Origin of the sequence: Heliophilum fasciatum (genome assembly GCF_004341395.1) — a bacterium.
Classification (GTDB): domain Bacteria; phylum Bacillota; class Desulfitobacteriia; order Heliobacteriales; family Heliobacteriaceae; genus Heliophilum; species Heliophilum fasciatum.
Genome location: NZ_SLXT01000002.1, coordinates 115,344 through 173,014 on the forward strand (window position 1 = coordinate 115,344; position 57,671 = coordinate 173,014).

Annotated in this window: 43 protein-coding genes and 1 pseudogene (1 of these 44 only partly in view); 9 read left to right on the top strand and 35 right to left on the bottom strand. The window is 51.2% G+C overall.

Translation table 11 applies throughout. The features are described from left to right. Positions 1 to 103: 103 nt before the first annotated feature. From EDD73_RS01430 to EDD73_RS01440, 3 genes are all read right to left on the bottom strand, one after another. Positions 104 to 322, bottom strand: coding sequence for a hypothetical protein (locus tag EDD73_RS01430; RefSeq protein ID WP_131917902.1), 219 nt, complete (start codon positions 320 to 322; stop codon positions 104 to 106). Positions 323 to 365: 43 nt separating this feature from the next. Further along, entirely contained in the window at positions 366 to 974 is a 609-nt protein-coding gene (locus EDD73_RS01435) for an exopolysaccharide biosynthesis protein (RefSeq protein ID WP_131917903.1), read from the bottom strand. A 66-nt stretch (positions 975 to 1,040) separates the two neighbouring features. Continuing rightward, a complete protein-coding gene (locus EDD73_RS01440; RefSeq protein ID WP_131917904.1) occupies positions 1,041 to 2,048 on the bottom strand; it encodes a sporulation protein in 1,008 nt (335 codons plus the stop codon). 179 nt (positions 2,049 to 2,227) lie between these two features. Here EDD73_RS01440 and EDD73_RS01445 point away from each other — a divergent pair, with 179 nt between their 5' ends. Continuing rightward, a complete protein-coding gene (locus EDD73_RS01445) occupies positions 2,228 to 2,749 on the top strand; it encodes a MerR family transcriptional regulator (protein WP_131917905.1) in 522 nt (173 codons plus the stop codon). Between the two features lie 289 nt (positions 2,750 to 3,038). Next, positions 3,039 to 4,649 (top strand): AMP-binding protein, encoded by a 1,611-nt coding sequence (locus EDD73_RS01450; RefSeq protein ID WP_165876253.1) that lies wholly within the window; start codon positions 3,039 to 3,041, stop codon positions 4,647 to 4,649. A 126-nt stretch (positions 4,650 to 4,775) separates the two neighbouring features. Here the strand turns inward: EDD73_RS01450 and EDD73_RS01455 are convergent, their stop codons facing one another. The 15 genes from EDD73_RS01455 to EDD73_RS01525 all read right to left on the bottom strand — a co-directional run bounded on the left by EDD73_RS01455 (position 4,776) and on the right by EDD73_RS01525 (position 23,994). Next, positions 4,776 to 5,960 carry an HD domain-containing phosphohydrolase gene (locus tag EDD73_RS01455; RefSeq protein WP_131917907.1) on the bottom strand — a complete coding sequence of 395 codons (1,185 nt, stop codon included), beginning with the start codon at positions 5,958 to 5,960 and terminating at the stop codon, positions 4,776 to 4,778. Between the two features lie 716 nt (positions 5,961 to 6,676). Then, positions 6,677 to 9,955 carry a fused isobutyryl-CoA mutase/GTPase IcmF gene (gene icmF, locus EDD73_RS01460; RefSeq protein ID WP_131917908.1) on the bottom strand — a complete coding sequence of 1,093 codons (3,279 nt, stop codon included), beginning with the start codon at positions 9,953 to 9,955 and terminating at the stop codon, positions 6,677 to 6,679. Between the two features lie 24 nt (positions 9,956 to 9,979). Continuing rightward, positions 9,980 to 11,116, bottom strand: coding sequence for an acyl-CoA dehydrogenase (locus EDD73_RS01465; protein ID WP_131917909.1), 1,137 nt, complete (start codon positions 11,114 to 11,116; stop codon positions 9,980 to 9,982). 157 nt (positions 11,117 to 11,273) lie between these two features. Next, positions 11,274 to 11,927 carry a methionine ABC transporter permease gene (locus tag EDD73_RS01470; protein ID WP_131917910.1) on the bottom strand — a complete coding sequence of 218 codons (654 nt, stop codon included), beginning with the start codon at positions 11,925 to 11,927 and terminating at the stop codon, positions 11,274 to 11,276. Then, positions 11,920 to 12,927 carry a methionine ABC transporter ATP-binding protein gene (locus EDD73_RS01475; RefSeq protein WP_131917911.1) on the bottom strand — a complete coding sequence of 336 codons (1,008 nt, stop codon included), beginning with the start codon at positions 12,925 to 12,927 and terminating at the stop codon, positions 11,920 to 11,922. Before EDD73_RS01475 ends, EDD73_RS01470 begins: the two co-directional genes overlap by 8 nt. A 52-nt stretch (positions 12,928 to 12,979) precedes the next feature. After that, positions 12,980 to 13,867, bottom strand: a complete 888-nt coding sequence (locus EDD73_RS01480; RefSeq protein ID WP_131917912.1) for a MetQ/NlpA family ABC transporter substrate-binding protein — start codon at positions 13,865 to 13,867, stop codon at positions 12,980 to 12,982. A gap of 79 nt (positions 13,868 to 13,946) precedes the next feature. Further along, a complete protein-coding gene (locus tag EDD73_RS01485; RefSeq protein WP_131917913.1) occupies positions 13,947 to 14,849 on the bottom strand; it encodes a thiamine pyrophosphate-dependent enzyme in 903 nt (300 codons plus the stop codon). Continuing rightward, on the bottom strand, positions 14,842 to 16,035 hold the full coding sequence (locus EDD73_RS01490; protein WP_243116754.1) for a transketolase C-terminal domain-containing protein: 1,194 nt from the start codon (positions 16,033 to 16,035) through the stop codon (positions 14,842 to 14,844). Before EDD73_RS01490 ends, EDD73_RS01485 begins: the two co-directional genes overlap by 8 nt. Further along, positions 16,035 to 16,334 (bottom strand): 4Fe-4S binding protein, encoded by a 300-nt coding sequence (locus EDD73_RS01495; protein ID WP_131917914.1) that lies wholly within the window; start codon positions 16,332 to 16,334, stop codon positions 16,035 to 16,037. The genes EDD73_RS01490 and EDD73_RS01495 overlap by 1 nt, the downstream gene beginning before the upstream one ends. A gap of 4 nt (positions 16,335 to 16,338) precedes the next feature. Beyond that, positions 16,339 to 16,878 carry a 2-oxoacid:acceptor oxidoreductase family protein gene (locus EDD73_RS01500; RefSeq protein WP_131917915.1) on the bottom strand — a complete coding sequence of 180 codons (540 nt, stop codon included), beginning with the start codon at positions 16,876 to 16,878 and terminating at the stop codon, positions 16,339 to 16,341. Continuing rightward, positions 16,878 to 18,035, bottom strand: a complete 1,158-nt coding sequence (locus tag EDD73_RS01505) for a pyridoxal phosphate-dependent aminotransferase (RefSeq protein ID WP_131917916.1) — start codon at positions 18,033 to 18,035, stop codon at positions 16,878 to 16,880. The genes EDD73_RS01500 and EDD73_RS01505 overlap by 1 nt, the downstream gene beginning before the upstream one ends. 38 nt (positions 18,036 to 18,073) lie before the next feature. Next, positions 18,074 to 19,399, bottom strand: coding sequence for a phenylacetate--CoA ligase family protein (locus EDD73_RS01510; RefSeq protein WP_131917917.1), 1,326 nt, complete (start codon positions 19,397 to 19,399; stop codon positions 18,074 to 18,076). 231 nt (positions 19,400 to 19,630) lie between these two features. Then, the gene (locus tag EDD73_RS01515) at positions 19,631 to 20,212 is read right to left on the bottom strand and encodes a GDSL-type esterase/lipase family protein (protein WP_131917918.1); all 582 of its coding nucleotides are present in this window, start codon (positions 20,210 to 20,212) and stop codon (positions 19,631 to 19,633) included. Positions 20,213 to 20,294: 82 nt separating this feature from the next. After that, on the bottom strand, positions 20,295 to 22,181 hold the full coding sequence (locus EDD73_RS01520) for an ABC transporter ATP-binding protein (RefSeq protein ID WP_131917919.1): 1,887 nt from the start codon (positions 22,179 to 22,181) through the stop codon (positions 20,295 to 20,297). Beyond that, positions 22,174 to 23,994 (bottom strand): ABC transporter ATP-binding protein, encoded by a 1,821-nt coding sequence (locus EDD73_RS01525; protein ID WP_131917920.1) that lies wholly within the window; start codon positions 23,992 to 23,994, stop codon positions 22,174 to 22,176. The genes EDD73_RS01520 and EDD73_RS01525 overlap by 8 nt, the downstream gene beginning before the upstream one ends. 212 nt (positions 23,995 to 24,206) lie before the next feature. On the opposite strand from EDD73_RS01525, the gene EDD73_RS01530 reads away from it, so the two are divergent. After that, positions 24,207 to 26,102 (top strand): ATP-binding protein, encoded by a 1,896-nt coding sequence (locus EDD73_RS01530; protein WP_131917921.1) that lies wholly within the window; start codon positions 24,207 to 24,209, stop codon positions 26,100 to 26,102. Between the two features lie 156 nt (positions 26,103 to 26,258). On the opposite strand, the gene EDD73_RS01535 is transcribed toward EDD73_RS01530, so the two are convergent. From EDD73_RS01535 to EDD73_RS01545, 3 genes are all read right to left on the bottom strand, one after another. Further along, complete coding sequence (locus EDD73_RS01535) at positions 26,259 to 30,545, bottom strand: S-layer homology domain-containing protein (protein ID WP_131917922.1); 4,287 nt, start codon at positions 30,543 to 30,545, stop codon at positions 26,259 to 26,261. A gap of 275 nt (positions 30,546 to 30,820) precedes the next feature. Further along, entirely contained in the window at positions 30,821 to 31,930 is a 1,110-nt protein-coding gene (locus tag EDD73_RS01540; protein WP_165876247.1) for a response regulator, read from the bottom strand. A 35-nt stretch (positions 31,931 to 31,965) separates the two neighbouring features. Next, positions 31,966 to 34,932 (bottom strand): ABC transporter substrate binding protein, encoded by a 2,967-nt coding sequence (locus tag EDD73_RS01545; RefSeq protein ID WP_165876248.1) that lies wholly within the window; start codon positions 34,930 to 34,932, stop codon positions 31,966 to 31,968. A 189-nt stretch (positions 34,933 to 35,121) separates the two neighbouring features. Here EDD73_RS01545 and EDD73_RS01550 point away from each other — a divergent pair, with 189 nt between their 5' ends. Beyond that, positions 35,122 to 36,330, top strand: coding sequence for an MFS transporter (locus EDD73_RS01550; RefSeq protein ID WP_131917925.1), 1,209 nt, complete (start codon positions 35,122 to 35,124; stop codon positions 36,328 to 36,330). 128 nt (positions 36,331 to 36,458) lie between these two features. Here EDD73_RS01550 and lplT read toward each other — a convergent pair whose 3' ends face one another. The 3 genes from lplT to EDD73_RS15560 all read right to left on the bottom strand — a co-directional run bounded on the left by lplT (position 36,459) and on the right by EDD73_RS15560 (position 40,243). Continuing rightward, positions 36,459 to 37,622: a lysophospholipid transporter LplT gene (lplT, locus tag EDD73_RS01555; RefSeq protein WP_131917926.1), complete on the bottom strand. Its 1,164-nt coding sequence runs from the start codon at positions 37,620 to 37,622 to the stop codon at positions 36,459 to 36,461. After that, positions 37,619 to 39,751, bottom strand: a complete 2,133-nt coding sequence (locus EDD73_RS01560; protein ID WP_131917927.1) for an AMP-binding protein — start codon at positions 39,749 to 39,751, stop codon at positions 37,619 to 37,621. The genes lplT and EDD73_RS01560 overlap by 4 nt, the downstream gene beginning before the upstream one ends. Before the next feature lie 348 nt (positions 39,752 to 40,099). Further along, positions 40,100 to 40,243, bottom strand: a complete 144-nt coding sequence (locus EDD73_RS15560; RefSeq protein ID WP_165876249.1) for a cache domain-containing protein — start codon at positions 40,241 to 40,243, stop codon at positions 40,100 to 40,102. A gap of 148 nt (positions 40,244 to 40,391) precedes the next feature. Between EDD73_RS15560 and EDD73_RS01575 the strand changes: the two genes are divergently transcribed. After that, the gene (locus EDD73_RS01575) at positions 40,392 to 41,090 is read left to right on the top strand and encodes a hypothetical protein (RefSeq protein ID WP_131917929.1); all 699 of its coding nucleotides are present in this window, start codon (positions 40,392 to 40,394) and stop codon (positions 41,088 to 41,090) included. A gap of 197 nt (positions 41,091 to 41,287) precedes the next feature. Beyond that, a complete protein-coding gene (locus tag EDD73_RS01580; RefSeq protein ID WP_131917930.1) occupies positions 41,288 to 41,854 on the top strand; it encodes a hypothetical protein in 567 nt (188 codons plus the stop codon). A gap of 678 nt (positions 41,855 to 42,532) precedes the next feature. On the opposite strand, the gene EDD73_RS01585 is transcribed toward EDD73_RS01580, so the two are convergent. From EDD73_RS01585 to cysQ, 10 genes and pseudogenes are all read right to left on the bottom strand, one after another. Further along, complete coding sequence (locus tag EDD73_RS01585; protein ID WP_131917931.1) at positions 42,533 to 43,567, bottom strand: ABC transporter ATP-binding protein; 1,035 nt, start codon at positions 43,565 to 43,567, stop codon at positions 42,533 to 42,535. Further along, positions 43,564 to 44,364 (bottom strand): sulfate ABC transporter permease subunit, encoded by an 801-nt coding sequence (locus EDD73_RS01590; protein ID WP_243116755.1) that lies wholly within the window; start codon positions 44,362 to 44,364, stop codon positions 43,564 to 43,566. The genes EDD73_RS01585 and EDD73_RS01590 overlap by 4 nt, the downstream gene beginning before the upstream one ends. After that, positions 44,339 to 45,277, bottom strand: a complete 939-nt coding sequence (gene cysT / locus EDD73_RS01595; protein WP_207668777.1) for a sulfate ABC transporter permease subunit CysT — start codon at positions 45,275 to 45,277, stop codon at positions 44,339 to 44,341. Before cysT ends, EDD73_RS01590 begins: the two co-directional genes overlap by 26 nt. After that, entirely contained in the window at positions 45,274 to 46,383 is a 1,110-nt protein-coding gene (locus EDD73_RS01600; RefSeq protein ID WP_243116756.1) for a sulfate ABC transporter substrate-binding protein, read from the bottom strand. The genes cysT and EDD73_RS01600 overlap by 4 nt, the downstream gene beginning before the upstream one ends. 6 nt (positions 46,384 to 46,389) lie before the next feature. Beyond that, positions 46,390 to 47,721: a sulfate adenylyltransferase subunit 1 gene (locus tag EDD73_RS01605; RefSeq protein ID WP_165876250.1), complete on the bottom strand. Its 1,332-nt coding sequence runs from the start codon at positions 47,719 to 47,721 to the stop codon at positions 46,390 to 46,392. Between the two features lies 1 nt (position 47,722). Continuing rightward, positions 47,723 to 48,523, bottom strand: a complete 801-nt coding sequence (gene cysD / locus EDD73_RS01610) for a sulfate adenylyltransferase subunit CysD (protein WP_131917933.1) — start codon at positions 48,521 to 48,523, stop codon at positions 47,723 to 47,725. Positions 48,524 to 48,550: 27 nt separating this feature from the next. After that, positions 48,551 to 48,850 carry a 4Fe-4S dicluster domain-containing protein gene (locus EDD73_RS01615; protein WP_131917934.1) on the bottom strand — a complete coding sequence of 100 codons (300 nt, stop codon included), beginning with the start codon at positions 48,848 to 48,850 and terminating at the stop codon, positions 48,551 to 48,553. Further along, positions 48,847 to 50,652 (bottom strand): adenylyl-sulfate reductase subunit alpha, encoded by a 1,806-nt coding sequence (locus EDD73_RS01620; RefSeq protein ID WP_131917935.1) that lies wholly within the window; start codon positions 50,650 to 50,652, stop codon positions 48,847 to 48,849. The genes EDD73_RS01615 and EDD73_RS01620 overlap by 4 nt, the downstream gene beginning before the upstream one ends. Positions 50,653 to 50,711: 59 nt before the next feature. Further along, a pseudogene (gene cysC / locus EDD73_RS01625) lies at positions 50,712 to 51,296 on the bottom strand (adenylyl-sulfate kinase); the annotation flags it as partial. 214 nt (positions 51,297 to 51,510) lie between these two features. Further along, on the bottom strand, positions 51,511 to 52,356 hold the full coding sequence (gene cysQ / locus EDD73_RS01630; RefSeq protein WP_131917937.1) for a 3'(2'),5'-bisphosphate nucleotidase CysQ: 846 nt from the start codon (positions 52,354 to 52,356) through the stop codon (positions 51,511 to 51,513). Positions 52,357 to 52,612: 256 nt separating this feature from the next. Between cysQ and EDD73_RS01635 the strand changes: the two genes are divergently transcribed. Next, a complete protein-coding gene (locus EDD73_RS01635) occupies positions 52,613 to 54,907 on the top strand; it encodes an ATP-binding protein (RefSeq protein WP_131917938.1) in 2,295 nt (764 codons plus the stop codon). Between the two features lie 37 nt (positions 54,908 to 54,944). On the opposite strand, the gene EDD73_RS01640 is transcribed toward EDD73_RS01635, so the two are convergent. Further along, entirely contained in the window at positions 54,945 to 56,306 is a 1,362-nt protein-coding gene (locus EDD73_RS01640) for a nitrite/sulfite reductase (protein WP_131917939.1), read from the bottom strand. Between the two features lie 127 nt (positions 56,307 to 56,433). Here EDD73_RS01640 and EDD73_RS01645 point away from each other — a divergent pair, with 127 nt between their 5' ends. Both EDD73_RS01645 and EDD73_RS01650 read left to right on the top strand, forming a co-directional pair. After that, positions 56,434 to 57,318, top strand: coding sequence for a DUF2935 domain-containing protein (locus EDD73_RS01645; RefSeq protein ID WP_207668778.1), 885 nt, complete (start codon positions 56,434 to 56,436; stop codon positions 57,316 to 57,318). A gap of 84 nt (positions 57,319 to 57,402) precedes the next feature. Beyond that, positions 57,403 to 57,671, top strand: partial view of an acetylglutamate kinase gene (locus EDD73_RS01650; RefSeq protein WP_243116757.1) — the 5' end (the start) only. 328 nt of this gene lie beyond the right edge of the window; the window shows 269 of its 597 coding nt (coding positions 1-269); the start codon lies at positions 57,403 to 57,405; its stop codon lies beyond the right edge, outside the window.

Consider the following 57,671-nt stretch of genomic DNA (forward strand, 5'->3'; position numbering starts at 1 on the left):
GTTGGCATCGGGTCGCTTCTTTTTTCCATAAGAAAAAAAAAGCCTCACGTTACGCTTAGGTCCGCTGTGAAGCGGCACCGGGCAATCACGTGAGGCTTTTTGGTTATAGCGGCACCCCAAGGCGCCGTAATTCCTGAATCACTCGCTCGGGAAAAAACCGATGTTGCACCACGAATTCCCGCCACTGGGGGAATTCCTTTTCCAAGATGGCAAATTTCTCAGGGTCCTGACAATAGTATGTATACAACGCTTGGGCATCCTCGCGATGGGCGCTGAGGAACCGAAGCGTTGCCATTTTTTCCACGAGACTAATCGCCCGCATGGCGCCGGTTCCCCCTTCGCAATCAGCCGCAATCAGCAATTTATTAGCCCAGCAACGCCGAGACGCCGTTAACGCCAAGGATCGCCACAAGGGCAAAGTAAATCACCGATAACACCGCCATCACGTAGCCGCCGGCCACAAAGAGCCCATCACGCATCAGTGCACCGCAAGCTAAAAACAACACGCCATAGGCCGGAATCGTATTGGACATAGGTAACGGCAAGGGCAAGGTCAGCAAAAGGGCGTTGCAAACGAGGCAGATGGCATTTAAGCGTCGCACTAACCGTTGTTCCGTCATCCAACTCCAGCGGGGACGGGCAAGGGCCTCCAGCTTATGAGCCAGATGAGATGCTTTTTCCAGGACATTGCGCATGGCATGGGAAGGAATCGGATGCCGGGCCACCCGTCGCGGCAGCGCCGGCGGGCGATCCCATAAACAAGCCACCCCAAGTAAGGCAATCATGACACCGATCGGCGTCGACGAGCCCGGAATGGATACAGGCAGCAAAAAGGGTACCGTCATGACGGCACAAAGGGTCCAAATACTTTGTTGCCCCATCAAATCGACGACGCCACCTAAGGTTAAACCATCGTGAGGCAGTACCTTCGATAAGCGATGCAACGATTGGGAAAAGCGTTCCTGATGATTCATGTTCCCACCACCTGCATTCCAACTAGTCTGGGATTTCTCTCTATAACATATGTCGCGACGGAGGTTTTAAAACCAATCGCCACCGTCACCGCCGTCATCAAAACCACCGTCATCACCGCTGTCAAAGCCGCCATCATCGGCACCGTCGTCAGACATCATATCGTCAATCACACTGCCGGCGACCATGCCGCCTAAGAAGCCCGTCATGGCACCGCCCATGCCGCCATGATGATGTTTCTTGTGACTATGATGCCCCATTCCCTGCGGATAGCCCATCGGTGCTTGCCCATAAGGGATCACCTGGGTCACTGCCCCTACCGGCAATTGCCCGTTAAAGCGGCGCAAATGATCATAGATAGCCTGCGCCACCGCTTGAATTTCTTCGTCCGTTCCTGCCGATAGCTGAGCATAAGGGAACCACAACTGCGACCGCTGCTCATTAAGATCAAGCGACTCCATCAGCAGACCGCCAAGCCCGCCTACGCGACGCTCCACTTCAATATATAAACGCAATCCTTCCGGCTCATGCATAAAGACGACGTCCAATTCTTTCACGTAACTGCTGAGCGGACCTTGTGCATAGAACTCCAACTCTTGGCCCTTCCGCTCCAGTTCCGCAGAAAAGCGTTTTTCCACAAAGCCCAAGCTGCCCAGCGCGCGCAGTACCGTTTCCATCGGTACACTGGGATAGACCGTAATCGCATCGCGATCGGACGGGTCAATGGCCTGGTCAATATCTAACCCACTGGAGAAATAAAAGCTGACACCGGGCCGGGTAATCGGCAAATGAGCGGGAATCATCATCGAAAAGGGCAGACGCATGGCTTCACCGCCCGCACGCAACAGCATTCCCGGGTAGTTGACGGACTGAACTCGCACATCATGACGGTGATCACCGTCAACATAAATGACATTCAAGTACACATAGATCTGATCGACTTGTTGATCGACTTTGCCCGGTACAACCTGCAGGTATCCTGTGGCCATTTCACCTAAACGCCATTCCCGTCGATCCAAAACCAGATCCACTTTCGCCGAACCAACACCGATTTTCGCCATCAGTCGTTCAAACAACGAATTCAAACCCCTTTCACTTTGTATCAGCGGTACCTCTTCCCGAGCATCATCGGCCCGTTAAGGCTCACTTGAAAAAGCGTACAGCTATACTGTATACTTATTATTACCCAAATGCAAGCCCTTCCATGCTTTTTCAACAATAGGCACAGGGTGTAATGACGAGGTAGGTGATCAATATGGCAAAATCAACAACATACCGCATCAGTGAATTGGCTACCCGTTGTGGCGTCAATCGCCGGACCATCGATTACTATACAACGCTGGGCTTGATCACTCCGCTTCAGCGCACCGGAAGCAACTACCGGCTTTTTGATGAGTCGGCCGTCTCCATCGTGCAGCAAATCAAGCAAATGCAGCAAGCGCGCTTGACACTGGAAGAAATTCGCCAACAACTGCAGCGTCACCCCGTTGCGGCTACAGCCCCTGCCTCGGCCCACGCATTGCCTGATCTTGCGCCGGTTCCATCCTTACCGTTTCGTGAATCCATCGATCCCTCGGTAACCGTAAGCTCCCACATTGACAGCCTCATTACTGAACTTGAACAATTGCAAGTAAACTTGTTGCCGTTGATCCGACGGCCGGAACTATTGGAACAATTCGCAATGGAATCATCATTGCGGCAAAAACTTGAAGCACTGCTTCAGACCGATCAAGCCACCCACCAGTTAATCACTGCGTTATTGCGATTGATCCATTAACATTGAAATTGTATCCCGATAGCAAAATGTTTCGCCATCACTGGCTTTTCTTCCTGCCCCTGCCGGAGCAGGATTTTTTATGCACAGCGTAGCGCAAAGGAAATCTTAATTGCTGGATTCTTATAATATTTCAGTTAATTGAGCAGGAACCCCCTCGCCTTTGCCGAATATTTCTTATGTTCTATAACTCCACTATCAACCTTACTTTATTTCATCCTCTCCTTGTATAGCTATCCCATACCCATCACACTATTTTAAGGAGGAATTCCCCTTGTCTCAACCGCGCAATATGCAAGATTACGACAAAACCTACGCTGAATTCCAATGGCCCCACTATGAAACGTACAACTTCTCCCGCGATGTGATTGATCGTTGGGCCGAAGATCCGAACAAACTGGCCCTCTGGTGGGTTGATGACCATCAAAACGAAGTAAAAATGACCTTCCGTGAAGTCAGCGAAGCTGCCCAAAAGTTTTGCAATGTACTGCAAAGCCAAGGTATCGGCAAAGGCGACGTAGTGATCTTGATCCTGCCTCGTCTGGTCGAATGGTGGGTAATCAATATTGCTTGCTTGCGCATCGGCGCCGTCGTCAGTCCCGGCACCACCCAGCTAACGGCCAAAGACCTCCGTTTCCGCCTGCAAACAGCAGAAGCTAAATGTGTAATCACCAATGAAACCCTCGCCGGCCGCATTGACGAAGTGATCGGTGAATGCCCAACGGTGCAAAGCCGCATTATTCTAAACAGCCACCGCGAAGGCTGGCTCAACTACCATGAGGCTATGGTCGATGCTTCCCCGGAATTCCCGGCTGTCGATTTGGGCGCCAACGACAACGCGATCCTCTACTTCACCTCCGGAACGACGGGCAATCCCAAAATGACTGTACATACGCATACCAGCTATCCCGTGGGCCACATGGTCACCGGCAAATACTGGCTTGATTTGACGCCCGATGATCTGCACTGGAACCTTAGTGACACCGGTTGGGCCAAAGCCGCTTGGAGCAGCCTCTTTGGCCCCTGGATCTGCGGCGCCGCCCTCTTCATTCATCACAACGACCGCTTTGACCCCAAACAAACACTGGAGTTCATGGGCAAGTACCCCATCACCACCTTCTGCGGCGCGCCGACCATTTACCGCATGCTGGTGCTGGAAGATCTCAAGGCCTATACGTTCCCCACCCTCCGCCATTGCGTCGGTGCCGGTGAACCGTTGAATCCGGAAGTCATCTCGGTTTGGCAAGAAGCGACAGGCTTGACCATTCGTGACGGTTACGGTCAGACCGAATCGGTATTGCTCGTCTGTAGCTTCCCCGCTTTTGAGCCGCGCTTTGGTTCCATGGGCAAGCCAACCCCCGGCTTTGATGTGCAAGTTATCGATGAAGACGGCAACATCCTGCCAACCAACCGGGAAGGTGATATCGCCGTACGGGTAAAACCTAACCGTCCGGTCGGTCTCTTCAAAGAATACTGGAAGGATCCTGCCAAAACGGCTGCCGTGTACCGCGGCGACTGGTACCTGACCGGTGACCGTGCCTACCGTGATGAAGACGGGTACTTCTGGTTCGTCGGTCGCGCTGACGATGTGATCCTTTCGGCCGGCTACCGTATTGGGCCTTTCGAAGTGGAAAGCGCCTTGCTGGAACATGACGCTGTCGCTGAATCGGCCGTTGTGGCCAGCCCCGACGAACTGCGCGGCGAAATCGTCAAAGCCTTCGTTGTATTGGCCCCCGGCTACAGTCCGTCGGAAGCCTTAGTGAAAGAACTGCAAGACTACGTCAAAAAAGTCACGGCACCGTACAAATACCCTCGGGCTATCGAGTTTGTCACTTCGTTGCCGAAGACGATTTCCGGTAAAATCCGCCGTGTGGAACTGCGGAATATGGAGTGGAAACGGTAATCTGCGGAAATACAGATAAGCTCGAAAATTTACTACCAATCACAAAAACCCTGCTTTCAAAATTTGAAAGCAGGGTTTTTACTATATTGGCTATGCCGTATCATAGACATGGAGCACTCCAAAAGATTAACTTTCATAATTACTAAGTACTTCAGTAAATTCTTTGACATATTCAAATAAATCATAGTTTTCGAATAGCAAATGTACAATTTCCGCATCCACGGCATTGTCCTTAACAATTTTTATGAAAGTTGCTTCAATCTGCCCTCTGTCTAAGCCTGATCGATAAGGTCGATCCTCGATAAGAGCGGAGAATATATCGGCAACAGCTACAATTCTACAGCCTATATCCAAGTCTGCTCGACCTACACGAAACGGATATCCTTTTCCGTCTAAACGCTCATGGTGAAACGCTGCCCAACGGGCAATATCACTGAATTCAGGAATATTTTTTATTATATGATATGTATGATATGCATGTTGCTGTATTATTTTGAATTCATCGCTTGTCAAAGGACCAGATTTTCGAAGAATCGATTCAGGTATGGAGATTTTCCCCAAATCATGCATTAATCCGGATAACTCCAACCGCCTGACTTTATCCGAAGAAAGCCCTGCAAGCATTCCTAGCTGTACCACTGAATTTGTTACTAAATGAGAATGACGATAGGTAAAATTACATTTCATATCAATGATTTTAGAATAAACTTGGATTAAGCTTCGCAATGCCTCAAAAGTAAAATTTACTTCAAAACTATCTTTGTCAAGTTTTTCAAGCGTCAACTTGTCAATATAGGGTGACATTAAATCTAACCAAAAGCTCTGCCGAGTTCCAATCTCATTAATAACATCTTTTAAATCTGGGCGAAGAACAGTACCAAATGCATCGTTTAATTTATCCATTATCTCAGAATGCTGATGAAGAATGTGGGTATTTGTTAGTGTAGAAACCATGAGATCTGCAACATGGATCAGATCACTCAATAAATCGAAAGAATATGTTTCTTTCCTTTCACTCCAACAGTCTTGATGATGCAAGATAATTTTTGAAATGTTTTCGAAGTGAGGAACGTTTTTAAGAAGATGATATCCTTTGTAGCAACTATGATTATTTTGTAAACGCACATTAACATTTAATAGACATTTCTTTTCAACGGTTTTAACGGCTCCAATATCGTGAACGCTTGCTGCACAATATAACTCGAGAAGTTCCTGGGACTGAAGCTCTAATGCTTCGCCTATACTAACAGCGATATAGGCCACCCTTTTATGATGATTTTTTATCTCACTAGCCTCTAGTTCAAGGGCCATTGAGAATGTAGTTAACAAATTCGGAAGGTTAATTTTTGTATAGATGACAATAACCCCCTTTATCTATTTCCTCCTCTGTGATGACAGTTATCGTAAGTTTTAATCACAAAAACCCCGCCTTATCAAAGCTGATAAAAACGGGGTTGCTGTATCTTATGTCGTAGCCATAATTTTTCTGGTCTCAGCATAACAATCTCGATATATCTTGTCAATTATCAACCCAAGATTAATCAACATTTATCGACACACCACCGTACGTACCGTTCGGTATACTGCGTTTGGCTAACATTAAAGAGAAATATTAAGGAGTGAATAGTTTGTCAGTAGGCTCTCTTGGGGCATCTTTAATTAGTTCACTATTTCTAATGATATTCGGACTATTTTCAATTTATAAGCCACACATCATTGGAAAAGAGTGTTATTGGGTAAGATACAAAAGTATATACATACCCAAATATAGGAATCCAACTAATCCATATTATCTTCATCAAATTAAAGTTGTCGGGATTGGATTAACGCTTTCATCCGCATTAATATTAATTTCAATATTTTTTGCGATATATCAACTGAGCTAGACAATATCCCAAAATGGCAATAGCGTCAACACCGAAAAAACGGACCAGTAGTGATTCTCGCCAACACCACAAAGACGCTGCCATTGCACTGGCAGCGTCTTTGCTTTACTTGCCCAACGACAAGCATGATGTGCTATTCCATTACATATTCCGGCGGTATTTCCCGCCCACTTCATAAAGGGCGCTGTTGATCTGCCCCAGGCTGGCCACTTTGACCGTTTCCATCATCTCTTCAAAGATGTTGCCGCCGCTGCGCACCACTTCTTTCAGGCGCTCTAAGGCCTGCGACGCTTGGTCACTGTGTTTAGCATGAAAGGCCCGCAGTTCGCGGATCTGCTGTTGTTTTTCCTCTTCCGTCGCCCGGCTCAGTTCGATATCATCACCGACCACAGCGCCGCGCGGGTTAAGGAAGGTGTTGACGCCGATGATCGGCAGTTCACCGGTATGCTTGCGCGTTTCATAGAGCAGCGACTCTTCTTGAATCTTGTTGCGCTGGTACTGAGTTTCCATAGCACCAAGCACACCGCCACGCTCGCTGATGCGCAAGAATTCGGCGAGCACCGCTTCTTCCACCAGTTCCGTCAACTCCTCGATGATGAAGGAACCTTGCAGCATGTTTTCATTCTTGGCCAACCCAAATTCCTTGCCGATGATCAACTGAATCGCCATGGCCCGGCGCACGGAGCTTTCTGTCGGCGTCGTGATCGCTTCATCATAAGCGTTGGTATGGAGCGAGTTACAGTTGTCCAAGATCGCCATCAACGCTTGCAGCGTCGTCCGGATATCGTTGAAATCCATCTCCTGCGCATGGAGCGAACGGCCGGAGGTCTGAATGTGATACTTCAGCTTTTGGCTGCGCTCATTGGCATGGTATTTGTGCTTCATGACGATGGCCCAGATGCGCCGCGCCACTCGGCCCATGACTGTATATTCCGGATCCAGGCCATTGCTGAAGAAGAAAGACAAGTTCGGCGCAAAGTCATCAATTTTCATGCCCCGGCTCAGATAGTACTCCACATAGGTGAAGCCGTTGGCCAAGGTAAAGGCCAATTGGGTGATCGGGTTAGCCCCGGCTTCGGCAATGTGATAGCCCGAGATGCTGACCGAATAGTAGTTGCGTACTTTGTTTTGGATGAAGTACGACTGGATGTCGCCCATCATCGTCAAGGCAAACTCGGTAGAGAAGATACAAGTGTTTTGCCCTTGATCCTCTTTCAAGATATCGGCCTGCACCGTTCCCCGTACAGTTTGCAGCGTCTTGGCGCGAATCGTCGCGGCTTCTTCCGGCGTCGCGGACCGTCCCGCTTCTTTTTCAAACTTTTCGATCTGCTGATCGATGGCCGTGTTCAGGAACATGGCCAAGAGCACCGGCGCCGGTCCATTGATCGTCATCGACACGGACGTACTCGGCGCGCAAAGGTCAAAGCCGGCATAGAGCTTTTTCATATCTTCAATGGTGCAGATGTTGACACCGCTGTTGCCGATTTTGCCGTAGATGTCGAGGCGCTCATCGGGATCTTCGCCGTACAAGGTCACGCTGTCAAAGGCGGTGCTTAAGCGAATCGCCGAATCTTCCCGGCAGAGGTAGTGGAAACGGCGGTTCGTCCGCTCCGGTGAGCCTTCGCCGGCAAACTGCCGTTTGGGATCTTCACCTTCCCGCTTCAAGGGAAACACACCGGCTGTAAAGGGGAACAATCCCGGGAGGTTTTCGAGCATGGTCCAGCGCAGAACTGTGGCACGATCGTCATACTTCGGCAAGGCCACCTTGGGCACACGAGTCCCGGCCAGGCTGGTCGTGATCAGCGGCGTGATGATTTCCTTGTCACGGCTCTTCGACACCAGTTGATCCTTACGATAGGTTTCTACCACACAGGGCCAGTCTTCCAGCGTTTTACGGCAATAGGGATCGAGCTTTTGCCCCACCCGCTCCATCTGTTGATCGATGACCGCCAGGGCCGTTGCAGCCTGGACAGCCTTTTCACCGTCACATTCCACGTTCTCAGCCAGCAGTTTGCGCGTGCCTTCCAGGTGTTCCAGTTGGCGCGCCACTTCGACTTGCTGATCGACAAAGCTGCGATAGTCGTGGACGGTATGGACAATCTCGGCGAGATAGTTGGCCCGCTCCGGCGGGATGATCCCGCTCCGCGACAAGGGGCGTCCTTCCGGCAATGCCATAGGCGCTTCCGACCAATCGGCCTTTTCAGCGACCAAGTTCATCACGTATGCAAAAAAGCGATCAAGGCCGGGATCTTTGAACTGGCTGGCGACGGTGCCGAAAACGGGGAGCGCTTCATCGGCCAGGTCAAAGCGATTATGGCTGCGCCGCCACTGCTTGCGCACGGCCATAAAGGCATCTTGGGCACCGCGGCGATCGAATTTATTGATGACAATCGCATCAGCATAATCGATCATATCGATCTTTTCCAATTGCGTAGCTGCGCCGAATTCGCTGGTCATCACGTACACCGACAGATCGCTGACCTCAATGATCTGATGGTTGCCTTGACCGATCCCCGATGTTTCCACGATGATCAGATCAAAACCGGCTGCTTTAACGACGGTAATCGCATCATCGATGGCTTGACTCAATTCACTGTGCGAATCCCGCGTAGCCAAGGAGCGCATAAACACGCGCGGATGATGGATCGCGTTCATGCGAATGCGATCACCGAGCAGTGCGCCGCCGGTTTTCCATTTTGTCGGATCGACCGAAAGAATGGCCAGCGTTTTGTCGGGATGGTGGGCCAAAAAGCGCCGGACAAATTCATCGGTTAAGGAACTCTTGCCGGCGCCGCCCGTACCGGTGATGCCGATGACCGGGGCGTTGCTCTTGGTATTGCGCAGTTCTTCCCACAGGGCCAGTTGCACCACACCAGGCTGTTTAACCTGCTGCTCGGCCCAGGTGATGTAGCGAGCGATCCGCGGCCAGTTTTCCTGGGCCGTACCGAGAGGCGCCGCTGCTTCCAGGTTGGATTCATCTAAAGCGCTACTGGCTTTGGCTACGAGATAGTCGATCATCCCCTGAAGGCCCATGGAACGGCCATCTTCGGTGGAGAAGATCTTCGTTACACCGTACGATTCCAGTTCGCGGATCTCCTGCGGCACAATGACGCCGCCACCACCGCCGTACACTTGGATATGGCTCATGCCGCGCTCGCGCAGCATATCAACGGTGTATTTGAAAAACTCCGTATGCCCGCCCTGGTAGGACGTGATCGCGATCGCATGGGCATCTTCTTGAATGGCCGCGTCGACAATTTCCTTCACTGAACGGTTGTGACCTAAGTGAATCACTTCTACACCAGCCGTTTGCATCAAACGGCGCATGATGTTAATCGTAGCATCGTGTCCGTCAAAAAGGCTGGTCGCTGTAACGATACGAACGGTGCGTTGCCCGGGGCAGCGCGCTTGTTTTTGCATGGCAGGACGCTCCTTGAAACCAGATTACTTCAACAATTGACCGGCGATCACGATACGCTGGACCTCACTGGTGCCCTCGTAGATCTCCGTGATTTTGGCATCGCGCATCATCCGCTCTACCGGGTACTCCCGTGTATAACCGTAGCCGCCGTGGATCTGAACCGCCTTGGTCGTCACCCACATGGCCGTTTCCGCCGCATAGAGCTTGGCCATGGCCGACTGCTTGCTGAAGGGCAGGTGTTGATCTTTCAGCGATGCTGCTTGATAGACAAGAAGCCGCGAAGCTTCAATGCGCGTCGCCATATCGGCCAGCATCCACTGAATCCCCTGATTGGCGCTGATCGGCTTGCCAAACTGCTCCCGCGTTTTGCTGTAGGCCAGCGCTTGATCAAAAGCACCTTGCGCGATCCCCAGCGCTTGCGCAGCAATGCCAATGCGGCCACCGTCAATGGTCATCATGGCGATCTTAAAGCCCATGCCTTCGTCACCGAGGCGATTTTCCGCCGGAATTCGGCAATTATCAAAGACTAACTCGTATGTGTAGGAAGCGCGGATGCCCAGCTTGTGCTCTTTTTTACCAAAGGTAAATCCGGGGGTTCCCTTTTTCACGATAAAGGCCGTCGTACCTTTGCTCTTTTTCGATGGATCGGTGCTGGCGATGACCACATAGGTGTCAGCGCGCCCAGCATTGGTGATGAAGATTTTCGAGCCGTTTAAGATGTAGCTGTCGCCGTCACGCTGGGCCGTCGTTTTGATCGAACCGGCATCGGAACCGGCACCGGGCTCAGTCAGGCCCAACGCGCCTAAGGCTTTGCCTTCCGCTAAGGGACGCAGATATTTCGCTTTTTGTGCTTCTGTGCCGAATTCAGCAATCGGCCAGGCGCAAAGTGAGGTGTGGGCGGAAATCAAAACACCGGAAGACGCACAAACGCGGCTCAGTTCTTCCACAGCGATCACATAACTGACGCTGTCCATCCCTGCGCCGCCATCTTTTTCATCGAAGGGGATCCCTGCCAGGCCCATCTCGGCCATCTCATCCCAGAGTTCCCAATCATAATCTTCTTTTTCATCCATTTCGGCTGCTTTGGGGGCAATTCTTGACTCAGCATAATCACGAACGGTCTGACGCAACATTTCTTGCTCTTCGGAAAGTACAAACATGAAAATAGTCTCCTCCTCAGTTGATTGCAGTTTGGAAAGTCGTGTATTTTTTCGTCCTAGGCAAGCAAAAATCCTGCACTCAGCGGGCAGGATTCAGAATATTTTATCTCTTAAATTTTCTTATGTACGGGAGGATGCCTTTCAGGAAGCACCGGAACTATCGTTGGCCCCGTTTGGCCAGATAATCACCGAAACTCTGCACGCACTGTACGAGGATGATCAACACAACAACGGTAACGAGCATAACATCGGTTTCGTAACGATAGTAACCGAACCGGATGGCCAAGTCACCGACACCACCGCCACCGACAATGCCGGCCATCGCCGAAAAGCCAATGAGGCTGACGGCGGTCACCGTCATTCCCCGCATTAATCCGGGAAAGCTCTCTGGCAGCAACACATCGGTGATGATCATCCGGGGCGTTGCCCCCATCGCATGGGCCGCTTCGATCACGCCGCGATCGACTTCCCAGATCGCCGATTGCACAAGCCGTGCATAAAAAGCAATCGCCGCGACCGACAGCGATACGGATGCCGCGAAGGGACCGACGGTTGTACCGATAACGCGCTGTGTCACCGGTAAAAGCAAAACCAGTAGAATCACATAGGGTGTAGAGCGGATCACATTGATCACGAATCCACCCACAAGATTGACCAGCTTGTTTTCTGCGAAAAGCCCCTTTTCGGTGATATACAAAAGCAATCCCAAAGGAATCCCCAGCACAATGGCCAAGGTCAGCGATATGCCCACCATATAGAATGTTTCCAAGAGTGCTTTCAGCAGGTCGTTGAGCAGTTCTGGGTTATTCATGAGCTACCTCCATGTGGTACACCCGCGAACGAATATAGTCCACCGCCAGCGAGACATCAGCGGGAATCCCCTTGATCGTCACAAGCATCACACCCAGTGGCTGATCGCCGATGTACTCGATTTTGCCATGCAAAATATTGAGCTTAACCTGAAACTTGTGTGCCGTATCGGTGAGCACCGATTCTTCCGCGGCCGGACCGCGATAGACGATCTTCCAAACCGGCGTCGATTGTTCCTGCAACAGCCGTTGCGGTAAATCCAAATCATAAGAGTGATTGACCAGTTGACGGGTGAACTCATGTTTCGGTTCGGCAAAGACGTTAAGAACCGTATCGTTTTCCACCACTACACCGTTGCTCATGACGGCTACGCGATCGCAGATCTTTTTGACCACATCCATCTCGTGGGTGATCAGCACGATCGTGATCCCCATCTGGCGATTGATTGCTTTGAGCAGTTCCAAAATCGAATTGGTCGTTTCTAAGTCCAGCGCCGATGTGGGCTCATCGCAAAGCAAGACGCGCGGGTGGTTGGCCAGCGCCCGGGCAATGCCGACACGCTGTTTTTGACCGCCGCTCAATTGTCCCGGGTAGGCATCGGCTTTTCCCTGTAGTCCAACGATATCCAGCAGTTCACGAACCCGCTTGGTGATCTCATCGTTGGATGCCCCGGCCACTTTCATGGCAAAGGCAATATTATCAAAGACGGTTTTGCTGCGGATCAAGTTAAATTGCTGAAAAATCATGCCCATATGCATGCGCAGTTCACGCAATTGCTGTCCTTCAAAAAACGTGACGTCCACGCCATCGATCACAATGCGCCCGGCGGTGGGCCGTTGCAACAGGTTGATGGCGCGAAGCAGGGTGCTTTTCCCTGCTCCGCTGCTGCCAACGATCCCAAATATCTCTCCTTGATTCACATGGATGGAGGCATTCTTGACGGCCTCAATAGGCTTGTCGCCTACGGTAAACGTTATGCTTACGTCTTGAATATCAATCATCGGTTTCTCCTCAAAGTCGTTGGGCTCGCCGGTTGCGACCAATCATGATTTTCTACTTAACATTCCATTTGTCTTTGTACCATTGCGGTTTTTGGAAGTCTTTGAACACATTCTTGGGATCTTCGATGGCATTCTTGAAGGCTTCTGATTCAACCACTTCTTTGAGATCCTTCACGAAAGGTTTGTCCAGATCTTCCGTACGCACGGCCACCAGGTTTTTATGATCTTCGATCAACTCTTCTTTAATGATCGCCGAAGAAAGCGGGATTCCAGCAGAAATGGCGTAGTTGCCATTGATGACGGAAAGAGTCACACTGTCCAGGGTACGGGGAAGTTGGGCTGCTTCCATGGGTACGACTTTCAAGCTGTAGGGGTTCTTATCGATATCTTTTTCCGATGCTTTGGTGGCATCGATGCCTTCTTTGATCGTGATCAAACCGTTTTTATCCAACAGACGCAGCGCCCGGGCCAAGTTGGTCGGATCGTTGGCCAAGGTGATTTCATCACCGGGCTTGATGGCTGCTTTTAATTCATCCCCATTGGTGGCTTGGAGCTTATGGGAATAGATACCCAGACCGGCGGTAGGCACGTTAATCACCGGCGAAAGCTTCAGCCCTTTGTCCGCTGAGAATTTTTCCAGATACGCCTTATGTTGAAACAGATTCGCGTCGAGCTCTTTGTTGTTCAGCGCCAGGTTCGGCTGGACATAATCGCTGAACTCCTTGTATTCGAAGGTATAGCCCTTTTGCTCTAGGGCCGGTTGGATTGCTTTTTTGAACATATCACTGTAGGGTCCGGGGGCAAAGCCGACGACCAATTTTTTATTTTGCCCAGTTGTTCCCCCTTGTGAACTTGACGGCGTGGATGAGCATCCGGCCAAGGTAGCCCCCATCACCGATACGGCCAGAAAAAGTGCTGCCGCTTTGAGTACTTTTTTCATTCTTTTGTTCTCCTCCGTTTTTTGTTTTGTTCTGCTTCATCGTTGTTTGCTTGCCAGCAGTTTATGGACAACGCCCTTTTTACGCGTCGGACCATTGGGTCAGCATATACTGCCAGCGCGCATCGCGATCACGTACCGCTTGGGCAATATCGTCGCTTTGCAGATGTTTGAATCGCCCTTGTTTTCTTAGGTAGTCCTCGACAGGCGTAAACGTTTCCGGACGCTGGTTGAGCCTGTACTTACCTTGGCTGTACTCGGCCAGGTACCACAAGCCGCAATCGACGGACTCCCGGGCAATCGTCAAGGCGTGCTCCGTTGGGATTCCCCACCCTGTCGGGCAAGGCGCCATCACATGGATATAAGCGGTGCCACCGCATTGGGAAGCGCGCAGCACTTTGTTCATGTAGTCCTGGTAGTACCCAATGCTGGCCGTCGCTGCATAGTCGATGCCATGGGCGGCGACGATGTCGAACATGTTTTTCTTTTTGGTCGTCGATCCGCCAACGACGGACCCGTCGGGTGTTGTCGTGGTGCGCGCCCCCAAGGGCGTGAGGCCGCTTTTTTGTGTTCCCGTATTCATGTACGCTTCGTTGTCGTAGCAGATATAGATGATCCGCTCACCGCGATCGATAGCACCGGATAAGGCCTGGATACCGATATCGGCCGTTCCGCCGTCGCCGGCAAAACCGACGATATGAACATCTTCCAAACCCTGCGCCCGGGCGGCGGCGGCCATCCCGGCCAGCATCGATGCCGTACCGGCAAAGGTGGAGATAATGGCGTTGATGCCAAATGCCATTTGCGGATAAATAAAACCGACGGCCGACATGCATCCTGCCGGCAAGGCGGCAAAGGTTCGCTCGCCGAGCACTTTCAAGGCCAGGCGCACGGCCAGTGCACCGCCGCAGCCGGCGCACGCTTTGTGACCGAAGAAGAATTCCTGCTCCGTCATATTCCGAGAAGAAAACACGGCGTTATTCATCCGTTGCCACCCCCAGGTGAATGAATTCGACGCGCTTGGCGGCCTTGCCGTCCATGGCTGCCGCCAAGCGTTCGAACATCTTTTCGATGTCTTCCACGCCGATATCCCGTCCGCCCAGCCCGGCGATAAAGTTCAGCGCCGGTGGTACGACCTTGTTGCCGATGAGCGCCGAATTGACGTTGGTAAAGACGGTACCTTCATAACCAAAGGAGATGTCCCGATCCAGCACGCCGACGGCGCGGGCATGGCGCAGCGCCCGGGCTACTTCCTCATGGGGGAAGGGGCGCATAAAGCGAATTTTCAGCAGGCCCACTTTTTGGCCTTGTTCCCGCAGTTGATCGACGGCCTGCCGCGCCGTGCCCGTCACCGTTCCCACCGTAACCAAAATGCGCTCGGCATCGTCGCAGCGGTAGGCATCGATCAAGCCGCCGTACGCACGGCCAAAGTGGGCATGAAAGGCCTGTTCCACCTGGGCGATCACCGGTCGTGCCGCTTCCATCGCCTGGTGTTGCTGGTATTTAAACTCCATGTTGTTGGGTGGTGTCGAACTGAAGGCCATATTCAAGGGCCGGTCTAGGTCCATTTTGACCGGTGCCTGGTAGGGCGGTAAAAAAGCATCGACCGCTTCTTGCGTAGGAACAAAGACGGGCTCATAGGTATGGGTCAGCGTAAAGCCATCTAAGTTGACCATCACCGGTGTCAGCACTTGTTCATCTTCGGCAATCGCAAAAGCCTGGATGATCATGTCAAAGGCTTCCTGAGCATCTTCCACATAGACCTGGATCCATCCTGAATCGAGGAGTGACAAGGAATCACGCTGGTCGCCGAAGATACTCCAGGGCAGCGCAACGGAACGGTTGGCGTTCATCATCACGATCGGCCAGCGACCGCCGCTGGCATAATGAAGACATTCGGCCATATACAACAATCCTTGCGAGGAAGTGGCCGTAAACGTCCGCGTGCCCATGGCACTGGCGCCCATGGCTGCCGATAAAGCCGAATGCTCCGATTCGACCAACATAAACTCCGTTCGCAGTTCGCCGTCAGCGACCATCTCCGACAGTCGTTCCATCGCCACCGTCTGCGGCGTAATCGGATAGGCCGTCACCACTTGCGTACGAGAACGCTGCACGCCCAGTGCGACCGCTTCATTGCCGGAAACAAAATACTTTTGTTGCTTCATCATCATGTGCCCTCCGCGGTCATGTGAATCAAGTCCTTGGGACACTCATGCACACAAATTCCGCAGCCTTTACAAAACTCCAGATCAACTTCCACTTTGTTAGCTTGGCGCGCAATGGCCCCTTCGGGACAAGCCAAGTAACAGCGCAAACAGTTGATGCATTGCCTTACATCGATCACCGGCCGCTCCAATCGCCACCCTGCCGCTTTATCGACGATGTAACCGGCCTGAAAATGAGGCCCACAGGGATAGTCACGAATATGGTTGGGCCGGGGATACTCTCGCACAGGTGGTCGCCGCATGTTTTCACCTACTCAACCTTTCATAGGCCCGCGTAACGGCCGCCACATTACCCTTGGCCAGCGCAGGCTTCATCTCTTTTTGTACGCCTTGAACGGCGGCTTCCAGCGAAATGATCCCGGAGACAGCCACCAATGCGCCAAGCATGGCGGTGTTGACAATGGGCTTGCCGATCGTTTCCCGGGCGATCTGCAAGGCATCAATCGTCACCAGCCGGCGGTCTCCTGCCGCATCGGGAAACCGTTCCGGCCGGCTTGTATTGAGCAGCATCAGACCGTTCGGTTTTAGATCATCCCAAAGACGAGGTGACCATAAATTTTCATCCATCACGACGAGATAATCGCCCTGTTTGATTTCACTGCGCAGGGTGATCTTTTGATCGTCGATGCGCGTAAAGCCGAGCACCGGTGCCCCGCGCCGCTCCGGTCCAAAGGAGGGAAAAGCCTGGGCGTATTTGTTTTCAAAAAGCACAGCCGCCACACCAAGCAATCGAGAAGCCGTAAAGCCTCCTTGCCCACCGCGGCCGAGCCAGCGTACTTCGATCATCAGCGATACTCCTTCAGCCGCAGCAACCGTTGCCCTGCCGCTTCCAATGTCTCCTTGCGCTTCGCAAAGTGAAAACGGATCCACTGCTTCACAGGCTCCCGAAAAAAACTGGAGCCAGGCACCGCGGCCACACCGATTTCCCGGGCCAGCCAATGGCAAAAGTCTTCATCATCGTCGTAACCGAAGGGCTCAATGTTGACCATCACATAGTAGGCCCCTTGCGGCACTGTGTACTCCAATTCTGCTTCCTGCAAGTAGCGCAAGAAAACGTCGCGTTTTTCGGCATATTCCGCCGTTAAACCATGGTAATAGGAATCGGGCAGTTGCAGCGCCGTCACTGTCGCTTCCTGCAGGGGCGCTGCGGCTCCGACCGTCAGGAAATCATGAATCTTGCGGCACCCGTCAATCAAATGAGGAGGCGCAATCACATAGCCCAGACGCCAGCCGGTAATAGCATAGGTTTTGGATAAAGAACTGCACGAAAGGGTCCGTTCAAACATCCCCGGCAAGGAAGCAAAGTAGGTGTGCTCATAGGGCGCGTACACAATGTGTTCGTAGACTTCATCGGTGATCACAAAGGTATCAAAATCTTCGGCCAGCCGGGCGATCACTTCCAGTTCATCACGGCGAAAGACTTTACCGCTCGGGTTCGACGGGTTGCACAGGATCAGCGCTTTTGGCTTTTGCGCAAAAGCGCGGCGCAGTTCCGCTTCATCAAACTCATAGGCCGGCGGGCGCAGCGGCACATAGATCGGCTCAGCCCCGGTCAAAATCGTGTCGGCCACGTAGTTTTCATAAAAGGGCGAAAAGACGATCACTTTGTCACCGGGATCACAGACCGTCATCATAGCCACCATCATGGCTTCCGTACTGCCGCAGGTCACCACAATATGCTTGTCCGGATCGAGGGGAAGCTTCATCCACCGCGATTGTTTTTGGGCCAGCGCTTCACGAAAGTTCGGTGCGCCCCAGGTCACCGCATACTGGTGTGGTCCTTCATAGGTGACGCGCTCCAGCGCTTGCAACAATACATCGGGCGGGTTAAAGTCGGGAAATCCTTGCGAAAGGTTGATGGCGTCATAGGTTTGCGCCACTCGTGTCATCCGCCGAATGACGGACTCGCCGAAAAATTGCAGTCGTTTACTTACCTGTGGCATTGCCAGGCCTCACTTTCTTCATTTAATTAACGATATTTTCAGCCTGTTGCCTGCTCTTCGCGCTGATCGACGACGCGCTTCGCTTTATGGGTCGCCCGCGGCAACGTGTTTTCCGGGAGTACCTTCACGTGAGCCGGACGTACGCCAAGGCGGCTTTTAATCCGGTGACTTAATTGGTCGGCCAATTCGGTTTCCGAAGCAGACAGATCATCTTTTTCCACTTCGATTTCAAACTTGGTCAAGTGATTTTCCCGGTATAAGGTGATCCGATATTCACCGTTCAAACCCGGCAGATTGCGCACCACATACTCAATATCGCTGGGGAAAATATTGACGCCGGAAACGATAAACATATCGTCAACACGGCCGAGTACTTCAAACCGTTTATGAGTACGGCCGCAAGGGCATAGCTCCGGGAACTCCTTGACGATGTCACCGGTGCGGAAACGAATCATGGGCCGTGCTTTTTTGCGCAAGGTCGTCAGCACCAGTTCACCGGCCTCTCCTGGCTTCACCGGTTGCTGCGTGTTCAGGTCAAGCACTTCCATCAGGATCTGGTCCTCCACAATGTGCAAGCCTTCACGGACTGCACACATCCCGGCGCAAGCGCCGAAGATATCCGATATGCCATAGAAATCATAAAGTTCCGCATTCCAAAGCTTTTCGATCGCTTGCCGTGTCGCCGGGATCGATCCTCCGGGCTCACCGGCCACGATGATCTTGCGGATCGCTAAGTCCGTCGCCGGATCGATGCCATGTTTTTTAGCCGTCTCCCCGAGAAACCACGCATAGGATGGTGTTGTCCATGTCACGGTAGGCTGCATTTCCTTGAGAATATGTAACAATCGTTCCGAAGGGATGGCCCCTGCCCAAATGCAAAGTGCCCCGAGGCGCTGGGCACCGATGACGTCGGGGCCACCGACAAACAAGGTAAAATTAAGAGCATGAACATAGCGATCACGCGGGCGCATGCCGGCGGCCCAGAAAAGCCGGGCTTCGGCATCCTGAAAGTCATCAAAGTCTCCGGCCGTAAAGGGACTTAGCGTAGCCATCCCGGTCGAACCGCTTGACGCCGAAACAAAGACTACATCTTCTTCCGGCACCGCCACCATATCACCTAAAAGCGGAACTGCCGCTTGTCGTTCGCGCTCCGTTTGTTTATTGACGAAGGGGAATTTTCGCAGATCGTCCAGGCTTTCCAGCGTGTCCGGTCCCACACCGGCGGCATCAAAAGACTGGCGATAATAGGGGGAGTGCTCATAGGCCCAGGCTACATGCTCCCGCAATTGTTGCAGTTGATAGGCTTCCAACTCATGGCGCGGCAGGGTTTCCACTTTTTCATTCCAGTAACGTTTTTCCGTCATCACGACACCTCTTACCTTTTTTGCCGAACAAAAAAAGGCATAGCTAAACCAGCCCCCCATGCGCGGAGAGTCAGTTACGCTAAGCCTTCAGTCTTTCTGATCAGCTTACTCTTTTTTTGTAGTGAACCTTGAATGATTACCGGGAAATCGCTGCGAAGATCATCGCCGTATATTCCAACTATCCCGATAAGATTATATACATTTTATGAGCCAGCGCGCATCCTGTCAACCCTATTGCTCATCTTTTTTGGTTTCCTGTCGAAAAAAAGCGACCGCCGCTTCCCCCATCTTACGATACCCCTCCCGACTGGGATGGCAAGAATCCACCGCATACTCCGGCTTCATCGTCCATCCATCATCCACGGCCAGGGCCGCAAAGAAATCGATCACCGGGATGCCGATAAATTCCGGATCTTCCCGCAGCGCCGTCAACATCGCCTGACGATACCCCAGCAACCGCGCGCCAAAAGGCTCTTCATTGATCGGGATCGTTAAGCCAATCACGGCCTGGCAGCGGGCAATGCGCACACGCTCCAGCATATCGCGGTAATTGCGGATAACCTTTTCAGCAGGTACTAATTGAAAAGCATCGTTGGCCCCGCCGGTGATCACGACGATCGACCGCGGCTCCACATCCGGCAAGATATGAATCATTTCCCGGCGCATATCTTCTGTTGTGGCACCATTCGTACCCAGATTGATCACCGGGCACTGCAGCGCTTCTTCCAGGATTGTCGTCCATGAATAATCAGGCCCCTCCGGATAGCCCCAGGTCAGCGAATCACCAAGGGCAAAAATCATAGGTTGCTCCATGAAAACACTCCACCTCTTAAATGCATCAAGTTACAGAACACATCAAAGTTACTGATCGGGCTAACCGGAAACCAATCATCCCTTATCCCGTAGACTCCTTGCTGCCGTTGCTGCCAAACTGGCTGTGATACAGTTCGGCATAGAACTCCTGCTTGGCCAGCAACATGTCATGGGTACCTTGCTCGATGACCTTTCCCTGATTCATGACCAAAATCAAGTCGGCATCCCGAATCGTCGAAAGCCGGTGCGCAATGACAAAACTGGTCCGCCCTTTCATCAAGCGACGCATCGCCTGCTGAATAAACACTTCCGTCCGGGTGTCGACGCTGCTCGTCGCTTCATCGAGAATGAGAATCGCCGGATCAGCCAAAATCGCCCGGGCAATCGTCAAGAGTTGCTTTTGTCCCTGCGAAATATTCGATGCTTCTTCGTTCAAAATTGTATCATATCCCTCGGGCAACGTTCGGATAAAATGATCGGCATGGGCCGCTTTGGCCGCCTGCACCACCGCTTCCTCCGACGCCACATCACAAGCATAAGCGATATTATCGCGAATCGTCCCATGAAAAAGCCACGTATCCTGCAAGACCATCCCAAAGAGACTGTGCAGTTCGCCGCGCTTCACCTGACGAATGTCCACACCGTCAATGGTGATCGCTCCGCCATCGATTTCATAAAAACGCATGAGCAAATTGATCAGCGTCGTTTTGCCGGCCCCCGTCGGCCCGACAATGGCAATCGTCGCGCCAGGCTCGGCGGTAATGTTCAAATCGTCGATCAACCGTTCCTCCGGGGAGTAGCCAAAGCGAACATGATCAAAGCAAACACGGCCTCGCGGCGCCGTAAGCTTGACCACCTTGGCCGGTTCCGGTAGGTCCTCCGGTTCATCGAGTAATTCAAAAACCCGCTCCGCCGCCGCCACCGTGGACTGCATAACATTGACGATCGACGCCACTTGACCGATGGGATGGGCAAATTGCCGGGCATACTGGATAAAAGCCTGCACATCGCCGATGGTGATCGTTCGTTGGGTGACCATCACCCCGCCGGCCACAGCCACCAGTACATAACCAAGGTTATTGACCAGCATCATCAAGGGCATGATCATCCCGGAAATAAACTGCGCCCGCCATCCCGCATCATACAGATGATCGTTGATCCGGTGAAAGGCGGCAATCGACTTTGCTTCATGACCAAAGGCCTTGACGATCGCATGGCCCGTAAACATTTCCTCGACGTGACTGTTCAGATTGCCCAGCGTCCGCTGCTGGTTGACAAAATAGGGCTGCGCTTTGGCCGCGACCACTTTGGCCACCACAGCGCTCAGCGGCAAGGTAATCAGGATCATCAGCGTTAAAAATGGGCTGATCGTCAGCATCATCACAATAATGCCCAACAGCGTAATGACGGACGTCAGCAGTTGCGTCAAGCTTTGCTGCAACGTACTGTTGATTGTATCAACGTCATTGACAGCCCGGCTGAGAGTCTCGCCATGGCTATGGCTGTCATAATACTTAAGGGGCAGACGAGCCAGTTTCGCACTTACGTCCCGGCGCAGATCATAGACGATCTTCTGCGCCACACCGGCCATCAAATATTGCTGCAAATAACCAAAAATTGCGCTCAAGCCGTACAAGCCCACCAAGATCCACAGAATCCGGTGAATATAGGGAAAATCAACGGCCGCTCCCGGCAAGCCCTCCATCTTGGCGAGCATGCCTTCAAACAGTTTGGTCGTAGCATCACCCATGATTTTCGGACTGACAATATTGAAAACCGTGCTGAGCAAGGCTGTGAGCAACACCGCCGCCAATGTCCACCGATGAGGGCGCAAATAATGAAGCAACCGGCGCAGGGTCCCCCGAAAATCGCGGGCTTTTTGCACAGGCATCCCGGCCGCTCCGGGACGAGGCCCGCCGAAGCTGAAGCCGCTTCGCTCCGTATTCTGTTTTCGCTGTTGTTCACTCATGGGCGTCCTCCTCGGCCCCTTGGGAAGCCACAATCTCCCGATACACTGCACAGGTGGCCATCAACTCACGATGGGAACCGTTCCCGGCAACGCGCCCCTGATCGAGCACGATAATGCGTTCGGCTTCCATGACCGTGCTGACGCGCTGCGCCACGATCAGCACCGCCGCTTCGTTGGTGATTTCCTTGAGCGCCGCCCGCAGCTTAGCATCGGTCTTGTAATCAAGCGCTGAAAAGCTGTCATCAAACAAGTAGATCGGCGGCCGGCGCACAATCGCCCGGGCCATGGCCAAGCGTTGTTTTTGTCCGCCCGACAAATTCGCGCCCCCCTGGGCAATCAAGGCGTCATAGCCTTCGGGCATCGTTTCGATAAAATCAGCCGCCTGGGCAATGCGGGCCGCTTGCCGGACTTCTTCATCGGTCGCTTTTTCATTGCCATAGCGAATGTTCTCGGCCACCGTTCCCGTAAATAGTACCGCCTTTTGGGCGACCACACCTAACTGCCCCCGCAGTTCGGCCTGGGTCATCGCCCGGACATCGGTGCCACCCACACGGATGCTGCCGCTGTCCACATCATAAAAACGCGGGATCAACGCCAGCAGCGTCGACTTGCCCGCCCCGGTCCCGCCGATAATCGCCGTTGTCTCCCCAGGCCAGGCGGTAAAAGACACATCCTCCAGCACCGGTTCTTCCGCACCGGGATAGCGAAAGGTCACATGGTCAAATTCGATGGCCGGCCCTTTCAGTTGTGATGGCGCCATCGGTGTAGCTGTCGTGGCCGCCGTGGCCCCCGTGGCCGCCGTAGCCGGCAGTGGCTGCGTGGTCACCATCGCGCGTTGCTCCGTCCGTGCCGTCGCCGACTCCTTAATCTGCGGTTCCATCTCCAGCACTTCATTGACGCGCCCCGCCGACACGGCCGCCCGCGGGAGCATCACAAACATAAAAGAAAGCATCATCAAGGCAAATAAAATCTGCATGGCATACTGGATAAAAGCCATCAGATCGCCGATCTGCATTTTTCCCAGGTCAATGCGATTGGCACCAAACCAAAGAATCGCCACCGTCGACAGATTCATGATCAACAGCATCAAGGGCATCAAGGAGCCCATGATCCGGTTCACCTGCACCGATGTAGCTGTGAAATCCCGGTTGACCTGATCAAACCGTTCCTTTTCATAATCCGTACGATTAAAAGCGCGCACCACACGAACACCGGTCAAGTTTTCACGTAGCACCCGGTTGATCCCATCCAGCTTAACCTGCACCTGCCTAAAGAGCGGTATCCCCCGACTGGCCACCAAGTAGATCACCAGCGCCAGCACCGGAATCACCACCGCCAGCACCAACGACAACTCAGCATCGCGCGAAACAGCCATGATGATACCACCAATACACATGAGCGGCGCACTGACCATCAACCGGAGCATTACCGTTAGTGCCTGCTGCAACTGGGCGATATCATTGGTCGTCCGCGTGATCAAAGACGCCGTGCCGATCTGATCAAACTCTTGCAGCGAAAAGTTCTCCACATGGGTAAACAAAAGGGCTCGTACCTGTTTACTGAACCCCACCGCCACACGGGATGACAAATAGTTGGCCCCGATGGCACAAAGGGCGCCTGCGGCAGCGACGGTCACCATCACCGCGCCAATTTTCAAGATATAGGCCGTATCACCGCGGACAATACCGAGATTAACAATATCGGCCAACAACGTCGGCAAGTACAATTCCGAAAGGGACTGCAAAAAAATCAACAGCAACACCATGGCGATAGCCATGCGGTAGGGCTGTAAAAAACGGGCTAATTTGATCATGACGTTTGTTATCCTCTCTACTTCCATTGAACCTGTTCTGAATATCCCTATTATAGACGATTGCCGAAGCAGTCGCGACTCCGTTTGCCCTGCCTGAAATAAGACTTTACTCCCGTGTAATTCTACAATGCTTGCATTTGTGTAATTAACCAATTACAGTGAATGTATAAGTGATTATTTGTATTATCGTTCGGTGGAAATGGGGTGTTTTCATGGAAAAAGGCCGCCATACCGTTATTATGAACCGTTGGCTCCACTTTTTTCTCGACGGTTATATCCATGCACCACTGGAAATCCGCCAAAAAATGAAGTATTGCCTTTATCAAACGCTGATCTGCAGCGCAGTGGTACCGATCATGCTGTTGACCCATACGTTTGAGGAGTCCAGCGTATTGTTACTCACCGGCGACCTGCTCATGCTCCTTCAAGTTATGGCTACATTCTTTTTTATCCGTAAGCAAAAACCGATCGCTGCCACTACGGTAACCCTTTCGCTGCTGCTGATCATTTTTCTTCATAATGTCGTTGGCGATTTTTTCGCTGCTGAACCTCGTCCCATCGAACGACTGACACAAACCTATACGACCATCCTCATCGGCTTCTTTTGTGTTGGCTTGGTGTGCTTACGGCGCTGGCAATTGATTCTTTATACCTTCCTGGCATTATTCGTCCTCTTGGCTCATTACGAGGTGATCATTCATCGCTTTTATAGCGGCCTTCACAACGAGCTTACCGTCAGTTACTTGATTGCCGGTGTTTGCATTATCATTTGCGCAGGCTTTATCAGCAATCTGATGCTGGCACTGTCCCATGAACTGATCCGGATTGCCGAAAGGAATGCCACGGAGCTTGAAGAAAAGGTGCAGCAGCGGACACAAGAACTGGCACAGGCCAATCAAGAATTAGCGCGAGCTAACCAAGTGAAAAACGACTTTCTGGCGATTATGAGCCACGAGATTCGCACCCCCCTCAACGGCATCATTGGCATGACCGATTTATTACAGAGCACACCGCTCGATGAAGAACAAAAGGAATACGCTTCGACAGTGCGAGAATCTTCGGAATTATTACTCACCGTCATTAATGACATTCTTGATTTTTCCAAGATCGAAAGCGGCACTCTTGTTCTTGAAGAAATGGATTATGAGCTTCCCGTGCTCATCCACAGCGTTCGCTCCTTAATCAAACCGAACGCCGAAAAAAAAGCGCTTACCTTTGAAGTATGGGTCGATCCGCTGCTCCCGCAAATCGTCCACGGGGACCCCACGCGCCTACGCCAAGTCTTGCTGAACCTGCTCAGCAATGCCGTCAAATTCACCATGACCGGATTCGTGCGCTTGCAAGTGCGGTTCGCCGGCCCCGCGGACCCACCGGAAGCATTGCTTTTTGAAGTAAGCGACAGCGGCATTGGGATTCCTATCGAACATCAGCAATTGATCTTTTTGCCCTTTGCCCAAGCGGAGCACTCGACAACCCGCCGCTTTGGCGGTACCGGTCTTGGCTTATCGATCTGCAAACAACTGGTAACCCGTATGGGTGGGCAGATTGGCTTTCAAAGCCAACCGAACCAGGGATCAACCTTTTGGTTCACCTTGCCGATCACCAATCTCAAGAGCCAAGCGATGCAAGCGGCGGCGGAAAACCGATGCCATAGTCAACGTAAACTTACGATCAGTCATCCTCCGCGCCACCCCGTGCTAATCGTCGATGATTCGCTGATCAATGAACGGTTGTTTCGTGCCCAGATGAAACAACTTGGCGTCCCCATCCAAATCGCTCATCATGGTCAGGAAGCACTTTATGCAGTTGCACAGAATCAATATAGCTTGGTTCTGATGGATTGCCAGATGCCGGTTATGGATGGCTGGGAAGCAACCCGCCGGATCCGCCAAGTCGAAACCGAAGCCAAATCCGAAACCGGTACTGGCCGGCGATTATGCATTATCGCCGTCACGGCCGATGCTTCCCAATACGCTCAAGAGCAATGCCTGCAAGCCGGCATGGATGATATCCTGCACAAGCCACTTCGTTTACATGAACTGCATGCCATGTTGGAAAAATGGTTGCCTTTTGCCGAATCGCCAGATCATCAAAAACAGTGTTCTTAATCCAAAAAGCCCAGGAAAGTTCTCCTCCCGGTAATTGCGGATCACCGCCGGGATCGATCGTTCCCGGCAGTGGAGAGACGCTCGGTTAAAATTCAGGAAGTCCCGCACGAATTGCTTTCATGCGGGACTTCCTGTTTGTCGTTCCATTTTGTATTATTACTTATTAATCAGTTTCGATTCAACCAAAAGATTCTTCATTGCTTGTACTGCTTCTGCATAGGTTAAGTTCGCTTTTGGTGAAATAGTCGTTGCTGTATTGCCATTGAACACATGAGCCGATAATACTTCTTTTACGGATATTGTCGCCCAGCTTTCGACCTGCTTGTAGTCCGTGTAACTTTCATATCGGTTTAAATCTGTCCCTACAAGTTTTGTGACCTTCATAGCTCGCTGATACATTGCCATGGCTTCTTCTCTTGTAATCAGAGCATCCGGTCTGAAAGTGCCATCAGGATATCCTGTCACGATGCCAGATTCGCTGGCAATGAGGATCGCTAGGGTTCTGTCTCCGTTCGCACTGACATCCTTAAATTTGTTTTCATGCTTTGAACCTTCTCTGTAAAGACCCAGGGCTCTGATAATGTATTCAGCGAAATCTGCTCTTGTGATGACTTTGTCCGGTGCAAAGATTTCTGCATTGAATACTACAAGTCTAGATGCCATGTCGTTGACTGCATCTTTAGACCAGTGGTTCTCAACAGATTTCACTGTAACCGGATTCCAGATCACTGAGTACGTAGAGTTAGTCAGTGAGTGGAGCTTCGCATACCACTTACCATTCTTCTGGAATACTTCCGTTGGTACATGGCTGTAGGTTCCGTCCGGATTAAAGACAATACCTGTCGTGATCTTGCTTGGATCTACTCCTGCCGGAATTTCCATTATTCTTTCTACATAGTTACTGAACTTATTGATTTCCACATCTGCTTTGGTTCCGTCTGATTTTGTTGTCTTTGCAACAATTTCAAAGGTTATCGGCGGGAATACCAGCTCTGCTCCATTGGCTTTAGCCACTTCGTTGTACTTAGCCGTAACCGATGCATCCAGCGTATTGATTTGCACTTCTATCCTGATGTCTTTAAGTGCTTGTTCAGATACACCCAATTCTTTGGCAACGCTAGAAATCGTAAGTTCTTTTGCAGGAATAACGTATTCCACAGTATCACGTTTAATGGAAACATCGAAGGTGTTCTCTTCGAGTTTTTTTACAATATCTCCAGTCAATTCAACCTTAACAACTTCTGAGGTCTGATCTGCTACTCGGATTTGAACAAAATTTCCATTACCTGTTGGATTATTCTTGATCGCTTCTTCGATTTTCCCATCGATGACTGTGTTATTTACAGCGATGGTTACCGTTGCCTTACCGCGTTCATTTGTCTTGGTTTCTGTCCCAACATTCTCTGATTTGCCATTGACGATGACAACTACAGGTTCTTGATGGGTAGGTGTACTCAATGTTGAGCTTCTACCGCCAGAACTGCCACCACGAATCTCACTGCTTGGTACAGTATAAGCTGCAATATCTATCTTCAAAACACTACTTACATTTCCTGTAGCATCCTTTACAACAATATATATGTCCTTTGCTCCAGCTGTGAGTCCTGTCGGGTCGGTGATGGTTGTCTCACTCGTAGTGCAAGCTGTTCCTACTCCGGATATGTCAATCGTTGGTGCCGCTGCTCCGTCTGCCACTACTGCATAGTAATATTGGCCTGCTTCATCTGATGTGAACTTCACCGTACCTGTCGTATCGGAGCTACGATTCACAGCGCCTGCTGTTAGCGTTGGCAGAGTGACCGTGTGGACCGTTATCTTCGCTACACAAATATCTGGTTGCAGATTACCGGCTAGATCTTCGCTGACCACATAAATGTCATAATCCGTATTTGAGGTTAAGCCTGCAACATGGGCAGTTGCAACCGTTTGGGGCGATAGCAGCCAGGAACCATTGGCGGCAGGAGCGTTCCCCCTCGCATCAGTCCCTGCCTTGATCTGTTTGGCTGTTGGTTTGTCCGCATTCTTGGGTAAAACTACATACCAAGCAGTAGCGGCTTCGTCCGTTTCTGTCTTCAAATCCAACTCACTGGAACCGATGTTCACTACATCCGGATAATTATTAATGAAAACTGGAGGCGCATAGTCAATGTGACTGGTCTGCCACGGAAAATACGGGTAAGAAATTCGCTCGGAGATGCTCCCTTGGTCATTTGGATTGATTGTCCAAATAGGTGTAGTGCTGAAAATCCAATTGGCATCGGTGAAGGTGGCTTTGTCCTTCATCTGAGCGGTGGTTTTGGGTTCTCCCTTCCCGGTGTCAGACTGGCCAGTTGTGTATTGGTCATAGAAGCTCTCCGTAACTGTCCCACTGTTTTGTCCCACTAATCCACCAACATTTGTTTGCCCCTGTACAATTCCGATGGCAAAGGAACGAGCGACATTTCCACTTCCTTCATTACTTCCCGTCAGACCACCGACACTATCAATACCACTCACACTACCGGTGGAGTAGGAATCATAAACATCCTTGTCCTTGAGTTGACCTACTAAGCCGCCGACATAACTAGAACCTTCCACCTCTGCCGTAGAATAAGAGGCTCTGATGGTATTGCCTGATCCGCCTCGACGGGTGTAATTGCGGGTGTTCCATTCTTGGGCGTAATCTTTTTCCGGAAACGTGCCTAGATCATTGTACGGATAGCTATCCATCCCCACGAATGGTAACGGGTCAACGGTTCGCCCTGTTTCCTCCTTGGCAGACTTGTACCAGACCGCCCCATAGAGTACAAAGCTACGCTCCATTCCCGATTCAGGTTCCGTATAATCGAATTTAAGCGATAACTCATCGCCATAACGCATGATGACAAATTGATTATCTTGGCTCTGCATCAAAGGGGTTACATCCCCATACCGTGTAAAACTGCCGAATTGATAGGCGTACAGTTCTTCGGGTATGGGAGAAACATTATCGTAGTTAAAAGTCCAATACGGATACGTTGTTTTATCGGTTGAAGAGAATCCGCGAAAGTGAAGATCGGCCATCTCCGGAGACTGGACTGTCTTAACAGCGTTAGGTGGTGTCGATGTATCAACAGCGATATAATCCCATTTCACAAAGTTGAAGCCGATTCTCACCCTGTAATCATGGGATACAAACTTGTTGGTCAAATCAATGAATTTGAGCGAGGGTGTGCTTAAAGGCTGACGGAGCTCCTCTTGAGAATAGGCATCAACCCAATCGCCATTCTCGTCAGGAACCTGCACCATGCGTTTTATTGTGTTTATATCAAGCTTTCCTTCCTCCAAGCCACTTTCCTTCACCAGGTTGTTATCGGTTGTGCCAACAAGTAGCAAGTTGATATGATCTGCATCAGACAAATCACCTAAGTTAATTTCCACAGGATTGATAAAATTTGTCTCCTTACTTCCGCCTGAAGTCCATTCATTATCCCCGCGAGACGATATTGCATCAGTACAATCGAATCCTGACAGTTCCTTAACGGAAACAACTGGCTTCGGATTCGTACTAACTAGCTTAATGAAAGCATCTTCATTATTCTCTTGATCTCGCTGAATAAACGAAAGTGCCGGTGTATATCCGGGTTGATGGTCAAATGCCAGCAATGAGACCTGGTCCAGATAGGAGATTTCATTAAATTCATTAGTGATATTGAGATAATATGCGCCATCTCGAGGTTGGAGAAGCCCTGGTTCCAATTCTGCATAATCCTTTGGCATCGAGTAATAGCGCTTGTAGTGTGGAAGCCTCATTCCCAGCTTATTTACAAAACGAAACGTTCCCATGCTATCTGAAGCAAAAACAAATGGAGTCGAAGACCCGGAACCAATTGCGTCTAGATGCGTGCCCAACAAACCACCGGTATAATTATTTCCCTTAACTTTGCCAGTGGTGTAGGAATTATTGATCGATCCGATCGCTGTACCGGCTAGACCGCCTACATAGTTATTGCCAATAATATCGACTGTCTCCAAACCGACATTGGATACGACTCCCCCTTCACCGATGACAGCAAAGAGGCCAACATAATCAGTATTCGGTCGATTACTGGAAAGACCGGTAATCATGTACCCCTGTCCATCAAAGATTCCTGTAAACTGTTCTGTATCATTGCTACCACCAATAGGCAGCCAACCCTCAGTAGCCCACTTGGCATACCCGCCTCCACCGGGTGACAAATAGCCAGATAAATCGATATCATTCTCCAGTTTGAAGTATTTACCTGTTGACTCACTGCCCAAGAAATTGCGAACATTGTCAAGATCCTCTGGAGTTGTAATCATCCAAGGATCTTCCTGTGTCCCGCTTCCACTCGCCTCTGCTTGCACATGAGGAGTAGCTGCGATTACAATCATAAATACCGTTAGCAAAGAAATGATTCTTCGAAAATTTAATATTTCCCACCATCTTTTAAGTCTATTCATTCTAAAACCCCCTCTTATATTTATTTTTATACTTCTTAGAGTCTGTCTAAAAACCCCCGCATTGCAAGGGTACCATGCTTGTTTTCATTAGGTTCCTCGACGGACTCTATTAAGCAAATTATACAGGGGGCTTCTTACAAACCTCTAACATAATCGCACAATTCTGCATATAAGGCGCTAATTGCATTGCGAAATTAATTCATAAAGAAAAAAAGTTCCCTATCGCCGTTATTTCAGACGATAGGGAACTTACGTTATTTTTATTCCATCATACGTTATCCTATTCCCATGAGCCTTCGATACAAGTCGGTTGTTTCCAACTGCGGTGTAATGCTCATTTCCCTGGCTAATCGTTGGATGAATTCCTGATGAAGTTTCGTCATCAGTGCGGCATTTTTTTGATGGTGGCACGCATATAGCAAGCTGCGATGAATTTCCTCGTCAAAGGGTTCTTTCTCAGCTGCTTTAAGCAAGGTTTGAACTGCTTTCTGGTAATGGCCATTTTCCTCGTAAAAGCCGGCCATATGCAAGAGCATATTCAGATACCGCTGTCTGAGCCACGCCCTTTTGGCTTCACACCAGCGGTAGTCTTTTTTTAAAAACAGGTCCTCCTTGTACAGGCTGCTGATTCGTTCCCACTTCTCGATATTGCTGTTACTGATGATATCGCTGCCTACGACTGCCTCTTCAAATTCCAGTAAGTCACAGGAGAGATGGTTCAAGGTGCAATGGTACGTACCATTTCTGCCTTTTGCCGATAAGATTTCGATCGGTAAGCCTTCCTCTTTGATGGTTTTTCGCAGCCGGAAAAGGGTGGTATGTAGGTTGGCCTTTACTCGATCTGGCTCCGCCTCAGGCCATAAGGCCCCACCCAATTCCCAACCGTCCAGATTGGTATTGCGGTTGACGATCAAATAGGCGAGTAGTTCCTCCACCTTCCTTGTGACCCAAGTAACCGGCCCATTTTCACCAATGACTTGAAAGTCACCGAAGCAATAAATTCTTTTTTTAGATTCCTCCGGTCTTGCCGCATCGTTTATACCCTTTAGCTTATTCAGCCTGGCAATGCATTTTTGTATGGCCTGGGGCGTGACAGGTTTTAATAGATAATCTAACGCATTGACGTTAAAAGCCTCCAGGGCGTATTGATTGTACCCCGTTACAAAAACGACCATCAAATCCGGATCATGCTCGACGAGACGCTCGGCCAACTCTAAGCCGTTCATTTCCGGCATTTCAATGTCCAGAAATAGCGCTTCCGGCTTGATGATTTTGATGTTTTCCAATGCTTCTTGGGGATCCGTATAAGCTCCCTCCACCGTAACCATGTTTGTTTTTTCCAGAACCATTCTCAGGAGGTTGAGAACCGGTACTTCATCGTCCACAATCACCGTACGCAGCATTAAGCACCCCTCGCTTTTTATTCCATTTGCTCAGGGATGGTCAAGGAAACCCTTGTTCCTTGATTTTTTTCTGATTGTAGGCAAAGCTCCACGCCATAGTAATTCATGAGGCGGCGGCGGATATTAGCCAGGCCCACTCCTCCCGAGCGCTTTTTGGCTACCTCATTGGCCTGTACGATCTTCTCCGGCGTTTCCATACCGATACCGTCGTCCTCGATGCTGATCTGAATCCGGTCCAGAACTTTGACGACTTCGATAGTTACGGTACCGCCATTTTTCCTTGTCATTAATCCGTGACGCACGGCATTTTCCACCAACGGCTGGATGGTCAGCGGCAAAATTCTCTGCTCCAGCAACTGCTCGTCCACGCGGAACACCACGGCCAGCCGCTCGCCAAATCTCGCCTTTTCGATCTCGACATAGGCTCTGGTCAGTTCCAGCTCATTTTCGATAGTGACCGTGGAAACGGTATCGTCGATGGCAAAGCTTTTTTGCAAATATGCGCTCAAATGGGCCAGCAGTTCTCCGGCCTTTTCTCCGTCAGTATAGCAAAAGGACATGATGGTGCTTAAGGCATTGAAAAGAAAATGCGGCTTAATCTGGGCCTGCAAAAAAGCCATTTCATTTTTGAGGGCCTGTTGGACTGATTTTTTGATCATTAACAGGGTCGCTACCCTGGCCCTTAGCTCCTTGGCGACGAAGGGTTTGGATACAAAATCATTTGCTCCTGCTTCAAAACCGGCGGCGATATCCTCTGGTGTATTGCGGACGGTAAGCATCAGGATGGGAAGATCATAAAGGGAATAGGATTCCCTGATGGTCTTGCAGGCTTCGTAGCCCGACATGCCAGGCATCATCACATCCATCAGCACCAAGTCAATATCCCGCCGCTCACGAAGTAGCCCTATCGCTTCTTGCCCGTTAGATGCTGTCAGCACGGTATAGGCTTGTCGCCCAAAGATGGATTTCAATACGCGCAGGTTCGTATGTTCGTCATCAACGGCCAGAATGACAAAATCCTGCCCGATGGTATCATGGCTGATTTCCATCGGCTCTGCCGTTGCGTTGCCGTAGTCCTCTTGCCCCTTCCCATCGGCCGGCTTGCCTGCGGCTTTGGGAAGCAAGATAGCAAAACGCGTTCCCTTTCCCACCTCCGACCATTCCAGAAGAATTTTACCGGCCATGCGTTCGATCAGGTTGCGTGTTATATAAAGACCAAGGCCGCTACCTCCATACTGTCGTTGGATTGACTCCCCGCCTTGTTCAAAAGCTTGAAACAACTGTTCCTGTACTTCTTTGGCGATACCGACTCCGGTATCTTCTACGGTAAGCCTGATATAATGGCCTTCTTCTCTTACCGCAAGCGTAATCATTCCTTTGAGAGTGAACTTTACCGCATTGCCAAGAATATTATATAGTATTTGAATAAGCCTGGTTCTGTCGGCGAGCACTGGGGGAAGCTTCGGAGGAATATCCAGCACGATCTCTGTATGCGCATCATCGATCAAATGGCGGAAGACATCGACCGCCATGGGTAATGCGGCTTTAAGGTCAATCACTTCCGGATGGATCTCGAGTTCATTTCTCTTGATTCTTTCGAGATCAATAATATCCTTGATCAGGGAAGACATCTTTTTGGCTACCGCCAAGATCACTTGAAGTTCATCGTTCTGACGTTGGCTCAGCCTGCCGTGATTCTCTTCGGCAAGTCCTTCGGCAATATTGATGATGCCGTTTAAAGGTGTTTGGAGCTCATGGGATGTGTTGATCAGAAATTCGTCCTTCATTTTATCTTGTTCCATCAGCTTTTCCGTCAGTCGCTGCAACGCGTCGTTGGTTTGCAGCAATTGCTGCTCTGCTTTTCTTTTCTGCTGCCGATTGATCAGCAACCCGAAGATCAGCAGGGTCTCCACAAGAATTAATGCGATTCCTCCCATGATATATACCTTATACCGCTCCCAGAAGCTGATTTCACGGTATTCGATTCTACTGTTTTCCGGAAGACTCCTCTCAGCGATAGCCCATTTCCGCAACTGCCGCCAATCAAAGACGCAAGGATTCTTGATTTGCCGACTCCTTGCGACATCGTTGATGCTTTTGCTGTTCAATATATCCAGTATGGTGTCAGCGCTCGCTTCTCCTAAAAGCGTTGGCTCCCGCACATAGCCGCCGACCATTCCGCTGCCAAGGAAATTGATATCCACACCATAGACCGGTACTTTGGCTGCGTTGCAGATGTCGGCAATCACCTGCTCGGGAATATAACTTTCCCCATGGGCATCGGCAAGCCAGCGAAAATACAGGATCGCCGCATCGGCTTCCACATCCTTCACGGTTTCCAGCATTCGCTTGTAGGACATACGGCTGGTAATCGCGGTTTCTACCTTGCCTTTATATTTTTCTCCTGCTTCCTTCAATCGTTCGGTGAAAATACGTTCATCGTTAGAATCACCGATAATCATATAAATCTTTTTCGTCTTGGGCCTTGTATGTAAAATCAACTCGATATTGTTTTCGATATCGTTCGCTTGCTGAACAAAAAAATGATTACCATAGTTGTCTTCCGGCAGAGCATCCATCCTATCCTGCGCAATAATCACGGGGACATCGGGGAAAATTTTCTGATCATTGGAGCCCAGCAGTTGCATCACATTTTCCTCGGTGACGATAAAATCGGGCCGATGATTTTTATATTTTACTTCAAGGTATTGGGCTATATTTTGAAAATATCCCCGGTCATGAGAAAAGCGCGAATAATCAAGGTATTCATAGGAATAGTCAAACTTATACGCGGTGCTCTGATCCAATTTGGCGATTATTCCTTGGTTATAATGCTCGTGGACAGGGTAAACGGGCGTGAAGGCATGCAAAATCAGCACGTGTTTCGTTGGAAGGCTTTGGGCCTGTACAGGTGTGCTTGGCAAGACAAATAGGGCAATCAGGATGATGGTGATATTTAAACAACTTTTTGCGAATCTGTTCAAAAAAATCCCCCTATTGGTTTGATAGTCAAATTCGACGAACTTCTTCCTTACATCATATTTTATCTTCTCTTGCATGCCAACCAGAACCGGGTTTATTGTTATAGCATCTGTAGAAAAACCCGGAATCGTTGCAAGAATATCCTCATTTTGTTGCCTACACAACATAACGCAAGAAACGAGGTGCTCCCCATGATCACCACATTTTTACGCCGCATTGACCGCAACTACTTTTTCTTTCTTCTTTCGACGGCACTGATCGGCATTGGCCAGAGCGTCGATGGGGCTACCCTCTCTAATTACCTAAAAGAAAACCTGGGCATGATGATCTTGGAGCGTTCTGCCCTGGAATTCCCGCGAGAACTGCCCGGTCTGCTTGTGGTGTTCGTCATGGGCCTCCTCGCTTTTCTCGGCGATGTGCGCATCGCTGTTGTGGCTAACCTACTGGCGGCCGGCGGCATGCTGGCTTTTGGCTTTATTCCACCGGAGTACAGCCTGGTGATACTGACCATGTTTGTCTACAGCACCGGTGCCCACCTCTATATGCCCCTGTCCAACAGCATCGGCATGAATTTTGCCACTGCCGGCGATCTTGGCAAAAAATTAGGCCGCATGAACGCCGTCAATACACTGGCCCTCGTCATCAGCAGCGCCGGCTTGTGGGCACTCTTTCAATTCGCCCACATCAGCTATACCACATCATTCACCATCGGCGCCGTTGCTTTTTTGCTGGCCGCCCTTTGTTTGCTCATGATTAAGCCCATAGCTGGAACGCAGAAAAACAGCCGTTTTATTTTCAAAAAAGAATACAGCCTCTACTACTGGCTTTGTGTTCTCTTTGGTGCCCGCAAGCAGATCTTCATCACTTTCGGCCCCTGGGTGCTGGTGGAAGTGTTTCAGCAAAACGTTACCACCATGACCGTGCTTTTTTTTATCGTCTCCGTCACGGGCATCTTCGTCAAACCCTGGATCGGCCACATGATCGACCTTCGCGGCGAGCGCTTTGTCCTTTGCGCCGAAGCCGTTGGCTTTTTCTTTGTCTGCCTGGGCTACGCCTTTGCCACGGACCTCTTGCGTCCTGAGTGGGCGCTGTACTTGATCTTCGTCTGTTACGTGCTTGACTTAAGCATGACTTCTGTCAGCATGGCTCGGGCTACCTATATGCGTAAGCTGGCGCTGGTACCGGAAGACATTTCTCCAAGCCTTTCCCTGGGCACCAGCATTGATCATATCGTCACCATGTTTCTGCCCATGCTCGGCGGGCTCGTCTGGTACAACGGCGGAGCCAACGGCTACAAGTATGTGTTTATCGGCGGGGCTGTGGTGGCGCTGATGAACTTGGCCTCGGCGTGGTTTATCCGGATTCCCGCCCGTTCTTCCCCAGCGAAGGCTTCATCGTAATGGAACGGCGGGAAATTCAAAAGATACAATAGCAAAATATCGCCAGCAGTGGTAGGATGAAGCTAGACGAATTGAAAAAAGAAGGTGGATTGCGCCATGCAATCCACCTTCTTTTTTGTTCACTTGATTTACAGAGATTGTTCACTTTGTTTGCGGGGAAACTGCCGGATCGTCCACACTACGTACCCTAAAGGAAACAACCCCGCCATCGCAATCGATACTCCCGGCGCAACGCCCAGCGCCGAAGCACCAGTATAAAGCGCCGCCCCCATCAGCATCGCCACATTATCAATCAGGTTCAGAATCGCAATCGTTTGCCCTACGCCTACTGACTCCACGCCGATTTCCTGAATTGCTGCATTCATGGGCACCAGAAAAATACCGCCGGCCGCACCAAAAGCGATGAGGATGAGCAACGCCATCGGAATGGAAGCGCTTAACGGCAACACCATCGCCACCAAGCCCAGCGGAATGGCCGCCCACCGCGCACGGCTCGGCAGAGGAGCTAGGCGCGGTGCCAGTGCCGCCCCGATGGCCACACCGATCCCGGCGCAAGCAACGATGGCCGAGATTTTATCCACCTCAGTAATGCCAAAGACAAGCGGTATCCAAGCAATGACCGCCAGCCGCAGCGCCGCTGATGTCCCCCAAAAAACACCGGCCCCCATTAAGGGCACCTTGGCTTCACTGCGAACGACCGTCCACCCATCGTGGAGAAATTTTTTCGCCGAAGCCAGCGTCATGCCATCAGCAATGACCAGACCCTTGGGCAACAAAAAGGCCAAAATCGCCGAAACAAGATAAGCCCCCATGCAGATACCCAAGGCCAGAGGAATCGATTGCGCCGCCAAGATCCCCCCGCCCACGGCACCGGCTAAAATCGCCAGAATCGTCGTACCTTCCATCCACCCATTGGCCCGGACAAGCGCCTGTCCTTTGCCGGCCAGTTCCGGTAACAACCCATACTTGGCCGGCGAATAGATCACCGCGCCAACACCAACAATGGCATAGGCAATCACCGGATCGACACTCAGGAACATCGCCGCTGTCCCCAAGGCTTTGACCGCATTCCCCACAATCAAGACACGGGATTTGGGCCAGGAATCGGCGAAGGTACCGACAAAAGGGGCCAGCAGAATGTAGGCCACAAAAAATGCACCTTGCACCACCCCCAGATACCAAGCCGGATGGTTCCCGGCGTTAACAATGGCCAGTGTGGCAAACAAAATGGCATTGTCCGCAAAGGCCGATAAAAATTGCGCGATCAGCAGATTGATGATCACCATACTCATGTTGAGGCTCCTCCCGCATCCAGCACCCGTTGCAACGCGCCATAATCGACCTTGCCACTGCCCAAAAGCGGAATTTTTTCAATGCGAATCACTTTCGAAGGGATAAATACCGGCGGAAGCCCGGCAGCGGCCAGGGCCGATCGCAATTCATCCCTGCCGATCAAAGCCGTCGTAACCAGCACAATACTTTCACCTTTGCGCGGATCGCTACGGGCAATGGCGGCCACGGCGGTAGAAGCAACACCAAAGGCCGTCACCACCGCTTCTTCGATGGTGCCCAGCGGCACCATTTCGCCGCCAATCTTGGCAAACCGTTTTAACCGGGAAAGAATCCGGATAAAGCCGTCTTCATCGATGTCGGCAATATCGCCCGTATCATACCAGTCATGTTTAGGCAAGGGAACAAAACCTTGACCTTCGATAAGATAGCCCCGCATCAGATTCGGCCCGCGCACGAGCAGCCGGCCGCCCTGGTGAATACCCTCCACCGGTTCGATCCGCCCTTCCATCCCCGGCAGAATCGGCCCTACCGTGCCCGGCCGATGGGCCAGTGGCGTGTTCACAGCGATCACCGGTGCCGTTTCCGTACAGCCGTAGCCCTCCAAAAGTCGGATCCCAAACCGTTCTTGCCAAAGATGCCGCACATCATCACGCAGCTTTTCAGCACCAACGATGGCCAGCCGCACCGAACGAAAATCATAAGTTCCCGCATTTTTGCCATAACCTGCCATAAAAGTACTCGTGCCAAAAAGAACGGTACAGTTTTTATCGTACACCAGTTCCGGGATCAGCGTGTAGTGTAGCGGCGTTGGATATTGATAGGCATAGGATCCCGCAAGCAAGGGCAGCAAGATACCTGCCGTCAGTCCAAAAGAATGAAAAACCGGCAAGGCGTTGAAAAAACGATCTTTGGGCGTCACATCGACAATGCTTTGAATTTGCCGCACATTGGCAATCAAGGCATCATGGGCAAGAACCACACCTTTGGGTTTCCCTTCACTGCCGGACGTAAACAAAATCACGTCACCGGGCTGCCCGACCCTTTGGTTCATCATCACCGCGGTAGCTGCTTTCATCTTGTCTGCCTTCGTTACTGCTTGCCGGAGATCTTCCAAAAATACCAGCGTCGCTCCTGATTTGCGGCACAGATCAGCCGCCACCTCTTCCAGATTAGCTTTTTGCAAAAATGCTTTGGAAGTCAGAATGTACCGAAGCCCGGCCACTTGAGCACAATGGGCCATGCCTTGACTGCCCAGCGAAAAGTTCAAAAAGGCCGGCGTCACTTGCACCCGGCACAGGGCCAGCAGGGCGATCACCGCCACCACCGATGTGGGTAGCAAGATGCCCACCCGCGCTTCCTCGCCAATGGCCCGTTTCAGTGGATGGGCCAACCCATTGGCCGTGAGCAGCAATTTTTGATAAGTCCACGTCTTGGTTAAGGGATCTTCAAGAATCTGGGCTTGGGCACCATAGATCTTGGCCGCTTGCAACACTTCGTCGTACAAATTCGCATCAACGGGACGATTTGCCTCAAAGGTGATCTGTTGGAGCGCCCGTAAGATCTGCGTCGATGCCGCTTGTTTGGCTTGTCGCACCGAGTGGCGTGGCCCTGGTTCAATATAAAAGGGCTGCCCGAAGGTTAACGTCACTTGGGGAAACCATTGCGTCGGGAAAATATGCCCTACATAGGATAGTTTTGAATGCAAAAGCCCGCCCACATGGACGGGAATCACAGGAACACCGGTTTTGAGCGCAATAAAACTGATGCCATCATAAATTTTCATCAACCCGCCGGTTACGGTGATGCGTCCCTCCGGAAACAGTACGAGGGGCCTGCCAGCGGCAACGGCGTGAACGGCTTTACGCAGGGAATAAGGATTGGTGGGATCGACCGTAATACAATCGCGCATCTTGATGATCGCTTCATACTTTTGAGCAATCGTTGTATCGACAACAAACAAACATTCTGCCGGCAGATTGGCTGCCAATACAACAGCATCCAACAGCGACACGTGGTTGGGCATAATGATCGGCGCTTGTTGGCATGCTTTGATTTTATCCAAACCGATGATCTCCACGCGAAAAAGCGAATTGATGAGCCATTGAAGTAGGGACGTTTTTGTTTTCACGAAAACCCCGCCTTTAACTTCTTTTTTTCATAGAATTTTCCCATGAACTCTTTGCCATGGGATACCCCGTTCTGCACGAAGCCGAAGGATTCCTTCTTAGCGTTTTGTTTTATCGCTGGTCATAACAACGACACCGGCCACCGGTACCTGTTGATGAACCAAACCGATGTTCACCGTAAATTCACCGTTTCACTTGATAAATTCTTTGGTTCCATCCAGGGGATCGACGATCCACAGCATCGCCCAGTCCTTGCGCTCTCGATAATCTCGGCCTTCTCCTTCTTCACAATTCATATCTTTGCTGACACTAAACACGCCGATCGCTTTGCCGTCCAGCGAAGTAATCAGTCAATACGCTACCAGGTACTGGTTTCCTTCAATGTCCGCTTCATCGATGTATTCTTTCCCTTGGCTCAGAACGATATTGGCAATCTTTCTGTTTAATACTGTATCAACAATTCGCTGGCCCTCTTTGATAATCGTAGTGGCCACCCGTTTATCCCCCAGAAATAGAAAACAAAGAGTAATACAACCTTGTTTTTAATTGAATCTTTGCATAATTAGTGGTAAAATTATTTCAAAGAAGGATACTCAAAGGGATATTTGTAAAAAAATACATGGAGGGGGGGCTGTTATTGATATGGTAAATAAGAAAAAAATACTTATTCCTTTGGTTAGTCTTTGCACATATTTAACCATGAACGTTGGAAGTGCTTTTGCGTGGTCATATTCCGATTACTCACATGGAAGTTATGTGCCCAAAAACGGGGATATTAGTAGAACAATTTCAAGCGACAAAACATACTTCATAACAAGAGTGGACTTTACTTTAGACTCAACTAACAGGACAAGTATATTGGACTACAACAATGGAGGAGATAATCCGGGAACGTCTTGTGACAATAAACAGGCTTATTTAACCCTTGATCAAACAGCTGTTCCTGAAAACACACTTGATCTGGAAATTTCCGCATCAAGTGTAGTCTCTAATCTCCCTAACCCTAAATATGATCTTGAAGTGAATTACGTGGGGATTGATAACGATGAATCAGAGGTAGTGGCTCTCGGTTCAGTTTCGGCATATAGTTATTACATGAGAACTGCATGGAATGATTATCGTGATGGTGGTAGCTTAGACGGTGGAAAAATTCAAGCCCAATTTGCTATGAGTAATCTTGGAGTAAGTGACTACATTCGTGGTCGGTTAACCATATATAGTAAAATTCATTCAATGGATTCACCAAATTCAAAATGTCACATGAGGATCCCAAGGTGGGATAGCACCTATATCCTGGATATCCTACGTCATAACTGCAACAATCATAGGAGATTTTTGTGAATCGGAGTTGTTTTCCCGATATAATTTGGAAAATTAAAGAGATCAACGGATGGAATATGAGCTTTCATTTGGACAAATCTGGTTAACCGAACACGAATGTAAGTGACTATAATAACTGTACTCAATCTGACGTTATTCAAGCCATTGTAACTTATCCAGATAACTATGGACAATAAATAAGGAAAGGTGGTTTTTCAGTGAAAATGCTAAAAGAAAAAGCAAGAAGGTCAGTTATCGTGTTTATGTTAATAGGACTAGTTGGGAGTATTTCTCCTGCTTATGCAAAGAACGAACCTTCAATTGCCCAGTATAATTCAATAGAAAAGAGTTTAGATGGTGTAACTAATTATAAATCCAAGATAAATAACATAAACAAGGGGCTAAAAGAGAAAAAGGTTAAAGACATTACCTGTACAATCACATTTAACAAAACTCTCGATGACGATAGTCTAGAGGAATACATAAAGAGCCATAAAATAAAACCCATACAGATTCAATCAAGGGGTATTGAAAATAATGAACGAATAACGGGTGCCTCTATTTACCACAATAACATGAAAAAGCAATTAAAGGAATTAATGGGGGAAGCAGCGTTCTTGGGATTTACAGATATGTATTGCAAAATAGATTATGACAATATTGAACAAATTGAAAATGATCCTTTAACATTTTTGGTAGATACGAGCCTTGACGATTCAGTAACCAATAGTAAAGAATTTTTTCCTCATTCTCTTACATGGCTACTTGAGGATTTAAATGCCTAATAATATTCTTAATAACAAAGGGCAATCTTTAAGGTTGTCCTTCTTTTTTGTATTGATCTCTTTATTGATTTTTTCCCCCAGTTTATATATAGAGTACGAAGAATGGTTGATTGTCGTTGTATTAACAATATTGCACCCACCTACAAAAAAGAATAATAATAACCTCTTATCCCAATTAATAACTACATATGTTTTTTACATTGTTTTTGTAATTTTCGATGTATTTTTCGACTACTATATAGGAACTTATTTTGTATTATTAGGCTCGCCCCAGGATGGCGTAATACCCTCATTCTGGAAGGTTTTTTTTGATTCCATTGAGGAGTACAATCTTCATAATATTTTGGTCCCTTTTTTTATTTTTTATTTTAGAAAATCTTTTAATCGTTAGTCTCCTAAAGATAGGTAAGGAGCAATTAGGTTTTGACTATGTAAGAATTTTGCGTTCGGTGCACCTAAGCTTCTCCACTCCCATGGGATACCCCGTTTCGCACCTCGCCAAAAGATTCCTCCTTGGTGTTTGCTTTTATGCGGAGGCGTCTTCTTGTGTCGTGGGGCCTTTTTCGGACATGATCAAACAGGGAAGGAATGCTGCGATGCCAGCACTCCTTCCCTGTTTGATCATGATGATTCAACGTATTATTTCCTTGGCGCCCAACCGTTAAGCGTGTACACCCGTCAAGCCACATTAAAAATTTTCGTAGCCTTGATCTGCAAAGCGACCCGCTCCTGCTCCCGCAGTGCTCCGCCAAGCGCTTTGGGCACATGGGCCGTAATGCGAACCAGATCAGCCAATTCCAGGTCAACCTTATAAAACTCCCCAAGAAACGTCGTCGCCAAAACGATCCCTTGAATATCGGCCGCCGCCGACCAGGGCATGAGTTCCACATTTTCCGGCCGAACGATGACCACGACTTCTTGCCCCTCCGGCACATTACCTGCGGGAAATTGCAGCACACCCAGATCGGTAACGCCATTTTTGATCACCGTCCGGTAGCGATTCACTTCCCCGACAAAAGCAGCCACAAAGGGCGTGTCTGGGCTGTCGTAAATCTCTTCCGGTGTGCCGATCTGTTCCAACTGTCCCTGGCGAAAAACCACGACTCGGTCAGCGATCTCCAAAGCTTCTTGCTGATCGTGAGTAACAAAAATACTGGTAATGTGCAGATCTTGCTGCAGCTTCCGCACCCAACTGCGCAGTTCCTTGCGCAGTTGCGCATCAACAGCCGAAAAAGGTTCATCCAACAGCAAGAGCCGCGGTTCATTAGCCAGTGCCCGGGCCAGTGCCACCCGCTGGCGCTGCCCACCCGATAGCTGATCGGGAAACCGACCTTCCAACCCCTGCAAATCCACCCGCCGGAGCAACTCACGGACCCGCGCTTGGATCACATCGGGCCGCTGCTTTTGCACACGCAGCCCAAAGGCTACATTTTCAAAGACGTTCATGTGCTTGAACAGCGCATAGTTTTGAAAGACTACGCCAATTTTACGCTCTTGCGGCGGCAAGTGATCCACACGCTGCCCGGAAATATAGATTTCACCGCCTGAGGGCTTCTCCAACCCGGCGATCATCCGTAAGATCGTCGTCTTGCCGCCGCCGCTGGGTCCTAAAAAAGCGGTCATTTCGCCTTCGCCCAGCTCAAAACTGACACCCCGTACCGCCATGTGGCCATCAACAAAAGATTTACTTAAATTGCGGACTTCAATACTCATGCCTGCCGCCCCTCTTGATATTTTTTCATCGATTCCATCAATACCAAGATGACGATGGAAGTTGCACAAAGCAGCAGCGACAAGGCATAGGCACCGGCCGAGTTAAAATCGGCGGCCGCCTGGTACACATATAACGTCGCTGATTGCGTTTGATTGATCAAGTTGCCTGACACGACCAGCACGGCGCCAAACTCACCCAGGGAGCGGGCGACAGTCAGGACAATACCGTAAAAAACGCTGCCGCGAATCGAAGGAAGCGTGACCTTCCAGAAAATCGTCCACGGACTGGCCCCCAAAGTTTGGGCGGCCTGCTCTTGGTACGTGCCCACTTCCTGCAACGCGGGCACCACTTCGCGCACCATAAAGGGAAAAGTGACAAACAAAGTTGCCACGATCATGCCCGGCAAGGCAAAGATGATCTTATAGCCCATCTCACCGGCGAATCCACCGATCAAGCTATTCGGACCATAAAGCAGCACCAGCATAAACCCAGCGATGATCGGTGACACAGCAAAGGGCAAATCGACAATCGTATTCAAAACGGTCACACCGGGAAAGGGATGGCGCACAATCAACAGCGCCGTCAAAATCCCCAAGACCGTGTTGATCACCACGACGATCACCGTAATCAGCAAGGTCAGCTTCAAGGCAAAGAGCGCTTCCGGTCGAAACAGTTCTGCCCATAAGCGGCTGGCGCCCTCATCAACAGCACTGGCCAGCAACGCACCGATCGGTCCCAGCAAGCTCAGCAGAAACCATGCGTATGTAAAACTAGATATCCCAATTCTCCAGTTCACCGGCCCTCTCCTTTCTCCGCGTCCACCGGGCCAAGATGCGCTCCCACCAGCCAAACCGCTGCCGTTTCATCCAAAAGTTTTGATACAACAGCAAGCCAAACGAAATCAACAGCAACACAATCGATACGGCGCCGGCGCCGACAAAATCACCATTTTCCACTTCGCCGTAAATATACACCGAAGCCACCTGCGTCTTAAAAGGAATATTGCCGGCCACCATGACGACAGAACCGAACTCGGCCAAGGCACGTGAAAAGGTCAAGGTAAATCCCGCCAAGATTCCCGGCAGGATCGTCGGCAGTTCCACATGCCAAAGTACCTGCCAGCGATTGGCCCCCATCGTGCGGGCCGCTTCGATCATCTCCTGACCCATCTCTTGCAAGATCGGCTGCACCGCTCGAATGGTAAAAGGAAAGGTCACAAAGATCATCGCCAAGACAATGCCCGGCGTCGCATAGACGATTTCAATGCCATACAGGGAGAATGTTTTGCCGAGCCAGCTTTTCGGTCCATAGAGCATCAACAGCATCAAGCCACTTACGGCTGTGGGAATCGCGAAAGGCAGATCGACCAATGCATTAAGCACGCGTTTTCCCGGCAAGGGATAGCGCACCAGCGCATAAGCGCAAACGGTCCCCGTCACCGTATTGATCACCGCCGCGATCAGCGCCAATCCCAGCGTGATCTGCAAGGCAAACCAAGCATGGGGCTGGGTGAGCGCCGCGATAAACCGCTGCCAACCACCTTCCAAGGTCGTCAGCAAGAGTTGGCCGATCGGCAGGATGATCAGCAACAGCACATAGCCGGTGACCATACTGCCGAGTGCCCATTTCCCGAGTTCCATGGGCGGCGCCGTTGTGGCCCGCGCTAAGGGTACCCGCTCTGCTTGCGGTGACAATTGTAGCGGTTTCATGAGCGGCGCTCAGCTACTTCGGTCCAGACACCTTGGGGACCGTACAGATCTTCTTTGACTTTCGACCAACCACCGAGATATTCAATGGTAAACAAGTCAGCCGGTTTGGGGAACTTGGCTTCGTTGGCTTTGGCTACTTCCGGGTCAACGGGACGAAAACCGTATTTCGCAAAGGCTTGCTGCGCTTCTTTACTCCAAAGAAAATCAACAAACGCTTCCACCACTTCACGGTTGCCATGTTTATCGACATAGGTATCAACAAGAGCCACGGGGTTTTCCACTAAAATCGTCGCTGAAGGGTAGACAATATCATAGATCGGCCCTTCCATGTTGCGGAGCAGCAGTTCATTTTCATAGGTGATGACCACATCGCCTAAGCCTTTTTCAAAGGTTGTCATGGACTCGCGGCCGCTTTTATCCATGACTTTAACATTTTTCTGAATCTGAGCCAGCAAGCGCTTGCCCGCTTCGGGATCCTTCGCGCCTTGGGCTTCCGATTTTTTCAACCCGGCACCATAAATCGCATTGACATCCCACATGGCACCGCCGGAAGTGCGCGGGCTGGGATAAAGCACCGCTACCCCCGGTTGGGTCAGATCTTCCCAATCGCGAATCGCCTTGGGGTTGCCTTTGGGTACGCCCAAGGCCACGACGGACTGGGTAATCATGCCCTGATGCTGTTTCTTTTTCCATTCATGCTTGATCAGACCAGCCTTGGTGATCACATCGATATCCCCTTCCAGGGAAAGGGCCGCCACATCGGCTTCCAAGCCCGATGCAATCGCTTTGGCCTGCGCACCGGAGCCAACATAGGACTCGGTGAACTTCACTTCCTGGCCGGTTTTTTCACGCCAATGCTTCTGGAAAGCCGGGATGATTTCTTTTTGATAGGCTTCCTTGGGCACGGTATACGCGGCGAGAACAATCTCCACCGGTTTGCCACCATCGGCCGCCTTGGAGGAACTGCCGGCACCTTGCTGGGCTCCACGGTTGCCACCGCAACCGGTAAGTACCGTCGTCATCAACAATCCCACGGTCACCAAAAGCGTTACTGCCCATCTTGAACCTTTACGCCGCGATCCGTTCATCCCCATCCGTCCCTTCATTAATAATTACTTCTCTATCACGATACTGCGCTTGAGCTTTTTCCGGAAAACTTGCCGAGGTGCCGCCGGTTCTGCCTCTCGCTGCGACTTCGCCTGGTTCACCGCATCAGCCAAACCGACGATACTGCCACCGCCGCTGACTTCAAAGCCATCGAGGATGACAAACCGGCCTGTTTCGGCAACCTGCGTGAACAAGTCAAAAGCCAGCGGTTGCTTAGTGCGCAAGGTTACTTCACCGACAAAGTTGGTCGGCACCTGATCGAGTGCATCAGCGGTAGACAAATCACTGGAATCATAAACATGATCAATCGCCGCGACTTCGCAGGTTGTTTCTTGCGTCGTTAACTTGATCGTGTAACGCTTGCCTGCGCGCAAGGGCTGTTGCCCCAGCCAGTAGATCGTAACTTTCAAGTGATCGCCGACGAGCGGCGGTGCCTCTTCCCGGGCGATGACCGTACCTCGCTGTAAAAACACCGGATCTTCCAGCGTTACCCCAACGGACATTCCTGCCGTCAGGGTGGTCAGCGGCTGGTTACGCTGCCAGCTTTCCAGCGATTTGATGCGCGTGCGCGTGCCTTGGGGCCAGCAAACAATGGTATCACCCACCTGTAAGGTGCCACTTTCCAGCCGTCCCGCCACAATCCGGCGATGATCAAATTTATAGATATCCTGCACCGGCAAGCGCGTCGGCGCATCGGCTTCCGGGTGCTGTGCCTTCAAGGTATCGATCGTCTCGATCAGCGTACGGCCCTGATACCAGTCCAGATGGGCAGAACGCGCTAAAATATTTTCACCATGTTTGGCTGCCATCGGGATATAGGACAGCGCCTGTAGTTCCACTTGCGCCAGCGCATCGGTGCAGACGGCAACAATCTGTTCAAAGACGGCCTGCTCATAGCCTACCAAGTCCATTTTGTTAATGACCACATGAATCTGGCGAATGCCTAACAGTTTAAGAATCGTCGCATGGCGGCGTGTTTGCTCCCGCACACCTTCTTCGGCATCAATCAGCAGAAATGCTGCATCGGCATCGGAAGCACCGCTGATCATATTTTTCAGAAATTCTTTGTGGCCGGGCGCATCGATGATCACATAGTTACGCTGAGCACTGTGAAACTGAATGCGCGTGGTATCGAGCGTGATGCCTTGCGCTTGCTCTTCTTCCAGCGCATCCAGCAAAAAGGCATATTCCATATCTTTGCCTTGATCGACGCAGCGCCGCCGCACCGCTTCGATGCGATCGTCCGGCACACTGCCCGTATCGGCCAGCAAGCGACCGATCAACGTTGATTTACCATGATCCACATGACCGACAATGACAATCTTCAGTTCACTCATCCTACATATACCCCCGGACGCGCAGTTTTTGCATCGCATAGGCATCGACCTGATCTTGGGCGCGGCCGCTGCGTTCAGTGACATTGGTATTTTTCAATTCTTCAATAATCTCTTCAATGGTTATTGCTTCTGACGTGATCGGCGTGGTGCAAGGGGCACAGCCCAAGCTGCGATAGCGCCGACCGTTTTTGGCAAAGTAAAGATCGATAATGGGGATGTTTTCCCGCAAAATGTACTGCCACACATTCAATTCGGTCCAGTGCAACAGCGGATGAACGCGCACATGGGTACCTTCGGGAAACTCCGTCTGGAACTGGTTCCACAATTCCGGCGGCTGTTCTTTATAGTTCCACTCAAAGTCGGCATTGCGTGGGCTGAAATAGCGCTCTTTACCGCGCGATCCTTCTTCGTCACGGCGGATGCCCATCAAAAGCCCTTGGAATTCATATTGGGCCATCACCTGTTGCAGACCTTCCGTTTTTAGGGCATTGCAGCAAGTCAAGCGCCCTTTGTCGGGACCCATGCCGTTTTGCAGCGCTTGATCATTGGAACCGACGACCAACTTGAGATTCCACTCTTGGGCAATTTTGTCCCGGTACGCGATCATCTCCGGAATCTTATAGGTCGTATCGATATGGACTAAGGGAATCGGACAATGTCCATAGAAGGCTTTGCGCGCCAGATGGAGCAGCACTGTCGAATCCTTGCCAATCGACCAAAGCATGGCGATTTTCTTATATTTTTGATAAGCCTCACGGATGATAAAAATGCTCTCGCTTTCCAGTTTTTCCAACTGATCCATCCCTGTTTCCCCCTGTATATTTGAAGTCTAGATAACGAAATTTTTCGTTCGTCCTTGCCCATCGACGATCGTCCAGTGCATTTTCCCGCCGACCTGGCGTGCCCATAATCGCGAACCTCGGCCGCCCACTTCCGGCGGCAGCGTCAGCGACAGCGCTTGGCGGGGACAAACCTTCACACAAGCGGCGCAATCCCAGCAGTCATCAGGTTCGCGGGAAGCGATCTGGCCTTGCTCACCGAGCACCAGCAAGTTGCCTGGACAGACATCGGCGCAGCGAGGATGACCGTTACATCCCTGACAGCGTTCGCGATCGATGCATAAGGTCATGCCGATATCCCTCCCCTGACGGCCGATTCCCCCGGCGCCTGTTCCTCCGGTACCGGTTCTTCTGACGCTTGTTCCCGCGGCACCGCTTCTTCCCACACTCGTTCCAAAATCTCCAGCTTAAGCTCTTCATCGGCATCAGCCCTACCGTGGGAGCGCCGTGTGTTGAGCCAGGTGCGGTCCAGTTGCGGATCCGGCGCCGGATAATCAGTGCGGCTTTGGTAAAGCGGTAAGCGGCTTTCCCGGCGATGGCTCTGATGAACCAAGAGCGCCGCGGCCACGAGCAGTCGATCGCGCACTTCATGGACACGCATCAGTTCATAGGGCGTCGTCGCCCCCAGCGCCGCACCGGCCTTGCTCAATTGCGCCAGACTTTGCTGCGCCCTTTCAATGCCGGACTGCTCATACCGGTAGCCACCGGATCGGCCGCCGGCATGATACTCCATCACCGCTTGCAGCGCTTCTTCCACTTGCCGCGCCGTTGCACCGGCGTCGTTGTTGAGCGGCTGCCGGGCACGCCGCCATGCTTGCTCAAGGGCTTCCGTCCAGCCCGGATGGGGAGCCGCTGCTTCCCGCAAGAAGTGGTCAAGGGCGTGTTCAGCGGCAATGGCCCCTTCCGCCATGCTGCCAGTGACGTATTTTTTGGGCGCTCCCCCTACGGCATCACCGGCACCATAGAGCCCGGCAATCGTCGTTTGCCGGTGCACATCCACCCAAAGACCGGCCGTACCGTGACCGCCGACGAGATAAGGTTCACTGCCGGTAATCGGTACAGCCGCCGTCTCGGGCCGTTGCTCGGCATCAGCCCACTGCAACACCTGCGTGGGACACATACATAAGTAGGCTTGCGCTAAAAGATCGCCTTGCTCCGGCGTGAGGCCCCGTGTATCCAAGGCGCACGGTCCCCGCCCGGCTTTTTCTTCTTCCATGGTCGCCCAGAGCAGTTCTGCCGTTGTTGGCTTACCTTGGGCATAGGCATAGTTGGGCACATAGTTCACACCATCGCCGTTGATCTGCTTCGCCTTGACACCTTGTGCGATCGTTCCCGTCGGCGCCATCGTGTGGGCCACGCGCAAGGCGATAAAGCGCATCTCCAGACTGGTCAGTTCAGCGCCGGCCCGCAGCGCCATGGCCCAGCCGCTACCGGCATTAAACGGTGAATACCATTGCTTGTGCCGCGCTGCCCCGCCAGTATTCGGTTGATAAATCCCCGATGCTCCGCCGGTAGCGATCAGCACCGCTTTCGCACGCACAGCCGTGAATTGTCCTGTATGTAAATCAAAATATAAGGCACCGGCAACGCGTCCATCGGTGACGATCAGATCGGTCACGACGGCATGATTGCGCACCTCCGCACCGGAAGCTTCCAGGGCTGCCGCCATCAAGGGCTTGATCGCTTCGCCGTTGATCTGGATGCTGGCTCGGCCGCGCTGCCGGTAGCGCCCCTGCTCATCGCGGTAGATTGGCAGCCCCCAAGCCGCCAGACGATCGGTCATTTCATTCAAGCGCTCCGCCAGCGACAGCACGAGGTCATCACGGACCTGTTGGGCAAACTCTTTTTTGACGTACTGTAAAAAGCTCGCCGCTGTTTCGCCCGGATTGAGATAGGCGTTGATCGCATTGATCCCGGCGGCCAAACAACCGCTGCGGGTTACATTCGCTTTTTCCAGCACCATGACCCGGCATGTTGGAGCCAGTTCACGAGCCCGCACGGCGGCCATGATCCCGGCAGCACCGCCGCCGATCACCAGCCAATCCGTTTCCAACACTTCCGGGTAGCTGACATTCTCCACTGCACTTCGCACGCTGTTATTTCATCCTCTCGCACATAGGCTCGGCCATACGCTCCGGCCTTCGCTGCCTTTTACCCGTTACCCGCTGTCCCCAGCGACACATCACGTCCGGGTAAGTAGCCGGCTTGCTCCAGATAGGCAAGGATTTTCGCCAAACTTTGCGCTACCGTCTCCCGCTCGGTTACGACCGTCACTTCCGGCTGCAGCGGCGCTTCATAAGGGTCCGAGACACCGGTGAATTGAGGAATCTCCCCACGGAGCGCCCGCTGGTAAAGCCCTTTGACATCACGCTTGGCACAGGCTTCCACCGATGCTTGCACATACACTTCTATAAAATTGTTGCCATGCAACTCGCGTACGGTTTCACGTGTTTCCCGGTAAGGAGAAATCGCTGCCGTAATCACAGCCACACCATGGCGGGCCAGCAAGCGTGCTACATAACCGATACGTTTGATATTGGCATCGCGCCCGGCGCGATCAAAACCCAAATCAGTGGAAAGGTACTCCCGCACTTCATCACCGTCGAGAATTTCTACCGGTTGCCCGCGCTGTATCAACGCTTGTTGCAGCGCTTGCGCCAGCGTAGACTTGCCGCTGCCCGAAAGGCCGGTCAGCCAAACGGTATATCCTCTGCGCTCACTCATCGCTCTCGTCTCCTCCCAAGTTGCTTCTTGTGCTTTTTTCGAAAAAAAAAGAGACTGCCCTCGTTACTTTACAAAAGGTAACGAGCAGACAGCCTCCAATTTTTTTGGTCAGCCCTGCATATTTTCGATTGTTTCCGGCGAATCTTATATATTCCGATTTGCTTATGTGTATTTTATGGTCTTCCACCGTATCTGTCAACTATTTTTTCTTAAAAACCTATAGGAATTACGGTAAAACATGGTGTGCAAAGCCGGGGCGAAGCGCCAAAAAGTGCGGATTGCGTAAATTTTCCTTGTTGTACGTCAGCGGTCGGCGATCAGTTGCCTGGATCACCACACCACCGGCATAGCGAATGATCGCTTCCCCGGCCGCCGTATCCCACTCCATGGTCGGGCCGTGGCGCGGGTACAGATCCACCACACCTTCCGCTACCTGGCACATCTTGATCGTGCTGCCCAGCGTTACCGGATGCACTTCGCTGCCCCAGTTCCGCTCCAGCGCCGCCAAAAACTCTGCTGTCTCCGGGGCCATGTGCGAACGGCTGACGGCCACCGTCAGTCGCTCATGAGTACCGGCTAAAGGTAGCTTTTCTCCGTACCGGCAAAAATCGTCGACACTCTGAATCCGGTTCATCACTTGCCGGCATTCCCGGAGGCGGTACGCGCCCCATCCGTCTTGCGCTACATAAGCAATATCATGAACCGGCAGATAAACCACACCGGCCACCGGTACCTGTTGATGAACCAAGCCGATGTTCACCGTAAATTCACCGTTGCGCTTGATAAATTCCTTGGTACCGTCGAGCGGATCGACGATCCACAGTGTATGCCAGTTCCGGCGCTGTTGATACTCCAGCGCTTCTTCTTCTTCACTGAGCAGGGGAATATCGGGATAGCGGCTACGTAACGACTGGGCAATCCATTCGTGAGAGCGGCGATCGGCCAAGGTCAACGGTGATGCATCGGCCTTCCAGTTCACTTGCATATCCTCATTTTGATAGACTTCTAAAATCCGTACCCCCGCCTCCACCGCAATCGGCAGAACGTGCGTGATGTCCACAGGCACAATCATCGTGTTGCTCGTTTCCTTTCCACTGTCTTTTCTTCCACTCTGATCATTCTATTTTATCCAGGATAGTATGTCCATGAAAAAACCCTGTCGCCACAGGACGACTGTCTCAACAGGGTTGAAGAATTGCTTGTCCTTATCTGCACGAGATTCTTGCATATTTCTCCATCGCATCTTATAGTAAATATGTAAAGTTAAACTTTATGGGGATCACATCATGCCATTGTTCTACAAACAACGATGAAAGAGGTTTGTTTTCATGGTCAATAACCCGCAATTGCTGCATAGCAATGGCCGGTTCTTAACCCGATGGTTTCACTTTTTTCTAGACGGTTACGCCGGTGCACCCCTGGAACTCCGAAAAAAAATGAAATATTGCCTCTATCAAACGTTGATCGGCAGCGCCATCCTCCCCATCATGCTTTTGATCCATATCTTTGGTGAATCCAATCTTCAATTGATCCTTGGCGATCTCATTACCATTCTCCAAGTCATTCTCACCTTGATTTTCATCTGCAAGCAAAAACCTGTTGCTGCCACCACCGTACTGCTACTGTTCCTGCCGAGTATATTTATACAAAACGTGGTGGGCGATTTTTTTTACGAAGGAACACGCCCGATTGAACGCATCGCCCAGACCTATACGAGTATCCTGGGCGGACTCTTTTTTTTCAGCTTGGTGAGCTTGCGCCGTTGGCAACTGGTTGCCTATATCGCGCTGGCACTGGTCGTCGTTTTTGCGCACTATTGCGTGATCATCTTCCGCTTTTACGGCGACCCCTACGATGCCATCACCGTCAGCCATTTGATTTACGGCACTTTTATTATCATCTGCTCAGGCTTTCTCACCCATCTGTTTCTCTCCCTCTCCCGTGAACTGGTCGGTATCGCCGAAGATAACGCCCATTCTCTCGAAGCCAAAGTTCAACAGCGCACGCAGGAGTTAGAACGGGCCAATCAAGTCAAAAGCGAATTTCTCGCCATCATGAGCCATGAGATCCGTACGCCCCTCAACGGCATCATCGGGATGACCGATTTGCTACGCCGTACGCCGCTCAGCCAAGAGCAAACCGAGTATGCGGACGTCGTTCGGGAATCGTCAGAACTGCTACTGACCGTGCTCAATGATATTCTTGATTTTTCCAAATTCGAAAGCGGCAATTTGCTTCTTGAGGAAGTGGATTACGATCTCCCGGCACTGATCAGCAGCGTCCATGCCTTGCTGCTGCCGATCACGGAAAAGAAAGGACTTTCTCTGCATTCCATCGTCGATCCGCGGCTCCCGCATACACTGCGAGGTGACCCAACGCGCCTGCGCCAAATCCTGCTTAATCTGCTTGGCAATGCCGTTAAATTTACCCTCACCGGCAGCATACGCTTGCAGGTGCACCCTGCCGACAACGGATCACTTGAACTGCCAGCCACCCATCTGCTTTTTGAGATCATCGACAGCGGTATCGGGATTCCACCGGAACAGCGGGAACTGATCTTCCAACCCTTTGCCCAAGCAGAGCGCTCGACGACCCGGCGCTTTGGCGGTACCGGGCTGGGCTTGTCCATCTGCAAGCAACTGGTAAACGGCATGGGCGGCGAGATCGGCTTTCACAGCCACCCCGGTGCCGGCACGACTTTCTGGTTCACCTTACCGCTGACTGTCGGTAAAAGCATGGCCCCAACGGCTATCTCCCTGGAAACAACGGTTTCTCGCCCCCTCACCGTACGCCAACCGCCTCACCAACCGGTGCTGATTGTGGAGGATACGGTGATCAATCAAAAACTGATCCGCCATCAAATGAAACAACTCGGTGTTCCCATCGAAATCGCCACAAACGGCCAAGAAGCGATCGCAGCGGTACAGCAAAAGCAATTCAGCCTCATCCTGATGGATTGCCAGATGCCGGTCATGGATGGCTGGGAAGCGACATGCCGGATTCGTCAAGGGGAAGCACAGACCGGCACAGGGTTGCCGATCATCGCTTTGACTGCTGATGCTTCCCCCAAGACCCGCACCCTATGCCTCGAGGCCGGCATGGATGACATTCTCCATAAACCGCTGCGCCTCGAGGAACTCCATGCCATGCTGGAAAAATGGCTGCCCCAGACAGAAGCAACAAGCGTTGCGGCAATGGCGGGACCATCATCGGCCGAAGTCAATCCCCCTGCAAGTCTTTGGGAATTTACCTTGCTCGATCATCGCCAAATTCAAGACTCCCTTGCTGAAATCGACCATGATCATGATGCATTTCGGGAACTGGTCCTCTCCTATCAATCCCTCTTGACAACGAAAATACCGGAGTTGCGTACGGCTGTACAAAACAACGATTTTTCCGCGATCCGTTCCATTGCGCACAGTCTCGTTACCGGCAGTCATTTCATCGGCGCCCTTTCCTATTTTCAAATTTTCCAGGCCATGGAACAACAGGCAGCCGCAGCGGACATCGCGACCGTGGCCGGCTTATTCGAACGTGTGGAACAGGATTATCCGCACATCCATGCCGATATCACCTTGCTGCTTACGGAACAAGAAAAAGCCCCGGACAGTTCATTTTGTTGAACTGCCCGGGGCTTTTTCGATATATCGGCCGACTTGATTACCCTTCGGCGTGCCGGCGTTGTCGCAAGTACGTCTGGCGAAAGGTCTCTTCACCTTGCCGGTCAGCAAGCCATTGTTCCAGAATCGTCACAATCGCTGCCGGTACGGCATCGGGTTCCACGATCCCCCAGTGCGTGCCCAACAGGGGATATTCACCGTCCTGCCCACCGCCAACGGTGATCGCCGCCGCAAAATGGCTGGGCTTCTCTTTATTGACGGTACCAGTCAAACCAATATCGACCATCTGCGGACGCGTACAAGAACTTGCGCATCCGGAAAGATGTATGCGCAATTGGTCAAAGGCCGCCAGCAAATGGGGCTGTTGCTGCAGCTCCGCTTCGATGGCCCCGCGCAACGCCGTATCGATCAAGCCGCGACCGCACAAGGCACGACCGGGACAAGCGGCCCAGGCAATCTTCCTCGGTTGGCCCAAACCCACCGGCGCCAGTTCCGCCAGGAGATGGGCTTTTTCCTCCGGCAACACACCGCGCCAGTAAATCTGCCGCTCTGTTCCGAGATCGATCACACCTCCGGCAAAACGGCGCGCGGCCATCGCTAATGTGTGCAGTTGTACCGCCGTCAGCGCCCCATTGGGAACATCGATGATCACCACTTCCCCCGCCGGCAGCTCTACCGACGGCGGCAACTCATCGACGGGCGTCCACCGTTCTTGCACTTGCGCCCAAAACTTCTCCACGCCCAAGGACTGCACCAGTACCTTCATTCGTTTCCCGGCACCTAACGCAAAAAACAAGTCCAAGATCGCCAGGATCAAACTGCGCACCTGTGCCGTCGGCACTTCCACCGGCAGCAATTCCGCCGGCTGCGGTTGCCGCCCCAAACCGCCACCGACATACACTTGCCAGCGCAGCCCTTCGGGCCGGGCGACCGGGATCAGGCCAACATCATTAAAAAGTACCGCTCCCGGCAAGGATTCGCTCACGGCAATCTTAAACTTCTGCTCCATCGTTACATGGGCCACAGCCGGAGGTATCGTCTGATTAAGAAACAGCGCCAGGGCCGCCACTTCCTGGGCAAAGGGACCATTTTCATAGACGGCCACCACATTGCGCACCGATTTGCCCCCGCTATTTACTGAAGAAAAACCCAGGGGCGCCAGTTTCTCGCGAATCGATTCAATCTCCGCCAGCGTCAGTCCATGAATCTGCACTGATTGACGCGAAGTAATTTCCAATTGTCCCCGTTCCGTCTTCTCCACTACGTCCGCCAATGCTGCCAATTGTTCTGCCGTCAACCGGCCCAGCGGTAAGCGAAAGCGTACAAAAAAGCGGTCTTTTTGGCGCTGTTGATAGATCCCTTGCAAGCGATAGGCGCTAATTTCTTTTGGTGTTAATTCCATCGGAACATCTCCGTTCACTTATTCTCATTATCCTATAGGAATACTATCATTCGGATGGACGCCTGTCAACCAACGGGATTGCCGTCAACCAAAGGGATGTCGTCAGCGAAAGGGATCTGGTCAACTTATGAGCTGCCAGCTTTTATTTATTAGCAAAACCGACTTCATCCGCATATATTGCTGGCGAGAAGGAGGTCGGATATGCATGGCAGTGGTTAAAGTTCCGGATCTGCTTGTATCCCCCGTATCCAATCCCGATATGGATGAAATTCGGTTTTGGCTGCGCATTATGATGGAGCACTCGTTGTTTATGAAAATTGGGTTTCCTTGTACCGAACTTGAATTGATTCGCCGGGCCGGCGAATTTCAAAAAGGCTTTCAAGAGTTGCTGAATGAATCAGAACGCGTTCATCCATCACAAATGGCCGATTTCATCAAGAAAACAATCTATTGGGTCGAATGCCTTCGCGCCTTCAAACGCCATGTATTACACATTGTAATTACATGTGGGTTTAAACTGGGAGGATATAACTATCCGCTACTCCTTGATCACATCTCCCGCGAAGCAGAATACTTTCTGCTGGTGCTTAGAAAAGCGGAGACTGGGGAAACAGGCACCCCGATTCAGTCGATTATTCAAGAAAACGTTTTTTGGCTGCGCATCATGTCCGATCATTCGAAATTTATCCGCAGTTTATTGGATCAATCGGAACGTCAACTTGCGAATCAATCCCAAGCATTTAGTGATGAATTCGACACCCTGCTCGCGCAGGCCCGCGATCTCGAAGGGATGTTATGGGACTTCAAAAAAATCCCCACCTTATCTCGCTTTGAAGGCGACGTCAAGGGGGCTACTCGCCGGTTACGGGATTTCAAACAAGCGGCCAAAGAACTATTGGAAAATTGCGCCGCCCTTTCGCTGATTCCGGTAGCATTAGCCGATCATGTACGGCGTGAGGCAGAACATTTTCTGATGATTATTGACCGGATCGAACATGAATTAGCGAACTAAACCACCTTCTACCGAAGCTTTTTAAGCCAACCTCCTGCTACCGGAACCCCTTATCAGTATCGCCCTAACTATCAGGAGCAATGAATGCGTGTAGGAGTGGAAATGTTGTATTACGAGCAGAACGTTGATTATCCTCCCTTTACGTTAAGCCGAGCACAGATGGAATTGCGGGATCGTGTTCGCATGCTCTGGGAACAGCATGATACTTGGACATTATCTGCCATCACCAGCCTGGTATTTGGCTTGCCAAATGCAGATGCTGTGGTTTCCCGGTTACTCCGTAATCCTGATGATTTTAAACAGGTGCTACAGCTTTACTATGGGGAAAGAATCGCGTCCAACTTTCGCGACTT

Coding starts and splice junctions, on each gene's coding strand:
- EDD73_RS01455 (WP_131917907.1), bottom strand. CDS start 5,960: ATGGCCCTTGAACTAGAGGCTAGTGAGATAAAAAATCATCATAAAAGG.
- EDD73_RS01500 (WP_131917915.1), bottom strand. CDS start 16,878: ATGATCGAAGTACGCTGGCTCGGCCGCGGTGGGCAAGGAGGCTTTACG.
- EDD73_RS01535 (WP_131917922.1), bottom strand. CDS start 30,545: ATGAATAGACTTAAAAGATGGTGGGAAATATTAAATTTTCGAAGAATC.
- EDD73_RS01520 (WP_131917919.1), bottom strand. CDS start 22,181: ATGAGTGAACAACAGCGAAAACAGAATACGGAGCGAAGCGGCTTCAGC.
- EDD73_RS01530 (WP_131917921.1), top strand. CDS start 24,207: ATGGAAAAAGGCCGCCATACCGTTATTATGAACCGTTGGCTCCACTTT.
- EDD73_RS01430 (WP_131917902.1), bottom strand. CDS start 322: ATGCGGGCGATTAGTCTCGTGGAAAAAATGGCAACGCTTCGGTTCCTC.
- EDD73_RS01510 (WP_131917917.1), bottom strand. CDS start 19,399: ATGACGGAAAAACGTTACTGGAATGAAAAAGTGGAAACCCTGCCGCGC.
- icmF (WP_131917908.1), bottom strand. CDS start 9,955: ATGCAAAAACAAGCGCGCTGCCCCGGGCAACGCACCGTTCGTATCGTT.
- lplT (WP_131917926.1), bottom strand. CDS start 37,622: ATGAGTATGGTGATCATCAATCTGCTGATCGCGCAATTTTTATCGGCC.
- EDD73_RS01485 (WP_131917913.1), bottom strand. CDS start 14,849: ATGAATAACGCCGTGTTTTCTTCTCGGAATATGACGGAGCAGGAATTC.
- EDD73_RS01490 (WP_243116754.1), bottom strand. CDS start 16,035: ATGATGAAGCAACAAAAGTATTTTGTTTCCGGCAATGAAGCGGTCGCA.
- EDD73_RS01450 (WP_165876253.1), top strand. CDS start 3,039: ATGCAAGATTACGACAAAACCTACGCTGAATTCCAATGGCCCCACTAT.
- cysQ (WP_131917937.1), bottom strand. CDS start 52,356: ATGATTGTGCCTGTGGACATCACGCACGTTCTGCCGATTGCGGTGGAG.
- EDD73_RS01575 (WP_131917929.1), top strand. CDS start 40,392: ATGGTAAATAAGAAAAAAATACTTATTCCTTTGGTTAGTCTTTGCACA.
- EDD73_RS01445 (WP_131917905.1), top strand. CDS start 2,228: ATGGCAAAATCAACAACATACCGCATCAGTGAATTGGCTACCCGTTGT.
- EDD73_RS01645 (WP_207668778.1), top strand. CDS start 56,434: ATGAGCTGCCAGCTTTTATTTATTAGCAAAACCGACTTCATCCGCATA.
- EDD73_RS01585 (WP_131917931.1), bottom strand. CDS start 43,567: ATGAGTATTGAAGTCCGCAATTTAAGTAAATCTTTTGTTGATGGCCAC.
- EDD73_RS01470 (WP_131917910.1), bottom strand. CDS start 11,927: ATGAATAACCCAGAACTGCTCAACGACCTGCTGAAAGCACTCTTGGAA.
- EDD73_RS01605 (WP_165876250.1), bottom strand. CDS start 47,721: ATGAGTGAACTGAAGATTGTCATTGTCGGTCATGTGGATCATGGTAAA.
- EDD73_RS01505 (WP_131917916.1), bottom strand. CDS start 18,035: ATGCCACAGGTAAGTAAACGACTGCAATTTTTCGGCGAGTCCGTCATT.
- cysT (WP_207668777.1), bottom strand. CDS start 45,277: ATGAAACCGCTACAATTGTCACCGCAAGCAGAGCGGGTACCCTTAGCG.
- EDD73_RS01550 (WP_131917925.1), top strand. CDS start 35,122: ATGATCACCACATTTTTACGCCGCATTGACCGCAACTACTTTTTCTTT.
- EDD73_RS01640 (WP_131917939.1), bottom strand. CDS start 56,306: ATGGAATTAACACCAAAAGAAATTAGCGCCTATCGCTTGCAAGGGATC.
- EDD73_RS01515 (WP_131917918.1), bottom strand. CDS start 20,212: ATGGAGCAACCTATGATTTTTGCCCTTGGTGATTCGCTGACCTGGGGC.
- EDD73_RS01465 (WP_131917909.1), bottom strand. CDS start 11,116: ATGTTTGTACTTTCCGAAGAGCAAGAAATGTTGCGTCAGACCGTTCGT.
- EDD73_RS01615 (WP_131917934.1), bottom strand. CDS start 48,850: ATGACCTTATGCATCGATCGCGAACGCTGTCAGGGATGTAACGGTCAT.
- EDD73_RS01480 (WP_131917912.1), bottom strand. CDS start 13,867: ATGAAAAAAGTACTCAAAGCGGCAGCACTTTTTCTGGCCGTATCGGTG.
- EDD73_RS01600 (WP_243116756.1), bottom strand. CDS start 46,383: ATGAAGGGACGGATGGGGATGAACGGATCGCGGCGTAAAGGTTCAAGA.
- EDD73_RS01495 (WP_131917914.1), bottom strand. CDS start 16,334: ATGCGGCGACCACCTGTGCGAGAGTATCCCCGGCCCAACCATATTCGT.
- EDD73_RS01435 (WP_131917903.1), bottom strand. CDS start 974: ATGAATCATCAGGAACGCTTTTCCCAATCGTTGCATCGCTTATCGAAG.
- EDD73_RS01475 (WP_131917911.1), bottom strand. CDS start 12,927: ATGATTGATATTCAAGACGTAAGCATAACGTTTACCGTAGGCGACAAG.
- EDD73_RS01525 (WP_131917920.1), bottom strand. CDS start 23,994: ATGATCAAATTAGCCCGTTTTTTACAGCCCTACCGCATGGCTATCGCC.
- cysD (WP_131917933.1), bottom strand. CDS start 48,523: ATGGATCAGTTGGAAAAACTGGAAAGCGAGAGCATTTTTATCATCCGT.
- EDD73_RS01635 (WP_131917938.1), top strand. CDS start 52,613: ATGGTCAATAACCCGCAATTGCTGCATAGCAATGGCCGGTTCTTAACC.